Below are 56628 nucleotides of genomic sequence, written 5' to 3' on the forward strand. Positions count from 1 at the left end.
GTTTCATCGCGAGGGGGTGCAGCACCCGGATCTCAATGCCGCTAATATTCTGCTGCGCGAGGATCTGCTGGAGGGATGGAAAGACGGTCGTACTGAGGATCCGGTAGATGCCGTGCTGGCGCCACCCGTCCATTTGCTCGATTTCGATCGTGGCCGGATTCGTGCGCGCGGCGCCTGGGAGGGGCGGGTGCTGGCGCGGCTGGCGCGGTCGCTGCGCAAGATCCGCCGGCTACACGTGGACGTGAGGTTCTCGGAAGCGAACTGGCTTGCGCTCATGGAGGGGTATGAGCACGGATTATGAGCCGGCGTTACGGCATCCGATCCGGCATGGATGTGCCGCAGCCCACGAGCGGCCGTTGCCCAGGAGCGCTCCTGGCTAACGCTCCGGATCCGATTCCTTGCGGTAATAGTCGGGATAATCCGGCACCAGGCCCTTGAAACGCCGGTGCACCCATAAATATTGCGCCGGCACCTTGCGTATTTGTGCCTCGATCAGTTCGTTGAATCGCCTTGCATCGGCAGCGGGATCGTCGCTGGGAAAATCATCGAGCGCCGGATGAATCACCATCCGGTAGCCTCCTTTGGGTAGGCGCTCCTGGAAGAACGGCAGCACGGCGGCTCCCGTCATCCGTGCCAGGCGCGAGGTGGCCGTGTTGGTCGCCGCGGGGATCCCGAAGAATTCGACCATTTGTGCGCCTTTCTTGCGGTAGGCCTGATCCGGCGCGTACCACACCGGTTCGTTGCTTTTTAGCGCAGTGATCAAGTTGCGCACATCATCGCGGGGGATGGCCCGCTTCGCACGCAGTCCCCGGTTGCGCATCAAAAAACGCTCCATGACCGGATTCTTTGTCGGGCGATACATGATGTTTGTCGGCAGCTCCATGGCCAGCACCCGTCCGCCGATTTCCACCGTCGTGAAATGGGCACTGAGCAGGATGGCGCCACGGCCGCGGGCCAGTGCGGCGTGCAGATGCTCCATGCCTTCCAGCTGTGTCAATGAGCTGATGCGCTCATCGGGACTCCACCAGCTCATCGCAGTTTCGAACAGGCCGATGCCGATGCTGTGGAAATGATCCCGCAGCAATTGCTCGCGTTTCGCTTCGGTGCATTCGGGAAAGCACAGTGCCAGATTACGCCGGGCAATATGCGCGAACGACAGGGGCAGGTGTGCAGCCACATCGCCGATCCGGCGGCCGAGCCATAGCAGGACCGGGTAGGGCACGGGTTCCAGCAGCCTCAGCATGCCCAGCGCGATCCAGGTAGGCCAGTAGCGGGGATGCCAAAGGCGCCTCCTCCCCTGCCGGGCCGATGGCCCGATAGGGGAGGAGGGTTTCGCTGCGTGTTGTGTGGCCGAAACGTCGCTCGAGACGGGTGCGTGGCGTTTGCCCTGGTTCATGTGCGGTAGGGATCCACGGCGGTGCCGGACTGTTGGAAGCGTTTGTAGGCCCACAGGTATTGCGCCGGAACGGTCCGGGTATGTTCCTCGATCATTTCGTGGAAGCGCCGGGTATCGGCGATCGGATCATCGGATGGAAAGTTTTCGATGGGGGGATGGATGCGCACCGTGTAGCCTGTGTCGTCTGCGCGCCGTTCGGGGAAGAAGGGTAACACCACAGCACCTGAAATCCGGGCAAGCCGGGAAGTGGCGATATTGGAGGCCGCCGGATGGCCGAACAGGGGTACAAGCGCGCTGTTTTTGTCGGTGAATCTTTGATCAGGCGCATACCAGACGGGCAGATTATTACGTAAATTCTGCAGCAGATCGCGGATCTGTTCGCTGGAGATCGCCTGCACGGTATGCCGGGATCGTCCACGTCGGGACAATTCCGCGATCAATGCATTGCGTGGCGTGAGATACATGATACTAGTCGGCCCCAGCAGGGTCAGTGCCCGTGCGCCGATCTCCAAGGTGGTGAAATGCGCGCTGAGCAACAGTGCGCCGCGGCCCTTGGCTAGCGCCGTCTGCAAATGCTCGATACCCTCGATGCGGATCAGTTTGCGCATCCGCGCATCGCTTGCCCACCAGACCAGGCCGGTTTCCAGCAGTGCGCAACCGAGCGATTCAAAATGCTGCCGCAGCAGACGAGTGCGTTCCTCGGTCGTCAGCGTCGGCAGGCACATGGCGATATTGACGGCGGCGACATGGCGGGCGCGGCGGCTGAACCGGTAGGCAATGCGCCCCAGCATTCGTCCGCAGGCCAGCTGAAACGACAGCGGCAACAAGTTCAAGAGCCTCACCAATGCCAGGCCCAGCCACATCGCCCAGTATCGAGGCCCCAGGAAGCGGTACAGCGGTATGCGCTGCGGCTCCTGCGACGGTGGTCGGCGCGCGCGCCTGATCGGTGTTTGTTCGAGTACCATCTGCGCGCCTGAGAACGCCGGGTCGAGCCTGGAGAGGCGGGACCGTAAATCGAGAGGGGAATGGTAGAGAGATCCATGACGATACCGCAATATGCAGCGCTTGATTTATAACGTTCTGGTACATCTCGCCACGCCGCCGGCTCTGGCCGCAATTCTTTTGCGCGGGCTGCGCAATCCTGCTCATCGAGGCCGCCTCGGCGAGCGCCTGGGTTATGTTCGACTGGATGCTGCCGGCGATGCGTCGGACCGGCTATGGATCCATGCGGTATCGGTCGGGGAGGTCCAGGCGGCCGCGGTGTTGTTGCGGAGCTTGCAGCGGCGGTATCCGCGATACCGCTTGCTGGTGACGACGGCCACGCCCACGGGCGCCCGGCGGGTTCGCGATCTGTTCGGCGACCAGGTGCAGCACGCCTACTTGCCGTACGATCTGCCGGGCGCGGTACGGCGTTTCCTGTCGGCTGCACGTCCTGCGATCGCCATCGTCATGGAACGGGAAATCTGGCCTAACCTGTTTTGCGAATGCGCCGGGCGCGGCATCCCGGTGCTGTTGGCGAGCGCCCGACTCACGGAACGGTCGATGCGGTTGCACCGCAGATTTGCTGCATTGTTTGCACCTGCGCTGGACAAGGTCATCGTTGCGGCACAAACGGCGGCGGATGCACAACGATTCCTGGCCATCGGTGCACCGGCGCCGCAGGTGCATGTGACCGGCAATATAAAGTTCGACATGGAAGTCGATGAGGGCCTGCCCCAGGCAGGCGATGCATTGCGTGCGGCGCAGTTTCCAGACCGCTTGGTATGGGTTGCCGGCAGCACACATGAAGGCGAGGAGGATGTGTTGCTGGATGCGCATCGACGCGTATGCCTGCAGCATCCGGGCTGTCTGCTGGTTCTTGCGCCACGCCATCCTGAGCGATTCGATCCGGTTCGCGCCTGTCTGAAGGCGCGCGGCGTGCGTTTCGCGTCGCGTTCGGCCGGTACGTCGGTCGGGGCCGATACCGAGGTGCTGCTGGTCGATACGCTAGGCGAGTTGATGCTGTTCTATGCCGCCGGCGATATCGCCTTCGTCGGCGGCAGCCTGGTGCCTGTCGGTGGTCACAACCTGCTCGAACCCGCTGTGCTGGCCCGCCCCATCGTGGTGGGACCGTACAATTTCAATGGCCCGGATATCGCGCGGATGTTTCTGGATAGCGGTGCTGCCGTGGAAGCCGCCTCGGCAGCACCGCTGGCGAAAATCATCATCGAACTGGCGGGTGATACCGCACGGCGCGTAGCCATGGGGCATCTGGGGCGGCGGATCGTGACGGACAATCGTGGTGCAGCGGCGCACATGGTGCAGCTCATCGAAGCATCGCTGCGCTGAAACGGCCCTTGGCGGCTGGGTTTGCGGGCACGCTCGGACTCGGGTGCAGTGCCGGGGCGCGAGGATGCGGCATGTCATTCAGATGCAGGACTGGACGCCAGGCTGATGCAGGGCGCAGAGCCGCGCGCGGGTGTTTTCGTCGTTCTCGAAGGTGGCCAGAGGATAGGCGCAGCACAAGGTGAAACTGTACAGACGAGTGAGCTCGTTCCAGAGGTCTTCCACCTCGACCGCACAGCGGCGACGGCCGGCGGCCGCCAGCAGCGGTACGACCTCGCTGAACACACATACGGGCTGGCCGCGCGCTGCCGCTTGTCGAATCAGCTGGCCCATGCTGTGATGGAAACGTTGTCGGTCCGGGCAGCCATCGATCATGAAGCTGTCCAGTGCTCGATGTGCGTCCAGCGTGATATAGCGATAGGCAGCCGCGAGAGCCGCGGGTGCCAGGCCCATAGAGTTCAACCGCGTCTCGATGCGTTCGCGATGCTGCATCGTCGTGAGCGCCACGCCGGTGCAGTTTGCATCGATGGCATCGCGCAGGTAGCTACAGGCGGCTTCGATGAGCGCTTCATCCGTTTCGAAGAACTGCGCGAAGTGCGCAGCGTGTGCAGAATTCATCAGCTCGAAGCCGTACGTGATCGTTTGACGGATCATAGACGGAGCAGGTGTCTTCCGCAGTGCTGATTTCCGAACTTGACTGGATCGGTATTTCGGTGGAGCAGGTCTTTTCAAGTCGACGCGCAGCAGCAATCCTCATGCCGTTCAGATGTCCGGCGGCAGCCGGGGTGCACATAATGCAGCAGACTGTCAAAAACAGCGACGGATGTCATGAATCGAAAAGCGGGCTACGCTGGGCAGGTCGAAATACGAGAGCGATACGGGGCGAGCGAATGTTCAAACGATTGCTGCGGACTGCGAGTCTTGCCATTGCGACGATCGGTGCGTTTCAGTGTGCCGCCGCGGCGAGCTTGGGTTACGACCCTCTGGCAGATCCGTTCGATCAGTATCATCAGGCGGTCGAGCGTGCCCGGACGGATGGCAAACTGGTGCTGATCATTGCCGGCGGAGATTGGTGTAGCTGGTGTCATCGCCTGGATCGTTTCATCGAGCGAAACGGCGAGATTCGGCAAGCGCTTGATGAGGCGTTCGTCACGATCAAGGTCTATGTCGGCGATGAAAACTACAACGAGCTCTTTTTTTCACAATTGCCGGCCGCGCGCGGCGCACCGCACTTCTGGATCGTTTCGCCGCAGCGCGATGTGCTGGCCTCGCAGTCCACGGGTGTTCTCGAACAGGGTCGGCGCGACTACGACAAGCAGGCATTTTTATCCTTTATCGAGCGCTGGAAAATGCGTGATCGTCTCGCCGCCGTTGCTGTCGGATCCTAACCTCGGCGCACGTCATCCTCAGGGTATGTCATCGCTGGCGCGTCCTTGTGGACAGTGCCGTATTCGGAATACTTTCAACGATCGGATCGGTTCCGTGATTGGCCGAACTGCATTTCCAGGGCGATGCCGACTTCCGGGCTCATGGTGCGCGCTTCCGTCAGCCGGCGACGAGGCCATTCCATACCGCCGCGCAGTTCCAGAATCAGCCACTCCGGTGTCAGTTGGCGGCGCATGATCAGACGTCCGGAATAACGGGTGAGCGGGACTTCATTTTCGGTGGCGCCGTCCACCTGTATCTGCCAGGCCAGCCCGGAGCGCTCGCTGAGACTCTGAAACAATGTGACCTGGGAGTACCACTCCAGCCCGACGGTTTCTTCCGTGAACTTGCCGAGGTTGCCCCAGCGCAGCAGGAATCGACGGCTGAGCGCGCGATCCAGGTTGACGCGCGTGGTCGTACCGAAACCTTCCGAATTCTGCCAAAAAACCGTTTCGCGGGCAGTGATCACGTAGTGATCCGCAAATGTCCTCACGATCTCGTAGCGCAGGCGTGTAAAGGGATCGAGCGGCAGGTCGACACGTACGCCAAGGCCCGCGTCGAAATCGTTGCCCGTACGTCTGGGGTTCGAATAACCCAGACCCACCAGAACGCTTTCATTCTCCAGGTTGCCGAATTGCCGGGTCGGCAGCGCCTCGAAATCGGATTCGGTGTCGCTGATGAAATTATCTTCGCCCATGCGCCCGATGAATGCCGAGATACGCTTGTTCCACTGCGGCAGCTGCAGGTGCACCCGGAAGCGCAGTCGCGGATCGAGGCCGCTGTATTCGCTCCATAAGCCGCCCGCCGATACCGTGCCATGAGTTTGCCGGTATTGATCGTACAGATTCACGCCGCCGAACAGCCCGTCCAGCCAGGCCGAGGAGGTGCAGGCGGAGATCGTCAGGGTGCGGCGTACTTTCTGTAGTACACCGTTGAGGATGGTTTCGTCAGGTTCGCAGTCCTCGAGCGTGTTCTGGTCCTCTTCGGGCAGCTCTTGTTCCGGTGGCCGGAACACGCCGGCGGAAGCAGCTGCAGCTGCTTCCGCATACGACTCGGCGGATGATGATGCCAGGCAGGCGGCGGGCAGCGCACCCAGCAGTAGGAAGATCACCGGCCCGGCGCCTCGGTGCACCGGTGCCGTACCGCCGAGGCCGAGTTCCACTATGATGGGGGTTTCGAGCTTTCCCATGCTGGTGGTCAACCATGAAGTATTTGCATACGATGGTCAGAGTAACCGACGTGGCGGCCTCCATGCGCTTTTATTGCGATGCACTGGGTCTGCAGGAACAGCGTCGCATCGACAACGAGCAGGGACGGTTCACCTTGATCTTCCTGGCGGCTCCCGGTGACGAACAGGCGCAGATCGAACTGACTCATAACTGGGAGCCTGCCTACTATGGAATCGGCCGTGCTTTCGGGCATCTCGCCTATGAGGTCGAGGATATTTACGCGATCTGCCGGCGGCTGATGGAACATGACGTGATCATCAATCGGCCGCCCCGGGACGGGCGCATGGCCTTCGTACGATCTCCAGACCTGATTTCCATCGAATTGCTGCAGAAGGGAGCGCCGCTGCCCATCTGCGAGCCGTGGGTCTCCATGCCGAACCATGGCGAGTGGTGATTTCGATCGCGTGGATGAAACTGCACGCTGAGGATGAGGATCTGGCGGGCGGAAGATCTGGCGGGGGCAGGCTCTAGCGCGAGAGCGGGCGTTCCTGCAGGAAACCGTTGATCTCCTGGAGATCGGCCAATCCGAGGGTTCCTGAGGCGAGTTGGAGTTGCAGCACGTTGAGCAGATAATCGTAGCGGCTGCGTGAATAGTTGGTTTGTGCAGCGAACAATTGGCGTCGTGCATCCAGCACATCCACGGTGGTTCGGGTGCCGACCTCGAAGCCGGCTTCGGTCGCCTCCAGCGCAGTCTGGCTGGATTCCAGCGCCTGTCTGAGCGCCTTGACGCGGGATATTTCACTGAGTACGCCGAGGTAGGCGTCACGGGCCGAACGCTCGGTTTCACGATTCGCCCGCTCCAGACGTTCGCGTGCTGCGCGATGCAAATAAACACGCTGGCGCACACGCGAGGAAGCTGCACCGCCGGAATAAATGGGCACCGTGACTTGTATACCTATCGAATCGGTGGTCTGGGACTGATCGGCAGGGCTGCGTGCGGTGCTCTGGCCGGCAGCGTTGCGGCCGATCTGGGTGCCATCGAAATCCTGATCGGAGCGGCTGGCCACCAGATCGATCGATGGGTAGTGCCCGGCACGTGCCACCCGGATGTCCTGTTTGGCGATATCGGTGGCTAGACGCGCAGAGATGACGCGCAGGTTCTGCTCCAGCGCTGTGCTCACCCACTGGTTCTGGTCGAGGGGATCCGGGATTTTCAGGGGCATGTCGTCGATCGGTGCCGCCAGGCTGTCGAATGACTCACCCGTCAGTTCGCGCAACAGTTCCCGGGTGGTTGCCAGCGTACGTTTAGCCTGGATCACGTTCGCGGCGGCCTGGTCATGTGCTGCGCGCGCTTCCTGGACATCCGTGATCGCGACCAACCCCACTTCGAAACGCTTATCGGCCTGTTCCAGTTGTCGCGAAAAGGCCTCCAGCGAGGCTTCGGCGGCGTCGACTGTGTCCTGGGCGGCGAGTACGTCGAAATAGCGCAGTGCAGTGCGCTGGATGAGGTCCTGCTGGGCGGCCTGGAAGTCTGCTTCGGCCTGTGCGACTTGCGCATCGGCACGCTTGAGTGCGACCCACTGATCCCAGCGAAACAGCGTCTGGCGCAGGCTCAACTCATACTGCCTGGCATCCAAGTCGCTGTCGCTGCCGATCGTGCGTGGTACCAGCGGGCTGGTGGGAATGGACGGATCGGAGTTGATGAGCGTGGTGCGCTCCACTTCCTGATCGGTCTTCGAGTAGGAGCCGCTGGCGCTCAGCTGCGGCAGCAGCGCCGCCAATGCCTGCGGTTTGGATTCGAGGCTGGCTAGCCGATTGGCATCCGCCTCACGGATCTGGGGATCGCTCTGCAGGGCGCGCTGATAGACCGTGACCAGATCCGCGGGCCAGGCCACGCTCGCAAGCAACGATACGCTGCCGGCGATGACGAGATATGCGCATGGCTTCATGTATTGCTTCCATCGGCTCGCTGCCGAGTGTGGTTCGGTGCCTCAGTAACCGGGAATGCTTGTATCTACGTCACGGGACCAAGCCAGTACACCACCTGCGAGATTAACTGCCTGGAAGCCGTTTTGTTGCAGGAATTTCGCTACATCCAGACTGCGCCGCCCCGAGCGGCACAGAATGATCGTTTCGCGGCTGCGATCGAGTTCGCCGATGCGATCGATGATCTGATCCATCGGGATGTGTATCGCGCCAGGCACGGGTGCGATCTGTAACTCCCATTCTTCGCGTACATCCAGCAAGGTCAGGATATCGCCGCGCTCACGCCGCTCGATGAATTCGGCGGGAGTGATCTCGGGAATGCTCATGATGATACCGGCCGCAGGCCAGGAGAAAAAAGGAAGCCGCCGCCGCAGGTGCCGCTAGAACACGAAGGTGGACGGGCGTGGTGCGTTGATGAGAGGATCGATAATCGTCTCGAACAGACTTTCGTGCTGCCATTCGCGCTCGCCGGTCCGGGTCACCTTCCAGGCTTCCATGACCGGTGCCTGCCCGACGACGATGAACATTCGTCCACCGATGCGCAGGGCTTGCTGAAACCGCTCGTCATAGATCGGCAACGAGCCCGTCACGGCGATAGCGTCATAGGCCGATTGTTCCTGGAGCTGCAGCGCATCGGCGAGTTCGACGGCGACGTTGTTGGCGGCAACGGCGAGCAGGTTCGTTTTTGCCAAGGCTGCCAGTTCCGGAATGATTTCCAGCGAGCGGACCCGGGCGGCAAGCCTGGATAGGCAGGCTGACAGGTAGCCGCTGCCGGTACCGACTTCCAGTACCATATCGTTGCTGTCGACAGCCAGGGATTGGAGGATACGCCCATGCAGCTTGGCCGGTAGCATCGTTTGGCCATGGGGCAGCGGGATCGGCGCATCCATGTGCGCCAGTTCGCCATAACCTGGTGCGAACACTTCCCGATGCACCTGCCTCATGACGTCAAGTACGCGATCGTCGAACACGTTCCAAGTGCGAACTTGCTGCTCGATCATCGTGTCGCGCGCGGCTTCCATAGTCGTGGAGGAGATATCGTTGAGAGGAGCGCAAGGTTACGAACTTTGAATCCGGCACACAAGTTCAGGCGGCTGGTTCAGGCGGGCGGCTTATGACAAGCCAGCATATTGCGGCCCAGGCCGGCAGATCGAAACGCCGGTCGAGCTATCCGCCGGGCCGCCGCTGAGCCGACCGGGCGCAAACCGGCGAAAATCTGCCGCCGGAGCCGCCCAGCGGACCTGGCGCAGTGCTGCAACCGGCAGGTTCAGGGCTCGGCATCGGACCGCTATGAAATGACTGCCTACAATATGGTCAATCCGCAAGGCAGGAGAGCCGCCGTTCGCTATGCTACCGGCGGGAAACCAGGGATTTGCGTGCGTGTCCGCCGTTTGGTTCCGAATAGGCTTGCAATCCGGGAATGGAAGGCGGGAATACGCTAACGCAAGGCGACCGACCGGGCGCTACCGGTGATGATTGGAGCGATGGTCGGGGTAATGGTTGAGTTGGCTGTTAATTGGTGAGTGCCCTTATTTTGGGGACCTTGACTCTTTCACTGGTTGTTGCGGTCGTAGCGCTGCTGGCGCTGCTCGTATGGCGCGAGCTGCGGGCGGCGGCGTTGGTGCGAGCGGCAGGCCAGCTTGAAGATATCGTGCGTACCGGGCGGTTCGCGGAACGGTTGCGCGGCGGCGGCGGCGGCGCCGTTGCGCCATTCACCGACAGCGCCAACCGGCTGTTGGAACAGGTGGCGCTGAAAGAAATGCTGATCGATGAACGTGAGCGTTCTCTCGCCGGCTTGCTGGGCGGTCTGCATGAGGCGGTGGCCGTGTATCGCGAGGCGTTCGTATTCGGCAATGAACGATTCGCTTCCTTGATGGGCCTGACGGAGGCCCGGCAGCTGGAGGGCCGGACCCTGTCCGAACTGGTCCATCCTGACTATGCCGATCTGGCACGTGAGCATCTGCGGCGTACGCTCCACGCGGAGCCGGGGCTGGAACGCCTGGAAATAGAACTGCGCCCGGAGAGCGGCTGCACCGTTCGGGCGGAGCTGACCGCGGTCAGGATCGATTATCAGAACGGCGCGGCATTACTGCTTACCGTAGTCGAGATGGGGCCGCGCGTGGCGGCGGTGCCGAGCCCGTCGCGCGCCCGTTCGACGGCGTGGGAAACACTCGATTCCCTGGGGGAAGGCGTCGTCACCACCGACATCAACGGGCGCATCGACTATCTCAATCAGGCGGGTGAACAATTGCTCGGCGTCAGCGCCGTGGACGCACTGGGCAAGGGGATCACCGATATTATCACGCTGCTCGATGAAGGCAGCCGGGGCTCCTTGGGCGATCCGGTGCGCCATTGCCTGGCAACCCAATCGAAGATCACGGCGGGACGCCGCGGGGTGATGATTTCGCACGGTGACGGCGAGGAGCGCTCCGTCGAGTTGACGGTGACGCCGCTGAAGGGGCAGAAGGGCGATTTGCTGGGCACCGTCATCGTGGTGCGTGATGTCAGCGAATTACGCGGCATCACCAAGCAGATGTCCTATCAGGCGAGTCATGATGCGCTCACCGGCCTGGTGAATCGCCGGGAATTCGAGCGGCGGCTGGAGGAAGTGCTGGCGATGGCGCATTCCGGCGACGGGCACCATGTGTTGTGTTACCTGGATCTCGATCGCTTCAAGGCAGTCAACGATAGCTGCGGCCATATGGCGGGCGACGGCATGCTGCGTGAAGTCGCGGCCCTGATCAAGGAAGCGGTGCGGGATTCCGATACGGTCGGACGTTTGGGAGGGGACGAATTCGGCATGCTGCTGGTGGGTTGTCCTCTGGACAAGGCGCGCCAGATCGCCGATGACGTGGTGCGTAGGATCAGCGAATACCGCTTTGTGTGGAAGGACAAGATATTCAATATCGGGGTCAGTGTCGGGCTGATCGAGATATCACGGGAAAGCGGCGCACCCGAAGAAGTGATGAGCGCAGCCGATTCGGCCTGCTACGTAGCAAAAAGACAGGGCAATCATGTGCACGTCTATTCGGCTCGTGACGAAGCGGTGGCGCGACATCGTGGCGAGATCCATTGGCTGCAGCAGCTGCAGTCTGCGCTGAAGGAGAATCGCTTCGAACTGCTGGCGCAGCCGATCGTAGCCACCGCTACCGATCCGAAACAGGGACCGGCGCTGGAGGTACTGCTGCGTTTGCAGGATGAGGGCATGCCGGAGGGTATCTCACCGGTCGAGTTCTTGCGTGCGGCGGAGCGTTATCGACTGATGCCGGACGTGGATCGATGGGTCGTGCAAACGGCATTGACCGCGCTGGGCCGCGGCGGCATCCGCTTGCCCGCGCATCGCAGCCTGGCGATCAACCTGTCGGGACAAACATTGGGAGATCCGCAATTTCTGGAGTTCGTCGTGGACGTGCTGGATCGTACGGGCGTGTCGCCCAGCCAGCTGTGCTTCGAGGTGACGGAAAACTCGGTCATTACGAATATCGAGCATGCGCAGCGTTTCATCGGCGTACTGCATGGCATGGGATGCCAGTTCGCGCTGGATGATTTCGGCCGCGGCTTGTCCTCGTTCGGCAACCTCAAAAATCTCGCGCTCGACTATTTGAAGATCGACGGCACGTTCATCCGCAATCTGGGAACCGACAGCGTCAATCAGGCGATGGTTGCGGCCATGGTCAAGCTGGCGCGAAGCTTGAATTTCCAGGTCATCGCGGAGCAGGTCGAGGATGCGGGAGCGCTGCAGATCGCCACCAGGATGGGCGTGGATTTCGTGCAGGGCTTCCACGTGGGCCGGCCGCAGCCGCTGGCCAGAGTGGTGGTTCGCACGACGTAGCGTCTATGCCGCGGTCCAGCAGGATGCCGTGTAGGATCGTTGTGAAATAAAAACGGCGCAGCCGTGAAGCTGCGCCGCTTGGGGAGAGGCCGGCGGGTGGGTTGCTTACAGCAACGGCACCAGCAGCAGCGCCACGATGTTGATGATCTTGATCAACGGATTGATGGCGGGGCCGGCAGTATCCTTGTAGGGATCGCCTACGGTATCTCCGGTCACCGCAGCCTTGTGGGTCTCCGATCCCTTGCCGCCGAAATTGCCTTCTTCGACGTACTTCTTGGCATTGTCCCAGGCACCGCCGCCGGTGCACATGGAGATCGCCACGAACAGACCGGTAACGATCGTGCCGATCAGCAGTCCACCCAGGGCGCGAATGCCGGCGCCGGGACCCATCAAATAGTTCATGCCGAAGGCGACGATCACCGGCACCAGGATGGGCAGCAGCGAGGGAATGATCATTTCCTTGATCGCCGCCTTGGTGAGCAGGTCCACGGCGGTGGAATAATCCGGCTTGCCGGTGCCTTCCATGATGCCCTTGATCTCGCGGAACTGGCGGCGGACTTCGACCACGACAGAGCCCGCGGCGCGTCCGACGGCTTCCATGGCCATGGCGCCGAACAGGTAGGGCACCAGTCCACCGATGAACAGGCCGATGATCACGGCGGGATCCGACAGGCTGAATTCCTGCAGTTTGCCGGCCGCTTCGAGGTTGTGGGTATAGTCGGCGAACAGCACCAATGCAGCCAGACCGGCCGAGCCGATCGCGTAGCCCTTGGTGACCGCCTTGGTGGTGTTGCCCACCGCATCCAGGGCATCGGTGATCTGGCGCACTTCATTGGGCAGACCGGACATCTCGGCGATGCCGCCGCCGTTGTCGGTGATCGGGCCATAGGCATCCAGCGCTACGATCATGCCCGTCATGGACAACATGGCGGTTGCGGCGATCGCGATGCCGTACAAGCCGCCGAAATGATACGAGCCCCAGATGGCGGCGCATACGGCCAGCACCGGCCAGGCCGTCGAGCGCATGGAAACGGCGAGGCCGGCGATCACGTTGGTACCGTGACCGGTCTGAGAGGCCGCTGCGACAGTACGCACCGGGCTGTATTCGGTGGCGGTGTAATACTCGGTGATCCAGATCAGCGCAGCCGTAAGCGCCAGGCCGATCACCGCGCAGGCGAACAATCCGCCCGCCGCATCGCCCATGACCTGCGGCGTAATCACATAGAAGGCGATCAGCGCCAGGATGCCGGAGACCGCCGTGCCGCGGTACAGGGCATTCATGATCTTGCCGCCGTCGCGAGCCTTGACGAACAGTGAGCCGATGATGGAGGCGACGATCGAAACCGCGCCCAGTACCAGGGGGTACAAGACATAGCGAATGTCCAGGCCACCGTCCGCCGCCTGGAACATCAGGCCGCCGAGCACCATGGTCGCCACAATGGTGACGGCGTAGGTCTCGAACAGGTCGGCGGCCATGCCGGCACAGTCACCGACGTTGTCACCGACGTTGTCGGCGATGACGGCCGGGTTACGCGGGTCGTCCTCGGGAATGCCGGCCTCCACCTTGCCGACCAGGTCGGCGCCGACGTCGGCTCCCTTGGTGAAGATGCCGCCGCCAAGGCGGGCGAAGATGGAAATCAGCGAGCCGCCGAAAGCCAGGCCGACCAGTGCATGCAGCGCCTCCTCGGTGGCGCCCAGCAGCGCGAAGTAGCCGGCGACGCCGAGCAGTCCGAGGCCGACCACCAGCATGCCGGTGATTGCGCCGCCCCGGAAGGCGATGGAGAGCGCGGGGTTCAGGCCGACGCTGGCAGCCTGCGCGGTACGCACATTGGCGCGTACGGAAACGTTCATGCCGATGAAGCCGGCCAGGCCCGACAGTATCGCGCCGATGGCGAATCCGCCGGCGGTCTGCCAGTCGAGGGCGAATCCCAGCAATACGAACAACACCACGCCGACCAGGCTGATCGTGGTGTACTGCCGGTTCAGATAAGCCTTGGCTCCAGCCTGAATGGCAGCTGCGATTTCCTGCATGCGTTCCGTGCCGGCGGATTGTTTATTGATCCAGCCGAAAGCGACGACGCCGTAGAGTACGGCGAGTACGCCGGCGCCGATCGCGAGCCAAAGCGCGACATCTGTGGACATGAAAATGATCCTCCCCTTTGCGGGAAATTAGTTCTTAAAAGCTTACGTTGGACTTCGCGGCGATGCTTGCGCCGCGATGCCGAGCCTGCCGGGACCAAAGTACTTTACCGGCGGGCCGAGCTGGTAAAACTATAGCACAAAGCCTTTTTTGAGCTGCTTTTTCACGGGCACATTCTTCAGGACCACATACTGCGGCAGGCCGTCCTTGTAGGGTGGGTAGTCCTCGCCGCGAATCAGGCCGGAGAGATAGCGGCGGGCCTTGGCCGTGATATGGAATCCATCCGCAGTGATGTAGTCACGCGGCAGCATTTTTTCCTTGTTGGCGACGCTTTCGAGGTCCGCCATGCCGATTTTCCAGCGGTAAGGCCGGTCGGAGACACGCACGATCGCCGGCATGACCGCATTGTGGCCCTTGAGCGCCAGTTCCACCGCGGCCTTGCCGACCGCATAGGCCTGTTCCACGTCGACCTTGGAGGCGATGTGCCGGGCCGCGCGCTGCAGATAGTCGGCAACCGCCCAGTGATACTTGTAGCCCAGGCGGACCTTGATCCGCTGTGCGATGAAGGGCGCCACGCCGCCGAGCTGGGCATGGCCGAAAGCGTCGCGGCCGCCTGTTTCGGAAAGAAATTTACCCGCGGCATCGCGTACGCCTTCGGAGACCACGATCGCACAGTACCCGTATTTTTCCACGCTGCGTTTTACACGCGCGCAAAAGCGATCCTCATCGAAGGCGATTTCCGGAAACAGGATGATGTGGGGTGCATCTGCGGCCTGTTCAGCGGCCAGTCCGCCGGCCGCGGCGATCCAGCCGGCATGCCGGCCCATCACTTCCAGAACGAACACCTTGGTCGATGTCTTCGCCATCGAGGCGACATCGAAGCCGGCCTCGCGGATGGATACGGCGACATACTTGGCCACCGAACCGAAGCCCGGACAGCAGTCGGTCATCGGTAGATCGTTGTCCACGGTCTTGGGGATATGAATCGCCTGAATGGGATAGCCCAGACGTTCGGCGAGTTGCGAAACCTTGAGGCAGGTGTCAGCCGAATCGCCGCCGCCGTTGTAAAAAAAATAGCCGATGTCGTGCGCCTTGAAGACCTCGATCAGACGCAGGTACTGGGTGGGATCGTCCTCGAATTTCCGGAGCTTGTAGCGGGCTGAACCGAAGGCGCCCGAGGGGGTATGCCGCAGCGCACGGATCGCGGCGGCCGATTCTCGCCGGGTATCGACCAGGTCTTCCATCAGGGCGCCGACGATGCCGTGTCGGCCGGCGTAGAGCGTTGCGATGCGTTGCGGATGCTTGCGGCAGGTTTCGATGACCCCGCAGGCCGAGGCGTTGATCACCGCGGTCACGCCGCCTGATTGGGCATAGAAGGCATTGCGGGGTTTCATGGCGGGCATGCATCACCTGGACGAACGTGGCAATGAGTCAAGGATAGCGCAGCGGGTGGCTGGCCGGGCGTTCGAAACCAAGGTTTCCTAGTACCCAGGCGCCTCGCTTTTCTGTAGGGTAGCGCCTCTTTTCTGGAGGTCCGCGCGAATGATGCGTATCGTACTGTTGGGAGCCCCGGGGTCGGGCAAGGGAACACAGGCGCAACGTCTACAAGCGAAATATGGTGTGCCCCAGGTCTCTTCCGGAGATCTGCTGCGCGACGCCGTGGCGCGTGGAACGGCGCTAGGCCTGAAGGCCAAGGCGGCGATGGATTCCGGGCAACTCGTTTCCGACGATATCGTGCTGGGATTGATCCGGGATCGCCTTGGCCGTCCCGATGCGGCGAACGGCTTCATCCTCGATGGCTTTCCCCGCAATATCGATCAGGCCAAGGCGCTGAGCAAACTGTTGGAGGACATAGGACAGCCCCTGGAGGTCGTGCTGTTGCTCGACGTGCGCCGGCAATCCCTGGCCCGGCGTCTGACCGGACGGCGCAGCTGCCCCAAATGCGGCGCGATCTACAATATTCATTCGCTGCCGGCCGGCGTCATGACCTGCGCGCGCGATGGAACGGAACTCTATCAGCGGCCCGATGACAAGGAAGAAGTCATCGATAAGCGCCTGGAGGTCTACGAGCGGCAGACCCGGCCGCTGGTCCGGCATTACACGCGGCTGGGTTTGCTGCGGGCGGTCGCGGGCGAAGGTGAGCAGGATGAAGTATTCGAGCGCATGGAATCCGCCGCGCTGACCAGGCCCGTCTCATCGGCAGCAGTGCGGGTCGGCCGCAAGTCGGCCAAGCGCACGCCGCGATCTGCGAAACCGGTGCGATCGAGGACGATCCGCCCTGCCGGCGGAGCGGCGAAATCCAAGACGGCGAAATCCAAGGCATCGAGTCCGGTGGTCCGGCCGGCGAAATCATCAGGTAAGAAGGCGGTCGCCAAGGCCCGGCCGGCGGGTACGGTGATCCGGAAAGCAAAGTCCGCCGGCAAGACGGCGCTGCGCAAGGCAGGCGTCAAAGCGACCAAGACAGCCAAGGTAGCCAAGGCCGCCAAGGCCGCTGCGAGCAAGACGGCTAAGGTGGCCGCGAGCGCAAGGAAGCCGGCCACGGTCACCGCAAGAAGGAAGGCCGGAACGACGAAGAAGCTGTCCAGGAAAGCCGCCAGGCCGACGGCAAGAACAGCGCTAGGCCGCAAGACTGCGAAGCAGCGCACGGCACGGGCGCCTCGCGCGGCCGGCAGCCGCGGGGTACGCCGCGGGGCAGCAGGGAAAACAGCCAAAAAAGCGGCAAGGAAGAAATAAACCCGGGGTTGCTGCAGGAGGGGCAACCCGGCCGCGGTGATCCCTTCATGAGGATTCTTCGGCGGTCGTTCTCGACGATGGAATAGGGGGATGGGATCAGGCTCCGGCGAGTGCGGCCAGGTGCTCGCCGATCACTTCGCGGCGCCATCCCTTCGTCAGGCGCTCGGCATGACCCGAGAACACCAGGCGCTCGACATCGCGACGTGTCGCGAGCAGTTCGGGACTGATGCGCAACTCCTGGGCTTGGGTGCGTACGAAGTTCATGAGCCGCGTCACTTGTGAGAGCTGTTGTGGTTCGGGCCGCTGCGGCAGTGTTGCGGGCGCTTCGGCGTCCGCCATGCCGCACCCTTGCTCCACCAGCGACAATAGTTCCGCGCCTCGACGGCGAATGACACCGGCAGGCAGGGTGCGGATCCGCCCGAGATCCTGGATGCTCGCGGGCAGACGCTCGGCGATCTCGCGCAGGGCGTCATCGGTAAGAATCCAGCCTCGAGGCTTGTCGTGCCTCATTGCGGTGTTTTCACGCCATTGCGCCAGCAGCTTCGCAGTGGCGCGCTGCTCGGGTTGCAGCCGGTCCAATCCCTTGAGCCGTTGCCATGCAGTCCGCGGATCGGTTCGGTGCAACTCCAGACGTTCGAGTTCGCATGTCTCCTCAAGCAGCCATTCCAGCCGGCCGGCCGCCTCCAGGGCGTTACGCAGATCCAGATACAAGGGCACAAGATAACGTACGTCGTCGGCGGCATAGCGCAGTTGCTCCTCGCTGAGCGGCCGTCGCGACCAGTCCGCACGTGTATGAGCCTTTGCCAGGGTAACGCTCAGGCGTTCGGCAACGAGCGGCCCGTAGCCGATCTGCGCGGGGTAGCCGAGCAGGGCTGCTGCGATCTGGGTGTCGAACACCGGACCTGGCGGGCCCGATGGGCTGGTCAAGGAGATCACTTCGTAGTCCTGGCGCGCCGCATGCAGCACCTTGGTGCATTCGCGGTTTGCAAGCAGTTGCCATAGCGGCTGCAGATCGGGTATCGCCAGCGGATCGATGAGCGTACAGAAATCCGGCGTGGCGGCTTGAATGAGGCAGAGCTGAGGGAAATAGGTGCTCTCGCGCATGAATTCGGTGTCGAGAGCAAGGAAACGAGCGGCCGACAGCCGCTCCAGGGCCAACAGGAGATCGGCGGACGTAGCTATGGGAAGCGTGGCTTGCATGAAGGTGCGTGTACAATCGGCCTGGGGATGACCGCATCGATATTATAGGCGCCGCGCCGGCTTCTCGACTCACATGCTGAGACTTCTGCAAACCTTCGTCGATATCGCACTGTGGCGTAAGGGACCTCAGGATCTGCCGGCTTCCACGGTGTTGGCGTCGATGGTGCTGTTCATGTACGTGGCCATCGAGTTCATCGGCGTGCAGATGTTCGATTTGAGCCTGCGCGCCGCGGTGGTCTTCATTGGTGTGGATGTGCTGATGATCAGCGGATGGCTATGGCTGGTCTTGGCGTTTTTCGGACGCCGCCAGCGATTCGTTCAGACCATCACTGCGACCCTGGGCGTAGGCGTGATGATCCTCATACTGGATATCACGGTGCGCGCACTGCAGATCGGGCTGGGTCTGGGCAATGACCTGGCGAGCAACTGGTTGTTGCTGCGATTTCTGATCATCGCGCTGGTCATGGGAAGGATTTTCATGCATGCACTGGACCGTGGCCTGATGACCGGGATGGCGCTCACCGTGGCGATCATCTATTCGACCGAAGCGGTCGCCCAGATCATGCTCGGCGCCGTCTGACAGGGATCGCGATGCACATTCATATCCTCGGTATCTGCGGCACCTTCATGGGCGGCATTGCAGCGTTGGCGCGCGCAGCCGGACATCGCGTGACAGGATCCGATAGCGGCGTCTATCCGCCTATGTCCGAGCAGTTGACCTCCCTGGGTATCGAGCTGATCGAGGGTTACGAGCCGGGGCAGCTTCGGCTCGCACCGGACATCGTGGTGGTCGGCAACGTCATGAGCCGTGGCAACACCTTGATCGAGGCGCTGCTGGAAAGCGGCATTCCCTACACCTCGGGACCGGATTGGCTGGCACGGCATGTACTCACGGGGCGGTGGACCCTGGCGGTTGCCGGTACGCATGGCAAGACCACGACCGCCAGCGTGCTGACCTGGATACTGGAGCATGCGGGCCTGGACCCGGGTTTTCTCATCGGCGGGATTCCAGACAATTTTGCCGTATCGGCGCGTCTGGGCACGGGTGCTCCTTTCGTCGTGGAGGCCGACGAATACGATACCGCCTTCTTCGACAAGCGTGCCAAATTCGTGCACTACCGTCCGCGCACGGCCATTCTGAATAACCTCGAACATGATCATGCAGATATCTATCCGGACGTGGCCTCCATCCAATGGCAGTTCCAGCAGCTGTTACGGATGGTTCCACGCAACGGCCTGGTCGTCGCCAATGCCGCGGATGCGCATGTCATGGAAGTGATCGCCAAGGGTTGCTGGTCGCCTGTCGAGCATTTTGCCGGTGCTCCCCTCGAGCGGGACGGAGCGCTGGAACACTGGCATGTGGCCGTGCCTGACGAAGGAGACTACACCCGCTTTGCGATCATGCGCGGCACGCATTGCGCCGGTACGGTGGACTGGGCCATGCCCGGCCGGCACAACGCCGAGAATGCGCTGGCCGCCATTTTGGCCGCACGTCATGCCGGCGTCGATATGGACGTGGCGATCGCGGCCCTGAAATCCTTCAAGGGGGTCCGCCGCCGCATGGAAATCCGCGGTGTGGTTCGCGGCATTACCGTGTATGACGATTTTGCTCATCATCCCACGGCCGTTGCGGCTACGATCGAGGCTCTGCGGCGACGTGTCGGATCGGCGCGTCTGGTGGCAGTCCTGGAGCCGCGCTCCAATACCATGAAGCTCGGTACGCATCGTGAGGCGCTGGCGGGTTCCCTGGAACTGGCGGACCGGGTGTGGTTGTATCAGGGGCCGAACGTGCAATGGGATGTTGCCGGGGCGGTGGCTCCCCTGGGAGAGCGGGCCAGAGTCGTGAAAAATAGCGGTGAACTGACCGATCTTCTGGTGAGCACGCTGGCGCCCGGGGATCATGTACTGATCATGTCGAACGGCGGCTTCGATGGAATTCATGGTCGGTTGCTGGACCGTCTCGCCGACACATCCTCATGATTGCCCTGGCTGGCAATGACCGATAATTTGCCATTGTTTCCGCTGGGGGCCGTCCTGTTTCCTGGGGGGCTGATCAAACTACGGGTTTTCGAGCCGCGCTACCTTGCCATGGTCAGCCGCTGCCTGCGTGAAGACGCCGGATTCGGCGTGGTGCTGATCCTTGCAGGCGTCGAGGCGGGCGGCCCGGTACGCACGGCGCAAGTGGGCACCCTGGCGCGGATCGCCGACTTCGAGCAACTCAGCGATGGTCTCCTGGGCATCACGGCGCAGGGCGGGCATCGTTTTCGTATCCTGTCGACGACGTGCCGCAGCGACGGGCTGAACACAGCGGTGGTGGAATGGCTGGATGAGACGGCGGCGCTATCGATACCGCCGGAGATGGCGGTCTTGGCCGAACTGGTGAGGCAGGCCGGCGTATCATCTGGCGATGCGCCTGGTGCTCCGCGCTACGACGATGCGAGCTGGGTGGGCATGCGCCTGGCGCAACTGTTGCCGCTCACGCTGCCGGAGCGCCAGCGCTGCCTGGAAATGAACGGCGCGCTCGAGCGCCTGCAGTTCCTGCGTGAGCGGCTGGATATCAGGCATCATTAGCCGCACGGACCCTTCGGGATGTCGCTTGAAGGGTGTCAGCGGCCGATGCAAAGGCGTTTGAGCACCTGTCCAAACCGCCCTGCTCGAAACCACCCTGGGTTATGCCCTGCCGCCCATGGGCGGCAGGCAGGTCACCGGACGGCCGAGGACCGTCACGAAGCCGCGGCCCGGGGGCGGGTCAGCGCAACCGCAAGGGCGATGAGCGCGAACCATGCGAGGGCGGCCCAGCCGATCACGCCGTCATAGCTGCCGACGAGGGCGGAGAAGCGGGTTTCCTCGAGCGTCGTATCGGCGCGCAGCACGGCAATGACACAGACCCCGGCCGCGTGCAGACCGATGCAGGCGCCAATGGCTCCCGTGCGCCAGCGCACCAGCGCCAGCAGAATGCCCAGCATCGTCAGCGCAAGAAAGGAGTCGATGAAGGTCAGCGGATCCGCATAGTGCTCGAACAGCTGGCCCAGGACGGTGAATCCATGCAACCAGGAAACCTCGTCATTCGGGATGCGCAGCTTGCCGCCCAGGAAATGCAGGAACGCATACAGCAGGCTGGGTGCGAGGATCGCAGCGACGATGCCGGAGCCGCGCGCCGCTGCGTTGGCGGATCGAGTGCTGCTCTGCTCGAAACTACCCTGGGTTGTGCCGTCCCGCTCATGGGTTTTGCCTGCCGCGCCTTCGGATTCACGGCAGGCAAAACCCATGAGCGGGACGGCATGGCGGTCGTCTGGCGATTCTCCGATATTGCCGCCGGGCGACAGGGCCGTGAACAGAATGCCGCGAAAGAAGGTTTCCTCGATCAGCGCCACGATCAGCCCTGAAACGATGCCGCCTGCGATCAGCGCCGGCAGTGTCTGCGCGAAGCCCTCCTTCAGCGTCCGCACCTCGAGTCCGAGCAGCAATGCGACCAGCGGCGCCATCAGTACGACGCCGCCCAGCCACCCGATCGCCAACTGGCCCATGAATTCGCGCCGAGGCAGGCCGTAGCCCATCGCCGTGCGATTGGCCAGTCCCAACCGGCGTGTCAGCATCACCAGACCGATCAGTGCGAACAGCATCGCCAGCCGGTTCATGACTCGATGGACGGGCTCGACGGAAATGGTGCCGACCAGGAGCCATGCCGGATAGGTGAGGGCCGCGGCTAGAATCAGGGATGCGGTGAGCAGGACTACGAACAGGAGGAATGTGCGCATGTGGCGACCGGGATTTCTTGTTGGAATTCCTTGAAAGTCACGGCGGCTTGCCGCGTCCGGCGCCCGCAGGGCCGGAGGCCGCATGCGACCGGCTCGACGGTGAAAACCCTAGCATGAATCAGCGCGGTCCGCGCCAGGCGCTCGTTCATGGTCTCGATCGGGGTAAATGAAAGCCCTCCATCCGGACGTGTCACTCGTTAAAATGGTCGGCACAGCGCTTTGCTGCCCCAATTTTGTGGCGTTCTTCGTGGAGTGCCGCGCTGATCCATGGTTTGATGGGCTTCATGCTTCGACAGAACAGAGTTGACGGAAATTCGTCATCTATGGCTCCTGCGCCAGGACGACCGTCTTGAGCGGGGGCAGTTGAGTGCCGCAGAGTACGCTGTCGGCAGCGCAGCGCTGGTTCAATCGGCTGTGGCCGAGTACGCGCCTGGGACACGACCCTCTGGGCGACTGGTGCGTGCAAGGACGCTACGTCCCCGTCAGCATCGCGAATTGGAAGCTGACGTTCATGATGCGCCGCCGGGTGCTCGAATGCCGCGTGGCGCAACCGCTTTCGTTCACATCCACCCAGCGGCTGACAATCGTCATCCCGTTTCGCGACCGGGAAACCCATCTGCGTCAATTGCTGCCGATACTGGTACCCATGCTGCGCGAACAGGGTATTCGCTACCGGATCGTCGTGGTCGAGCAGGAGCGCGGGCAACTGTTCAATCGAGGCAGGCTCATCAACGCCGGGATACGTTTCACGGCCGAGGCAACCGATTATTATTGCCTGCACGACGTGGACGCGCTGCCCCTGGTCGCGAACTACGCCTGTCCTTCCCAGCCGCTGCGTCTGGTCAGATGGATTGCCGATCACCGGGCGGATCCGCCTGCCGATGCTCAGCGATCGCAACATTATTTCTCCGGTGCGGTGTCCATCCGCAAGGATCAGGTATTCGCGGCCAACGGCTATTCGAACGATTACTGGGGATGGGGCGGGGAAGACGACGATTTCTTTTTTCGTCTGCTGCTGCAGGGGATGTTGTGCTACTACGACACGCAGGGACGATTTCTCGACCTGCCCAATCCAGCGCACCAGCAGGTGCGCAGAGATGCTCGGACCGTACCGTCCCATTGGAAGCATAACCGCCGGCGTCGCAGTCGCCTGGTGCGAGGATTGTTGGATCCCGCCCAGGATGGGCTGAGCACGCTACGCTATGAAGTCATCGATCATCGGGGTCATGGCGATCACGAAAGGCTACGCGTTCGCTGGTAGGATCCTTCAGGAAGGCCGCCAGGCAATGGTATCGATGCCTTCCGCGGCGACACGGTAGCCGTTTGCGGCGAATCGCGCAGCGTGCGCCGCTCGCTCGACGCCGGTCATGTTCTTGTGCTCGAACTTGACGAGGGTGGGAAGGAATCGGGCGAAGTCGATCATGTGCAGGATGGCGGAATCGTAACCCTCGGTATCGATCTGCAATAGGACTGCGTCCAGCATTCCGGTACGCTCGAGCAGTTCCATCAGCGGTACGCAGTGCACCTCTTCCTCGATCACATCGGCCGGCCGAATGCCGTGTCTGATCAGATGGTCGCGATCGAACGAGGCGATACCATTGGCCCAGCCCGGATAACGCGGCATCGCCGAAGGGGCGACGCGAAAGATCGGCAATACGCCGGCTGTCGTGTGAATGGCCCGATTGACAGGCACGATTTGCGGGTAATCGGCATAATTCATCCGCAACCGCCCGAACATGTCGGGCAAGGGTTCGACCACGATGCCGGCGCACGAATGTTCCGTTACGAATGAATACAGCCCATCGAAACGCACGCCGTCGTTGGCGCCGATCTGTACGAACTTGAGCCCTTGTGGTGCGCCGCGCACCAGCGTATCGAGCTGGCGTTGAAACCGGGAGATACGCTCGATGCGGTAGCCGGCCGGGCGCAGCAGACGATTCAGCAGCTTTCTCATGGCTTTTGGTAACTGATCATGAAGGGTAGGTTCTTGAACGGAAGGATACCGCGCATCTTGATCGTTTCGTTGCTCGTTCTCGTGGCGCAGCCTCCCGGCTGGGCCCGGGGCGTCAGCCCCTATCTGCCGCTCAATCTTTCGCCGGAGATTGAACGGCAGATCGAGCGGGTATTGATCCTCGCCGACAAGTCGGTAATGTCTCGTCCCATTCCTGCGGCGGTGGTGCTCGACGCGTTGCCCGCCGCTTGTCGTGTCGATGAAGTGCTGTGTCGCCGCGTTCGGCGCTACCTAGACCGCTACATGCAGCAGGCCGGGATTTCGCAGGCGAGCGCAGAGATTGCCGCGACCGATGGCGTGGCGACACCGTTGCCAAACCGGCGTGGCCTGCTCAGCGACAGCGCCTGGCAGGTATCCGCGCAAGCCTATTGGCAGCCCCGCGATCATGTGCTGTTGAACCTGGGTGGCGTGGCTCATGAAGACGACGCCACGCCCACCGGCTCGATACTGAGCCTCGGCTTCGATTTCGCGCAACTCGACATCGGCTATCGCGATCATTGGTTCTCGCCCTTTGCGCATGGCGCAATGATCATCAGTACGCAGGCGCGCACCCTGCCGTCCGTGACCTTGTCGAACTATCGCCCGATCAGCCGATTGGGGTTGCAGTACGAGGTATTCCTGGCGGAAATGGCGCATTCCGACCGGATTCGATTCGAAGACGGTTTCACGGCCGGCAACCCCCGGCTGGCGGGACTGCGATTTTCCATCGAGCCTGCGGCCGGCTGGTCGCTGGGCGCGAACCGCATGATGCAGTTCGGTGGCGGCGCGCGCGGTGGCCGGTCCGTCGGCGATTTCTTCGACGCCTTGTTCAAGCCGCACCAGAACGACAACCGCAGTGACACCTTGAGCCAGGAACAGGAGTTCGGCAATCAGGTGGCGGCCTGGACCAGCCGGTTCATCTTCCCGGGATCGATTCCGTTCACCGTCTATCTGGAATATGCCGGCGAAGACAACTCATATGGAGGCGATTTCCGGCTGGGTAACGCGGCATTGTCGATGGGTATCACATTTCCCCGGTTGTGGCGTCGGTTCGATTTGTCCTATGAGACGTCGGAATGGCAGAACGGTTGGTACGTGCATGGCATTTATGCCGATGGTCTGACGGAGGACGGACGCGTGCTGGGGCATTGGGGTGCTGATGCACGCGCTCCAGGCGATGCCGTCGGCGCACAGTCGCACATGCTGCGCCTGGGTTGGGAGCCGCGTTTCGGCGGCCTGATGCAGCTGCGAATGCGTACCATTGCCAACGAGTCCTACGGCAGCGTCGATTACGAACGCGGCTATGAGGCGGGCTTGAGTTACAGCCGTACGCTGCGGGGCTTGACGGCGGGCGCGGAGATCCTGGCGGGACGCGACGTCTTTGGCGACGACTACGGCCGGCTGGCGGGATTCGTCCGCTTCGGTGATGAATGGGCCGACGGCGGGAGTGCCGCCTGGCTGGATGACGTCAGCCGTCCGCGGGGCGCGGAATTGTTCGTCGATGCGGGAGTCAACCTCAGTCGAGCGACGATCTTCCCCGGGGACGGTAGTCCGCGGCACACGACATCGGATGAAGTCGCGCCGCATATCGGGCTCGGTGCGCGCCGCGCCGTCTCGGATCGCAGTGATCTGGGCGTGCGAGTGGAGTTCGATCGTATCGACGGTGAGGCGTTGCTGGCGGTCCGGGCGTTGGACTACCGCTATCGTTTCCGCAATCCGCTGGCGTTTTCATTGTTCATCGGCGCGGCGCGCTATGAGCTGGCGACTCCGGCCTACGGCTATTACCTGGGTGCCGGCGTGCAATGGCGGGACATCCTGCCGCAATTCGATTTGGGCCTGGACTGGCGTTATGCCGACAAGGTAGCGCGAGACAAGCTGCTGGCCTCGGATCCGGCCATCGATCCCAGGCCGGACATCTTCTATGACATCAGCGGCTGGAGTTTGTCCCTGAGTCGTCGCTTCTGAGATATCGTGCGCATAGTCGCTCGAATAGCGAGTCGCCGGGGAAGGGTGCATTCTTGTCGAAACCGCGTGCTCGGCGCGTCATCTCATTCCACAAATGAAGCGCAGAACTCGCTTGCGTCAGCATCGGGTTGTCTCGCAGGCTGTCGTCGAAGATCGTGTGCCAGTTCTGATAATGCACCGGATAGAAGTGCCAGAAGGGCAAGGCCAGATTTTCGTACCCTAGATGACGTACGGCATGCGTGAAACCACGCGGGCCGAATTCTCCCCAACGAATGTGCGGGCGAGTGTCGCCGGGCCGCAGGCGCCGCAGCAGCTTGCGACGTTTCATGCGTCCGCTGTCGTACGATAGCCAGCGGTTGGGATGATCCCAGCACTCGAGCATCCAGGCCGCGAGCTCGTGGCCGGCGGGCAGCCCGAGTACGGCCACGTTGATCGTCGTCAGAGTCTCCCAGGCGAACAGCTCCGCTCGCCCATAGTTCAATGGCTTGAGGCAGACGACGTCCGTATCGGCCCAGATGCCGCCCTGACGGTACAGCAGCCGGAAGCGGAACCAGTCCGCGAACGCCGCCACCGAGTTGTGGCGTTTGTCGCGAAACAGGTATTTTTGCGCCAGGGTCTCGGCGGCATCGACGAGCGTCACTCCGGGCGGCACGTTCTTCGGTGGTTCGTACGTATGCAGCAGCAGCGTATGCCCATTCGCCATGAACGAGTTCATGCACAGGCGCTCCAGGCGCGAAAGCCATGAGCCATGCCAGAACATGTGCACCGCCGGCAGTTTCTCGCGGGGTGTCGTCTGAGCGGCCATCGATGAGGCGCTCATGCGGGCGCTCGCTCGAAAACGGCCACGACCGCGTGTCCAATCGGCCGCAGCACAGGGTTGCGCAATGCGGGGCGCAAGAGCGCAGCGCCGATCTTCGCTCCGCGGCGCACCAGCCAGCCGCGCAGCCGCGGATCCAGCAGGTGGGGTTCCGGCCCACTGCGTAAGGCCATGCCGTATTCGGCGACGATGCGCGCGTACCAACTCACGTGGGAGTCGGCCAGCGGTTCGTGTTCGATCGTCACCACGCTCAGCCCGAGCTGGCGAGCTGCGTTGCGGAGACTCAGATCCGACCAGCGCGTGACATGATGCGGTGGCATGTTGAGGATATCCCAGAAATCGATATTCGCGAACGAATCCTCGCTGGGCACGGCCAGGAGCAATCGTCCACCGCTGCGCAGGCAGTCACGCGCGCTTTCGAGGAAGGAGCACACCTGAGGCACATGCTCCAGCACCTGGAAGGCGCAGACAACGTCATACTCGCCTACATGCCGACTCGCGTGAGTCTGCAGATCCTCCTGCAGCAGCCGTACACCCTCGCGTGCGGCGATCTCGATGGCATCGGGACTTGTTTCCAAGCCCAGATAGGAGGCGCAGCGCACGTGGCGGGAGAACGCGCCCTTGCCGGCGCCCACTTCCAGTACCTGGTCCTCGGGACGAATGTGGTGTGCCGCGATATCGTACTCCGCCTTCTGTTCGCGGTAGTACCAGGGGATGGCCTGCAGTTGTCGATAGAAGTCGGCGTCACCCGCGGCTAGCGGCTCGAAGAAGCGCAGATCGCAGGCGGTACAGTGCAGGTAATCGATGCGCTCGACATCCATCCGGATGTGTATCTTGAAGGATCGCAGATATTCTTCGCGCAGTACGGCAGCATCGAGGGTCGCAAGCCGGATGCTGCGCGCGTGCGCGCACAACGGGCAGCGCGTCGCCTCCTCTACGGCGTTCATGCCGTATTCATGCACTGCAGCGCGGCTTGCGCGGCGCGAACGGTTTCGGCGATGTGCTCCTGCGTGTGGGCGATCGAGACGAACCCCGCTTCGAACGCCGAGGGCGCAAGATATACACCCTCGCGCAGCATGGCATGGAAAAAGCGCCGGAATCGGTCCGCATCGCTGGCCATGACCTCGGTGAAGCTGCGCGGTGCGCGCTCGGTGAAGAACAGTCCGAACATGCCGCACACATGGTTGGTGCTGAACGCGACGCCGGCATCGCGGGCGGCCTCGGCGAGGCCTTCCACGAGCTGAGTGGTCGTCTGGGCGAGACGGGTGTGGAAGTCGGGCTCGCCGATCAGTTCCAGGGTCTTCAGGCCCGCGGCCATGGCGACCGGGTTGCCCGACAGGGTGCCTGCCTGGTAGACCGGACCCAGCGGGGCGATCTGTTCCATGATGTCGCGGCGTCCGCCGAAGGCGCCGACCGGCATGCCGCCGCCGACGATCTTGCCCAGCGTGGTCAGGTCGGGTTTGATGCCGTACAGCGCCTGCGCTCCGCCCAGCGCCACCCGAAAACCGGTCATCACTTCGTCAAAAATCAGGACGCTGCCGTGCTGGTCGCAGACCGAGCGCAGTGTTTCCAGGAATCCGGGCGCGGGCGGCACGCAGTTCATGTTGCCGGCGACGGGTTCGACGATGATGCAGGCGATCTGCCCGCCCACGGCATCGAACACCTGCTTCACTTCGGCGGCATCGTTGTAGGCGAGCGTAAGTGTCTGCGCCGCGAGTTCCTTGGGGACACCCGGTGAGGTGGGTACGCCGAAGGTCAGCGCGCCGGATCCCGCCTTCACCAGCAGGGAGTCCGAGTGACCGTGATAGCAGCCTGCGAATTTCACGATCTTGTCGCGGCCGGTATAGCCGCGTGCCAGGCGAATCGCGCTCATGGTCGCTTCGGTGCCGGAGCTGACCATGCGCACCAGTTCGATCGACGGCATCAGCTCACCGATCTTGCGTGCCAACTGCGTTTCGATCCGGGTAGGCGCGCCGAACGACAAGCCCAGAGCCGCACGTTCTTGTACCGTCCGGATGACCTCTGGGTGCGCATGACCGAGAATCATCGGTCCCCAGGAGCCTACATAATCGATGTAGCTGCGGCCGTGCTCATCATGGATCAGCGCGCCGCCGGCACGCTCGATGAAGATCGGCTCGCCGCCGACGGCCCGGAAGGCGCGTACCGGGGAATTCACGCCGCCGGGAATATGGCGAGCGGCATCGGTGAATGAAGACAAGGCCGTAACTCCTGGGCGTGGCCGTCATGATGGGCGCTGCGCGGACGCCGGGTCCGGTCGCAGGGTCGTGCAAAAACACTGGGCGCCAAGTGTAAGCGGGACGATGCCGAGGCGCATCCTCCAGGAGTGCTGCGTCCCGATCGCGGCATTCGCAAGCAAGATATCGAGGCGATCGAGGTGTGAGAGACCGGCTCAGTGTCGTTGCAGCACGTGGCCCCTGCTGCGCAATAACGCCACGACGCTCTCCGGCCCGACCAGATGCAGCGCGCCGACGATCACTAGATAGTCCTGTTCGTCCTCCAGCAGCGCCTCGATGTCCGTCACCCAACGGTGATTGCGTTCGATCGTGAGAGGCCGGTAGAGCTCGGGATAGGCTGCGAAGCCTTCCGCCAACAGGCGCTCCAAGGTCTGGATGTCCCCCTGGCGCCAGGCCGATAGCAATTCGTCAAGATCGCGATCCATGCGCTCGAAGTCTGCGACGCTGTACATCAGAAATTCGATCTGCAGTGTCTCGGGCAGATTAGCAAGATAGCTCAGCTGCTGCCGCAGGGTCTCCAGACCCGTGACGGGCTTTTGATCCCGCCGCGCCCGAGCCGCCAGGCGTTGCTCTATGCCGGCTCGAGACTCCAACCCCCTTCTGGCAAAATGCTGCTGAATCAGGGTCATGGCAGCCAGCCAGGGACGCAGAGGGTTCAGCAGTGCCGGATCCAGCTCTAGTTCCCGGGCGGCTGTGGCGACGGCTGCATGAGCCTGCGGCCCCAATTGCTGCTCGAGCGAGCGGCCAGGCGGCAGCAGACCCAGCTCCAGCAGGCTCTGCTGCATGTCCTGGAGGTCGAGGTTGCCTATGTCGATTTCCATGACGAGTCTGTCGGCTTGGGCGTAGGCGGCTTCGATGGCTGCAGGTAGCGGCTCATCCGGCGGCAGGAAATGGATCGACCCCAACAGATAGAGGGTGTTGCGCCGGCCTTTTACCGACCACAATGTATGCTGCGGCTCATGCTCTGCATGTCTGGATGCAGCCGGGGCACTGGCGTGGGCCAGGGCGTGGTGCGGAAAGGTCGCGATCCGCATCGTGACTTCAGGAGCCGGCATCGGCAGTGCCGGATGCGCCATGGCGCCACGCGGCATCGGAATGGCGGCCAGCAGCCACAAAAATACGAGCGTGGCGCACAGGTCAGCTACTTTCATGCCGACCACTATAAGGGATGAATAGCGCCGGAGGATGGGCGGCGCAGGCGGGCCGGCGTCCGTGCCGCAGGATGGCGGCGGCTCCAAGTCAGACCGGATCGATCAGGCGGCGTTGCTTCGGGCCGCGTCTTCCAGCCAGCAGACTTCGGTGGCGATCGTGCCGTCCGGCATCAGTTCCAGCAGGCGATAGCCGGGCGGGCGGTCGTCGATCGAAAAGTCGGGGCTGCCGGGCAGGAACTGGGCGCAGGTCGACGGTGAGGCCATGAATCGCACGCCGCCTATGAAATGGTCCAGGGACTGGTGCACATGGCCCCACAGGACACCACGAACATTAGTGTGCTTGCGTACCAGGGCCAGAAACTCGTCCGCATCGCTCAGACCGACTTGATCCAGCCAGTTGCTGTGCATTCGGATCGGATGATGATGCAGGCAGAGCAGGACGTGATCCTGGTCCGGTAAGTGCAACAGGCTGTCCAGGGCGGTGAGCTGCTGTTTACCCAGGCGTCCACCGGCCTGATGCGCCACCTGGGAATCCAGCATGACAACCCGCCAGGGTCCGAATGCCTGGTGTCCGCCGAGCTGAAACGGCGCCTGCGCCAAGGCCGTACGCATCGGGCCGGGGAGGTCGTGATTGCCGGCCAGGCACAGTACGGGTACCGGTGAGTCCGCGAACAGCTCGCGGATCCAGCGATAACCTTGCGGATCGTCCTGGACCAGATCGCCGGTCAGCAGGATCCCGTCGGGTCGCGGGCAGCGCCGGCGTGCATCGGCCAAAGCAGCCTGCAGCGAGGGCAGTGAGGCAATCCCGCGCAGGCGTGCCGCATCATCGCCGAAAAGGTGCATGTCGGTGAATTGCAGAAGGCGGACGGAAGGCATCTTGACGGATATTTCCTTGAGTCGGGAGGACATGTGCAGCCATCCTAGCAATCACAAATGCGTCAAAAAGTGACCGAGGTCCGGTCGGTCGTACCGGCGAGCGGTGGCGCATGAAATTCTTGCATTCGGTCTCATTACATAGTCGTTTTACCAGCCGTTTTACTTATGTCTGCACGGATGCCGGGGGTGGAAAACGGTATGGATTTCCGCATTTTTGCAAGCTGCCAGCTAAACGCACCCCAAAACGTATCCCAAAACGTATTCTTGAGAGCGTGGTTCCGGAACGCGACAGGAACTCGATACAACTCGGACTGCGAATGGCGCATATCGATCGTGGTTTGCCGAGAGTTCACGGGATTCCGCCGGAGGCCGCATTGCTCGGCTTCGCCCCTTAGTCCAAAATGCGCGGCCTTCACCGCGTTTTTCGACCTAACCCTAGAGTATTTTCCTGATGCAGATTTCCCGTCGTCGGCAGCTTGCCAACGCCGTCCGTGTTTTGGCGATGGATGCGGTTCAGAAGGCCAATTCCGGACATCCGGGCATGCCGATGGGAATGGCCGATATCGCCGAGGTGCTCTGGAACGACCATCTGCGACATAATCCGGGCGATCCGCAATGGTGGGATCGCGATCGGTTCGTGCTGTCCAACGGACATGGCTCGATGCTGCTGTACGCCCTGCTTCATCTGAGCGGCTATCCCCTGACCCTGGATGATTTGCGCGCATTTCGCCAGTTGGGTTCCCACACGGCGGGACATCCCGAGCATGATCCGCAACGAGGGATTGAAACCACCACGGGCCCGCTGGGCCAGGGCCTCGCCAATGCCGTGGGCATGGCATTGGCGGAGAAAATGTTGGCGGCAAGCTTCAATCGTCCTGGTTTCGATCTGGTGGATCATCATACCTGGGTGTTTCTCGGCGATGGCTGTCTCATGGAGGGCATTTCTCACGAGGCCTGTTCTCTGGCCGGCACGCTGCAACTGGGCAAGCTGATTGCGTTCTACGACGACAATGGCATCTCGATAGATGGCCAGGTGCAAGGCTGGTTCACCGACGATACGCCGCGACGTTTCGAGGCCTATGGCTGGCACGTCGTACCGAATGTCGATGGCCATGATCCTGCTGCGATCGAAGCCGCCATCGTTGCGGCAAAGCAGCAGGATCGGCCCAGCCTGATCTGCTGCCGGACGATCATCGGCTACGGTGCACCCAACAAACAGGGTACCGAGGCCACCCATGGCGCCGCGCTGGGCGTCGAGGAGGTCGCAGCGGCCCGTCAGAAACTAGGCTGGGTCTGGGAGCCTTTCGTGATTCCGGAAGACATCCGCAGCGGCTGGGATGCCCGCGAGCGCGGTGCGCGGCGCCAGGCACAATGGAACGATTTGTTTGCCCGCTACAAGCTTGCATTTCCCGGCCCGGCTGCGGAGTTCGAACGGCGCATGCGCGGCGAACTGCCTGACGGCTGGAGTGCGGTGGTCGAGGAATATGTGGCACAGGTGGCTCAGTCCGGCGGCAGTCTGGCGACGCGCCAGTCCTCGCAACAGGCGCTCAACGCCTATGGTCCGGTGTTGCCCGAGCTGTTTGGCGGCTCGGCCGACTTGACCGGCTCCAACAATACGAATCGCAAGGATTCCCGCGCCGTCACCGGCGAGGATGCAAGCGGCAATTACCTGCACTACGGCGTGCGTGAGTTCGGCATGTCGGCCATGATGAACGGTATCGCCCTGCATGGCGGACTGATTCCGTACGGCGGCACCTTCCTGGTTTTTTCGGACTATGCACGCAATGCCATGCGCATGTCCGCGCTCATGAAGCAGCGCGTCATCTATGTCATGACACACGACTCCATCGGCCTGGGCGAGGATGGACCGACACACCAGCCGGTGGAGCACCTGCCCAGCCTGCGCCTGATTCCCAACATGACGCTGTGGCGTCCCTGCGACGGCACGGAAACTGCCGTGGCCTGGGCGGCGGCAATCGAGTGGCGTGATGGGCCCAGTTGCCTGGCTCTATCCAGGCAGGGCTTGCCCGCACAGCCGCGCAGCGCTGAGCAATTGGCCAATATCAAGCGCGGCGGCTATGTCCTGCAGGACTGCAAGGGTATGGCGCAGGTCATATTGATCGCTACGGGCTCCGAGGTCGCTCTGGCGCTGGAGGCCGCACGGCAGCTGACCCAGGACGGCAAGAGAGTGCGGGTCGTATCGATGCCCAGCGTCTGCGTGTTCGAAAGGCAGGACGAAGCCTATCGAGAGCAGGTATTGCCTGGCGGTGTGGAATGTCGCGTGGCCATCGAGGCGGCAGTACCGGATACCTGGTGGCGCTATGTCGGACTACGCGGCGCGGTCATCGGTATGACGAGTTTCGGCGCTTCCGGAACGGCGCAGGATCTGTTCAGGCACTTCGGATTCACCACGGAGTGCGTGGTGCGCAGGGTGACCGAACTGTTGGCATGAGTGTGAATCTTTCGAGGAAATGAGAATGCCCATCAAAGTTGGAATCAATGGCTACGGTCGCATCGGTCGCAATGTGCTGCGTGCTTTATACGAGGCCGGGCGCCAGAACGAAATCCGGATCGTGGCACTCAATGATCTGGGTGATGCGGGAACCAATGCACATCTGACGCAATACGATACCGCTCATGGCAGGTTCGGCGGCGAGGTCCGGGTGGAAGGTGATTCGATGCTCGTCAACGGCGATCGCATCCGTGTTCTGGCTGAGCGTGATCCGGCCAAGCTGCCCTGGGGTGAGTTGGGGGTGGATGTCGTGCTCGAATGCACGGGCTTGTTTACCAGCAAGGCGAAGGCCGCAGCTCATCTGACGGGTGGTGCGAAGAAGGTGCTGCTTTCCGCGCCGGGCGGCAAGGACGTCGATGCGACCATCGTCTATGGCGTCAATCACGAGCTGCTGAAGTCCAGCTATACTGTCGTGTCCAACGCATCCTGCACGACCAATTGCCTGGCGCCGGTTGCCAAGGTATTGAACGAGTCGATCGGCATCGTGTCGGGCATCATGACGACGATTCACGCATATACGAACGACCAGGTGTTGACGGATGTCTATCATTCCGATCTGCGTCGCGCGCGTTCCGCCACGATGTCGATGATTCCGACTAAAACCGGCGCTGCAGCAGCCGTCGGTCTGGTCCTGCCGGAACTCGATGGCAAGCTCGACGGTTTTGCCGTACGGGTGCCGACGATCAATGTTTCGCTGGTGGATTTGACCTTCGTCGCGAAGCGTGCAACCAGCGTTGCGGAAATCAACGAGGCGATGCGTGCAGCCGCCACGGGACCGCTCAAGGGGGTCCTGGCCTATACCGATGCGCCGCTGGTGTCGATCGATTTCAACCATGATGCGCATTCCTCCACCTATGATGCGACCCTGACCAAGGTGATGGACGGCACTCTGGTAAAAGTATGCTCCTGGTACGATAACGAATGGGGATTCTCGAACCGCATGCTGGATACCACGGCAGCGTGGTCGAAGGCCGGATAGGAGGAATTCTCGATGCCCATCCTTCGCATGACTGATCTCGATCTGCGCGGCAAGCGGGTGTTGATCCGCGAGGATCTCAACGTGCCAGTGCAAGGCGGAAAAGTCAGCAGTGACGCCCGGATTCGTGCGGCGCTGCCGACGATCCAGTCAGCTAAGGACGCCGGTGCCCGCGTGCTGGTGATGTCTCATCTCGGCCGTCCGGAGGAAGGTGTCTATGACGAGGAATTCTCGCTCGCTCCGGTTGCTCGGCGCCTGGGGGAGTTACTCGGCTTCAAGGTGCGTTTCGAGAAGGATTGGCTGGATGGCGTAGAGTGTGCTGATGGGGAGGTCGTACTGCTCGAGAATGTGCGATTCAACAGGGGTGAAAAGCGCGACAGTGACGATCTGGCACGCAGGATGGCCGCTTTGTGCGACGTCTATGTGATGGATGCCTTCGGTACTGCGCATCGTGCCGAGGCGAGTACGCATGGTGTGGCGCGTCACGCGAAAGTGGCCTGTGCCGGTCCGCTGCTGATGAACGAACTGATCGCGCTGGAGACTGCGCTGGAAAAACCGAAGCGGCCACTGATCGCCATCGTGGCCGGTTCGAAGGTGTCCAGCAAGCTGACGTTGCTGGAAAGCCTGCTGGGCAAGGTGGACAGATTGATCGTCGGCGGAGGCATTGCCAATACGTTTCTTGCCGCACAAGGCATCAATATCGGCAAGTCGCTGGTCGAAGCGGAGATGATCGATATCGCCAAGGGATTGCTGAAACTTGCGCACGAACGTTCTGCGGATATCCCCTTGCCGACGGACGTGGTCGTTGCCGAGGAGTTTGCCGCTACCGCCGAGGCGGACGTCAAGGCGGTCGATACGGTGGCAGCCGATGAAATGATTCTGGATATCGGACCGGATACGGCGGAGCGTTTTGCGCGCATGCTGAATGATGCGGGTACGATCGTCTGGAACGGCCCGGTCGGGGTGTTCGAGTTCGATCAGTTCGGCGAAGGTACGCGGGTGATTGCTCAGGCCATTGCTCGTAGCCCGGCTTTCTCGATCGCCGGCGGCGGCGATACGCTTGCTGCCATCGAGAAGTATCGGGTCGAAGGCGATATTTCCTATATTTCCACCGGCGGCGGTGCCTTCCTGGAGTTCTTGGAGGGCAAGAAACTGCCGGCGGTCGCGATTCTCGAAAAACGAGCGAGTTAGCCTACGAATGCTGCGCCGAACCAAGATTCTGACGACGCTCGGCCCGGCAAGTGATGATCCGAAGGTACTCGCGGACTTGCTGCGCGCGGGCGCTGACGTCGTACGAATCAATTTTTCCCATGGTGAACCCCAGGCGCATGTGGAACGCGTGAAGCGGGTCCGCGAGATCGCCGGCCAGGTCGGCAAGCTGGTCGCCATTCTGGGCGATCTGCAGGGACCGAAAATTCGCATCGAGCGCTTTGCCGCGGGACGGGTATTCCTGAATGAGGGCGATCCCTTCACGCTCGATGTCTCGCTCGATGCGAAATCGGGAACGGAGAAAGCCGTCGGCGTGGCCTACAAGGGCCTTCCTCGCGATGTCGCCGCCGGTGATCTGCTGCTGCTCAATGACGGCCAGATCGTTCTGGAAATCAACGAAGTCGATGGTCCACGCATCCATACCCGGGTCATCACTGGCGGTGAATTATCCGATAACAAGGGTATCAACAAGCAGGGGGGCGGTCTTTCGGCCGGTGCGCTGACCGACAAGGATCGCGCCGACATCAAGCTGGCCGCAGAGTTGGGGGTGGACTATCTCGCGGTTTCATTTGCCCGCGACGGCGATGACATGGAAGAGGCCCGTGGCTTGCTGCGCCGGGCGGGTGGTCATGGTTTCCTGGTGGCAAAGATCGAGCGCAGCGAGGCGCTGGCCAACTTGGAGCGCATCATTCTGGCCAGCGACGCCGTCATGGTGGCGCGCGGCGATCTGGGAGTGGAAGTCGGCAACGCCGAGTTGACCGGCTTGCAGAAACACATCATTGCAGTGACCCGCAAACTCAACCGCGTGGCGATCACGGCGACGCAGATGATGGAATCGATGATCCACAATCCGATTCCGACTAGAGCGGAAGTATCGGATGTCGCCAATGCGGTGATGGATGGGACGGATGCGGTCATGCTTTCGGGCGAAAGCGCTGTCGGCAAGTATCCCGTCAAGGCGGTCGAGGCGATGGCGCAGGTCATTCTGGGGGCCGAGAAATACGAATCCTTGCACTCGCCTGTACGCCACCGAGGCGGTGACAATCTTCTCGAGAAGACCGACCAGGCGATTGCGATGGCAGTGATGTACACGGCCAATTATCTAAAAGTAAAAGCGATCGTCGCCTTGACGGAATCGGGTTCCACACCGCTGTGGATGTCGCGCATCCGGACCGATATTCCGATCTATGCCTTCACTCGCCATGAAGAGACACGTCGTCGGGTGCTGTTGTACCGTGGGGTGTATCCGGTGTCCTTCGATATCACCCACACCAACGTCCAGGCCGCTTACACCGATATTTTTCGGCTGATGCTGCGCGAGAAGATGGTCGAGGAGGGAGATCGCATCATTCTTACGAAGGGTGAGTTGACGGGGGTGGCGGGGAAGACGAACGCAATGAAGATATTGGAGGTTCGCGCCTAGCGTATTGCCTGGCGTATCGCCAGGCGCATTTATATTTGACACCCGCCGGTCACGTAACGCGCTCGTCTTCGCGATCGGAGCGGATTCGTGATGCTTTGCTGGCCAAATGCAATGCCGCCCCGCTCATGGTCTTTGTCGTCGTGCCTCAAATCCGAAGGCACGACGACAAAGACCATGAGCGGGGCGGCACGAAGGTACGGCAGCGAGGCCATGAGCGGGGCGGCACGAAGGTACGGCAGCGAGGCCATGAGCGGGGCGGCACGAAGGTACGGCAGCGAGGTCATGGGCGGGGACGGAAGGCACGGAAGCGATGACCATGAGTGCGCTCGGAAGGCTCCGGTGTGACGCGGACGGACGATCGACGAATTTACGGTGATTCATGACTGCACGATTCCAGGGTACTGATAACTACGTTGCCACCGAGGACCTGATGATGGCCGTGAATGCGGCTGTGGTCCTGGGGCGGCCCTTGCTCGTGAAAGGCGAGCCGGGCACCGGCAAAACCCAGCTGGCCGAAGAGGTGGCCCGTGCGTTGGATCGCCCGTTGCATCGCTGGCATATCAAGTCGACGACCAAGGCGCAGCAGGGGCTGTACGAGTACGATGCCGTGTCGCGACTGCGCGATTCGCAACTGGGTGACGCCAAGGTTCACGATATCGGCAACTACATCGTCAAAGGCCGCTTGTGGGAGGCTTTCGAAAGCGAGGTACAGCCGGTATTGCTCGTGGACGAGATCGATAAGGCGGATATCGAGTTTCCGAACGATCTGCTGCATGAGCTGGACCGCATGGAATTCTTCGTCTACGAGACGCGTCAATGGGTCAAGGCGCGCCAGCGTCCGATCATCGTCATTACCAGCAACAACGAAAAGGAACTGCCGGATGCGTTCCTGCGTCGCTGCTTTTTTCACTACATCCGCTTTCCGGATCACGCCACGATGGAACGGATCGTTGCGGTGCATTATCCGACGCTCAAGCGCGAACTGCTCGCCGAGGCGCTCACGGCGTTTTATCGAATCCGTGACATGGCCGGTCTGAAAAAGAAGCCTTCCACCTCGGAGCTGCTGGACTGGATCAAGCTGCTGCTGGCAGAGGACATCCCGCCGGAGGCCTTGCGAGGCGATGACCTGAAGAAGGCGATCCCGCCCTTGCACGGCGCCTTGCTGAAGAACGAGCAGGACGTGCACTTGTTCGAGCAATTGGTATTTCTGCATCGGCGCCAGGGGCGTTAAGTCGAACCCGGCGGTTGACTCATGCTGGTTCCGTTTTTTTTCAAGCTGCGCGAAATCGGTGTCCCGGTCTCGATCACCGAGCTGTTGACCTTGCTGGAGGGGTTGAAGGCACGAATCATCGAACCCAACGCCGAGGAGTTCTATTTCCTATCGCGAGCCTGCCTGGTGAAGGACGAACGCCACTTCGATCGCTTCGATCGCGCCTTTGGCGCCTATTTCAAGGGTGTGGAAGATGCGTTCGAGGATCTGCTGGCCAATATTCCCGAGGAATGGCTCAGGCGTGCGAGCGAACGTATCTTGTCCGAGGAAGACAAGGCGCAAATCGAGGCCCTGGGCGGGTGGGACAAGCTGATGGAAACCCTGCAGCAGCGCCTGGCGGAGCAGAAGGAGCGTCATCAGGGCGGCAACAAGTGGATCGGGACCGCGGGAACTTCGCCTTTCGGCGCGTATGGCTACAACCCCGAAGGCATCCGCATAGGGCAGCAGGAGTCGCGCCATCGGCGGGCAGTGAAGGTCTGGGACCAGCGAGATTTCCAGAATCTCGATGATTCAGTGGAACTGGGTACGCGCAACATCAAGGTGGCGCTGCGCAAGCTGCGTCGATTCGCACGCGAAGGCGCCGCAGAGCACCTGGATCTGGATGACACGATCAGTTCGACTGCCCGCAATGCGGGCATGCTGGATTTGAAATTCGTGCCGGAACGGCACAATGCCGTCAAGGTGCTGTTGTTTCTGGATGTAGGCGGCTCGATGGATGATCACGTGCGGATTTGCGAGGAATTGTTTTCCGCTGCGCGCAGCGAGTTCAAGCACCTGGAATATTTCTATTTCCATAATTTCATATATGAGAGCGTGTGGAAGGACAACCGGCGGCGTCATGTCGAGAAGATCCCGACCTTGGAGGTCATGCGCACCTATGGACATGACTACAAACTGATCTTCGTGGGCGACGCCGCCATGAGCCCGTATGAAATCATTCAGCCCGGCGGCAGCATAGAGCACTGGAATGAGGAGACGGGTGCGGTCTGGATGCAACGTCTGGCGCGAACCTGGCCGCAGCATGTGTGGTTGAATCCCAAGCCACAGCCGCGCTGGGAACAGATTCCCTCGGTGCAGATCACCCGCGAGTTGATCGAGGATCGGATGTTTCCGCTGACCCTGGCTGGACTGGAGCGAGCGATCAAGGCATTGCATTAGCGGCGGAATTTCCTGTGCCATACTAATACCGAATCGCGGCCACTCACGATGTTGATGCTTCGTGGTATGAGATCCCATGAATCCTGACCGTCCATCCCAGCCGATTCTGCCGAAGGTCGGATTGATGCTGCCGGGCGGGGGAGCCCGCGCGGCGTATCAGGTGGGTGTGCTGCGTGCCCTGGCGGATCTGTTGCCGGCGCGTGCGGCCAATCCTTTTCCGGTCATCACCGGGACCTCGGCCGGAGCGGTCAATGCAACGGCCATTGCCGTGCACGCCGATCGTTTTCGGGTGGCGGTCGGCAATTTGGAGCGCGTATGGCGAAATTTTCAGGTTGGACAGGTATTTCGTGCCGACACGCTCAGCATGTTGCGTTCAGGCCTGCACTGGCTGTTGGCGATGGCATCAGGCGGCTGGCTGTTGCCGCCGCCTCGTTCGCTGTTCGATAACGCGCCTCTGCGTGAACTGCTGGGCAACCAGTTCGATTTCGGAGGAATACGCCGTGCGATCACCGCCGGCCATCTGGATGCCCTGTCCATTTCCGCCGCCGGCTATGTCAGTGCACGGTCGGTATCGTTCTACGAATGCCGTACAGGTTGCGAACCCTGGCAACGCATGCGCCGCGCCGGTGAACCGACGACGCTGTCGCTGGACCATATCATGGCCAGCATCGCTGTTCCGTTCTTGTTTCCGCCGGTGCGGCTGGAGGACGAATTCTATGGCGATGGATCGATGCGGGAAGCCAATCCCTTCAGCTCCGCCATTCATCTGGGAGCGCAACGCCTACTGGTGATCGGTACGCGCAATGACACCTTGCCGACATCACCGGCGCTGCCGATGTGTCCAAGTTTTGGCCAAATCTTCGGCTACATGCTTGATTCGCTGTTCACCGACGGACTGTATTCCGATCTGGAGCGCCTCACGCAGCTCAATCAGCTGGTGGATCGTTCCGGTCCGCTGACCAGTCCCAGCGGCGGAGCCGGGCCCGGAACGGGGGTGCAGCTCAAGCGGATCGATATGCTTGTCCTGTTGCCCAGCCGCGATTTATCCGAGATCGCGCGCTACCATGTCAGTTCACTGCCGCGGGCGCTGCGCGTCCTGCTGCGAGCCATGGGCGCCATGAATGCCGGGGGTGGACAGCTGATGAGCTATCTGTTGTTTCAGCAAAGTTATACCCGGGAGCTGATCGCATTGGGCTACATGGATGCGATGAAGCGCTCCGAGGATCTGGTTGCGTTCATGGGAGGCTATCCGGTGAGTTCGAGCGGTGCGACCGGTATCATGCGCCGGCTGGCTGCGCGCCGCGGCGTGCGTGAGGGATTACAGCAGGAAAAGCGTGCCGAGGCCCAGTAGCGAAGCGAATCCGATCACGTCGGTGATCGTCGTCAGGGTAACGCCGCCGGCCAGGGCCGGATCGATACCCAGGCGCTTGAGCACCAGCGGCACTCCCACACCGGCAATGGCAGCCGCCAGCAGGTTGATCATCAATGCGGCAAATACGATCACGCCCAGCGCCCAGGCTCTGAACCACAGACCGGCCGCGGTACCGACGACGCCGGCGACCACGAGACCGTTGAGCAGGCCCACGGCTATTTCACGCCACAATAGCCAGCGCGCATTCGACTGCTCTATTTGTCCAAGCACCAAGCCCCGTATGATCAATATCAGCGTCTGGCTGCCGGCGATGCCGCCCATACTGGCGACGATCGGCATGAGCACCGCCAGTGCAACGACTTTTTCGATCGTTGCCTCGAACATGCCCACGACATTGGCCGCCAAAAAGGCTGTTGCAAGATTCGCACTGATCCAGATGGCACGGCGCCGTGCACTCGTGACGACGCCGGCGAACATGTCGTCTTCCTCATCGAGGCCCGCCATGCTCATGACCGAGCGCTCAGCTTCCTCGCGGATGACGTCCACGACGTCATCGATCGTGATGCGGCCGAGCAGCCGGCCTTCCGGGCTCACGACCGCGGCAGATACCAGATCATGATTCTCGAAAAGCTTTGCCACTTCGGGGGCAGGGGTTTGCGGAGAGATACCCTCCACTGCGGAATCCATCAGTTCGGCAACCGTGGATTCCGGATCCTCGGTCAGCAAGGTCGTGATATCGATGCCGCCGAGATATTTGTCGTGCCGATTGACGACAAACAGCCGGTCGGTGCGATCCGGTAGTTCTCCGCGCATGCGCAGATAGCGCAGGACTACCTCGATGGTAACGTCCGGGCGCACGGTGACGGCGTCCAGATTCATCAGGCCGCCGGCACTATCGGCCTCGAACGCCAGGATCGACGAGAGACGCTCACGATCCTGCGCGTCCATGGACTGCAGGACGCGCTCGATGAGCGTCTCGGGCAGATCGCCGATCAAATCCGCCAGGTCGTCGACTTCCAAGTCTTCGGTTGCGGCAATCAACTCTTCGGCATCCATGCCGCTGATCAGCTCGCTGCGTACCTCTTCGTTGAGTTCGACCAGTACATCGCCTTCGAGCTCCGGCTCGACGAATTCCCAGATGATCTCCCGCTTGGCCGGGGGGAGCGATTCGATCAGGCGCGCGATTTCCGCCGGGTGCATCGAATTGATCATGCGTTGCCCGTGGCGCATGGATCCTTGTTCGAGCAGGTTGCGCAGCGTGACGAAGCGGCTCGATTTTGGCTCTGGGGCTTCGGTCATGATCGTTCGTCTATATGGCCGCGCAAACCAGTGGTGCACGCGGTTTGGGTTCGGACGGCGGCGTACGGGGGCGGCCGCGGCCAGGGTCAAAGGGATCGGGCGAAGAGACGCGCGGGCGAAGAGGCGCGCAGTGTAGCGGCGCCCGTGCTCATGAGAAAGGGAAATATGCTCTATACGCCGTGCATCGGCGCATGGGCGCTTGTGCAGGGGTCAGTGCCCGGGGCCGGGTGCGCCCAGGACCTGATGCCGCGCATTGACGTGGGCGTAACGGCTCGAAAAGTGGCGTGCCAGACGCTCCACCAGATAGACGGAGCGGTGCTGGCCGCCGGTGCAGCCGATCGCGATGGTCAGATAGCTGCGATTGGTGCGAATCAGTTCCGGAATCCAATGCTCCAGAAAACCGACCACGTCCGCGAACATTCTTGCGACGATCGGATGATGTTCGAGATATTCCACGACCGCCGAATCGCGGCCCGTCAAAGGCGCCAACCCGGGTTCCCAGTAGGGATTGGGGAGGCTGCGGACGTCGAAGACGAAGTCGGCATCCGCCGGCACGCCATGGCGAAATGCAAATGATACGAACAGAATCGACATGCGCCCTTCGATACGCCCCGCCACGCGCTGTCGAATCAGCTCCCGCAAGTCATGGACGCTGGTGCGGGTCGTATCGATGATCAGATCTGCGGCATCGGCGATGGGCTCCAGAAGCACGCGCTCCTGCTCCAAGGCATCGGCCAGTCCCAGTCCGGAGCGGCTCAGCGGGTGTCGCCGCCGCGTTTCGCTGTAACGCTTGAGCAGAGCATCCTGATCGGCGCGCAGGAACAATACTTCGCAGTTCAAGCCGCTGTGCTTGAGTTCCTCGATGAGCTTCGGTACCGAGGCGATCTCGGCAGGGCGGTTGCGGGCGTCCACACCCACCGCGGTGCAGCTGTAGGTGGATTCCTGCGAACGTACAGTGTGGGAGATGAACATGGGCAGCAGACCTGCCGGGATGTTATCGATGCAGTAGTAATCCAGGTCTTCTAGCATGTGCAGTGCCACGCTCTTGCCCGAACCCGACAGACCGCTGACGATGACCAGACGCATGGAGATGTACCAAGAGTGAATGAACCGAATGAGAGGCACAGACCGCAGGTGCCGACCGGTAGGAGACAGTCGTGCCCCGTGGTGGCGTACCGCCGATCCCGGCCGGCGCCGCGGATCCGGCGTCCGCGGGTCGACAGCTCAGATCGAGCGGGCTCTCAGAGCCTCCTCCGCATGATGGTCCGAGCGTTTCTCCTTGTGTTTCTTGACGCGGCGATCGAGCTTGTCGGCCAGGGCGTCGATCGCGGCATACATATCGGCGTCGATCGCATCGGCATACACCTTGGTGCCGTTCAGAAGTATGGTCGCCTCGGCTTTATGCTGGAGTTTTTCGACCGTCAGTATGCAATGCACGTCCATGACCTGGTCTGAGTGCCTGATGACCCGGTCGAGTTTACGTTCCACATAGTCTTTCAGCGCTGGAGTGATATCGACGTGATGGCCGGTGAGGTTCAATTGCATGGCGCCTCCTGTTGACGCTATCGGACGAAAATTCGTTTGCGTTCGCTGGATGGCTGAATACCCAGCGCCTCTCGGTACTTGGCGACGGTGCGCCGCGCGACCAGTACGCCTTCCTTGGCCAGTATTGCGGCGATACGGCTGTCGGACAATGGCTTGCCGGGCTCCTCGGTCGCGACCAGCTTGCGGATCTTGGCGCGTATGGCGGTGGACGATAATTCGGTGCCGTCGCAGCCTGCCACATGGCTGGAAAAAAAATAACGGAATTCGAATACCCCTCGATGGGTGTGCATGTACTTATTGGTGGTGACGCGCGAAATCGTCGACTCATGCATCTGCACGGCCTCGGCGACGTCCTTGAGGATCATTGGCTGCATGTGTTCATCGCCATGCTCCAGGAATGCCGACTGGCGCTGCACGATGCAGCGGGCGACCTTGAGCAGCGTATCGTTGCGGATTTCCAGACTGCGAATCAGCCAGCGCGCTTCCTGAAGCTGAGTGCGCAGCATGGCATGGTCGCTGGAGCGGCCGATCAGGCTGGCGTAACTCTGGTTGACGCGGATCCGGGGCAGACTGGCAGGATTGATATCCACCGCCCAGCCTTTTTCGGTACGCCGTATGAACACGTCGGGCACGATGTATTCCGCCGGCACCGAATGCACGCTGGAACCCGGTCGAGGCCGGCAGGAGCGTACCAGCGCCAGCGCGTTTTCCAGTTCCGCTTCCGTGACCCGCAGTTGCCGGCGCAGCAGCGCATATTGTTGTTCGGCAACCTCATCGAGATACTGGGCGGCGATCAGTAGAGCAGTGTCGCGACCGGGCGTATCGGGATCCAACTGGCGCAACTGCAATTCAATACATTCACCGACCGATCGGGCGCCAACGCCAGCCGGTTCCATGGCTTGGACGACTTTCAGGATCCGTTCCAGGTCCGTCACCGACGCCATGGTCTCGGGTTGTAGATTCGCCGCGATTTCTTCCAGCGGTTCGATGAGGTAGCCATCGTCGTTGATGGCATCGATGATGGCCGCCCCGATGCGCATCTCGTACGGATCGAGCCGCGACATCTCCAACTGCCAGCTCAGGTGCTCCTGCAAGGTTTCCCCGCGCGCGGCCGAAAAATCGAGGGATTGATCGTCACCGGACCAGGAAGATTCGGCAGGACCGCTCAGCGACGAGTCGGTCCATTGGTCATTGGTATCAGCGTCGGTGAGGTCCAGTCCGAATTCATCGTCGCCGGCTTCCTGTCGCTCCTCGTGGGTGGCAGCGCCGGGTTCCGTGGGCGGCGGACTGTCGTAGGCGGTTTGGTGGGGGGGCGGGGCATCGTCGGTTTCCAGACCGCCCGATTCCTCCTCCTCCGGTTCGAGCATGACGTTGCTTTCGAGTGCTTCGCGAATCTGCGCCTGGAGTTCGAGCACCGGCAGCTGCAGCAAGCGGATGGCCTGTTGCAGCTGCGGTGTCATCGTGAGCTGCTGACCGAGTTTGAGCTGCAGGGCTGGTTTGAGCATTCGTCTCGCAACTTGGGTCGGATGGACGGATCCGGGGTGAGCGCGCTCCGTTCATCCGTCCCCATGAAAAACCGGGTGAAAAATCAGGAACGCTCAACGGAACTCTTGAAGCTGCAGATCCTGGTCAAAGACGGAAATCCTGCCCCAAGTACACCTCACGGACCTGCTGGTTTGCAAGGATATCCTCCGCAGTTCCGGCTGCGATCACGGTACCCGCGTTCACGATATAGGCGCGTCCGCAAATTCCCAATGTTTCCCGTACGTTATGATCCGTAATCAAAACCCCGATGCGGCGGGTGCTCAAATGCCGGATGATGCGCTGGATGTCCAGTACGGAAAGCGGGTCCACACCGGCGAAGGGTTCATCCAGCAGCATGAATCGCGGCTCCGCGGCAAGGGCCCGAGCGATTTCCACGCGTCGTCGCTCGCCGCCGGACAGACTCTGGCCGAGGCTGTTGCGGATGTGGCCGATATGCAGTTCTTCCAGGAGAGATTCCAGTATTTCGGTGCGTTGTGCGGCATTCAGCTCAGGACGGATTTCGAGAATCGCCCGTACATTGTCTGCCACGGTCAACTTGCGAAACACCGAGGCTTCCTGGGGGAGATAGCCTAATCCAAGGCGGGCGCGGCGATGCACCGGCAGGCGAGTGACATCCTGCTGGTCGATCAGGATCCGTCCGGCATCGCACTGGACCAGACCGACGATCATGTAGAAGGCCGTGGTCTTGCCGGCCCCATTGGGACCCAGCAGGCCGACGACCTCACCGCTTGCCACCTCGATCGACAGATCCTTGACGACCTGCCGCGAGCGATACTTCTTGTCCAGCCCTATGACGCGCAGGCTACTCATGCCGTAGTTCCGGACACGGTCCGACCGGAGTTCATCTTCTCGGGGTCTGTCTGCTCGAGGTTCGTCTGTTTAGGATCGGTCTGTTTCGAATCCGTTTGGCCGGAATCGATCGGTTCGTGGTCCAGGCGTTCCGGCAGGGGCTCGCCGGAGGGCTGATTTTCGCGCGGGCGAATGATGCCGCGGACGCGACCCGAGGAGCTGCCGTCAGGATTGATCTGTACGCGTTCGTCGTGAATGTTGTAGATCACGACGTCACCGCGAAATTCATCCTTGCCATTGCTGAACCAGACCTGGTTCGTAAGCGTCACGATGCCGGTTACGAAATCGTATTCGATCGTTCCGGCCCGGCCTCGCACCTGACTGTCTGTCGGCCCGCCGCGTTGTTCGAAGATGGCCGGTGTCCCTTGCACTCGTGCACTGGCGATTTCGCCGTTGACGACGGTTGCGCTGGCGACGTCCGATTGCAGATCAGCTGCGGCAGTGCGGACATGCACGGCATCCTGGAAGGTCCAACGGCTGTTCTGGGAGCGGAAATCCTGCGCGGTGGCTGCTTGTGCCTGGATCGACATGGGGCCCTGCTGGACGCGCACATTGCCGGACAGTTCGAGCGTATCGCTCCTGAAATCCGAGTTGAGCACGTCGGCGCTCCAGACGAAGCCGGGAGCGACCCGCGGTGCCTGAGCGGCGGCAGTGCCCATCACCACCGGCAGGGTCATCGCCGTCAGCAGCGCCATCGCCATCGGCAGCCCGCCGGCGCTGATCGGTCTACGCGCTGGTCGCAAGCGGGTTCCCGCAGCAGGCGTAAAGCTATCGTGACCCATGATCATTGCGGTTCATAGCGGCCTTTCGCGGCCTTTACACGAATTTTTTCAGTGCTTAAATCGGCAGTGAAGCTATTCACGACCATGACATGCTGCCCGAATCTCAGGTTGACGGGGGAATTCGTGCTGTAGGCGATGTTCTTGTCGGTGTCGATCGCCATCGTCTCGGTGCGCAGGAATGCGCCCTCGGTGGCATTTGCCGGCCAAAGTTCGACGTTGCCCTGCAGATTGAGCACATGCGAATCGCCCGGCATGAAGCCGCTGCGCGCGGAGAGTTTCCATTCACGATCGGGGGCCTGATAGTAATCGGCGTGCACCGCGCTCAAGAGGAAGCTGCCGTCCTGCGGCTGCTGTTCGATTCGCCGGGCGGTCAGCCGCATCTTCATCGAACCATCGACATGGGTTTCGGTGATGAGGGCATCTTGCAGATAATACCCGGGTTGCGGTGGTGCTTCGCTGCTGCTGACCGGCGCGGCGCGGCGATCGACCAAGGCTCCATAGCCGATCACCAGTGCCGCCGGCAGCGCGGCGACCAAGACCCAGCGCCAGTTCATGGAGGCCGTCCCCTGGCGTCGATGATCAGGTCGCAGACTTCGCGCACGGCGCCTTCGCCGCCGCGTGCCCTGGTGATGTAATGCGCCTGGGCGGCGACGGCAGGATGCGCATCGGCGACGCCGACCGCAAGGTGCGCCGCGGCGAACAAGGGCAGGTCGGGCACGTCATCGCCGATGCAGGCAAGCGCCTGCGGAGTGACGTTCAGGATGCCGAGAAGTTCCTGCAGCGCTCCCCCCTTGTCCTGAATGCCTTGTCGCACGTGCATGACGCCGAGTTCGCTCATGCGTCGTGCGACGGCCTCCGAGTGGCGGCCCGAGATGACTGCGACATGTATGCCCGCGCGCAGCAGCGCCACGATGCCGGCGCCGTCGCGGACGTGAAAGGACTTCATTTCCTCGCCCCGTGCGGAAAAATACAGGCGTCCATCGGTGAGCACTCCGTCGACGTCCAGCACCAGCAGGCGGATATCGCGAGCGCGGTCCGCAAGGGTGTCCATCGAAGCGGCGATATCTGCAGGCACTACATCACGCCTGCGCGCAACAGGTCATGCACATTCAATGCACCCACCAGCACGCCTCGTTCGTCGACGACCAGCAGCTGGGAGATGCGCTGGGTTTCGATCAGCCGCACCGCCTCGGCGGCCAGTACGCGGGCGGTGATCGTCCTGGGGTCGGCCGTCATCACCTCGCGCATCCGCGTGGTGCGCAGATCGGTCGGGCGGTCGAGTGTGCGGCGCAGATCGCCGTCGGTATATATGCCGAGCACTCGGCCATCCTGGTCCGCGACCGCTGTCATGCCCAGTCCCTTGCGGCTCATTTCCAGCAGGCCGTCACGCAGACTCGCTTCAGGGGCGACGACCGGCAATTCATCGCCGGAACGCATGACATCCTCGACGTGCAGCAGCAGGCGGCGGCCAAGCGCTCCGCCTGGATGGGAACGGGCGAAATCCTGTTCGCTGAAGCCGCGCGCCTCGAGTACGGCGACCGCGAGCGCATCACCCATGGCAAGTGCGGCGGTGGTACTGGCCGTGGGCGCCAGGTTATAGGGACAGGCTTCCGCCGGTACGCCGACGTCAAGCAAGGCCGTGGCGGCGCGGGCGAGCGTCGAGTGCAGCCTGCCCGTCATGGCGATCAGCGGTACGCCCAGGCGTTTGATGACGGGCAGTATGATGAGCAGTTCCGCCGTCTCGCCGGAATTCGAAATAGCGAGCACGACATCTTCGCGGGTGATCATGCCGATGTCGCCGTGACTGGCTTCGGCCGGATGCAGGAAGAACGAGGGGGTGCCGGTGCTGGCCAAGGTGGCGGCGATCTTGTTGCCGATGTGACCCGACTTGCCCATGCCGGTGACGACCACCCGGCCACGACAGCCGTGCAGCAGCCGGCAGGCAGCCACAAATGCAGTGCCAAGGCGATCCTGGAGCGCCGCCACGGCGGCGATTTCCGTTTCGAATACGCGGCGTCCCCTGGCCAGGAGTTGGTCGGTATCGAGGGGCGGCTTGGTCGTCGCGGCGTCCATGCCGGCATGATAGCGCGGCCGATGGTCCCACTGCGATCCGCGCGCAGGAACAAATGGGCTATCATGACTGGCCGTTCCCATCGTATCGATATCCTGCCCATGAATGCCGCTGCTATCCAGTCATTGATCGAAGCCGGCCTGCCCGGCGCCGAAGTCCGGGTCGCAACCCAGGACGATACTCATTTCGAAGCGCTGATCGTGGCGCCGCAATTCGCCGGCAAACGTACGATCCAGCGTCATCAGCTCGTATATGCGACGCTGGGTGAACTCATGGGGCGTGAAATTCATGCTCTGAGCATGCAGGTTCTGACCCCTGAGGAAAGGGATGCGAGGCACTCGTGAGGCCGGATTTGATACATGGATAAACTTCAGATCGGCGGTGGGACGCCGCTGGTCGGCGAGGTGCGTATCTCCGGCGCCAAGAACGCCGCCTTGCCGATTTTGGCCGGAACCTTGCTGGCACAGGATGCCGTTTCGGTAGGCAACGTACCGCATCTGCAGGATGTGACGACCATGATCGAACTGCTCGGCCGCATGGGCGTGAGCGTCACGATCGACGACAGGATGCGCGTGGAAGTCGATGCCACGACGATTCGCGAATGCGTCGCGCCTTATGAACTGGTGCGTACCATGCGAGCTTCGATCCTGGTGCTCGGTCCGCTGTTGGCGCGCTTCGGCCAGGCCGATGTATCGCTGCCGGGTGGGTGCGCGATCGGCGCGCGGCCCGTGAACATTCATGTCGACGGCCTGCGGGCGATGGGCGCCGATGTGCAGATCGAGAACGGCTATATCCGCGCGCGTGCCGGACGTTTGAAAGGCGCGCGCCTGGTCCTCGACATGGTGACGGTCACCGGCACGGAAAATCTGCTCATGGCGGCGACCCTGGCGCAGGGTGAAACCGTCATCGAGAACGCCGCGCGCGAACCGGAGGTGGTCGATCTGGCCGAATTCCTCGTTGCGATGGGCGCTCGCATCAGCGGCGCGGGCACCGACCGGATCGTCGTCGAGGGTGTGCCACGCCTGGGCGGCGCCAGCTACGATGTGCTGCCTGACCGCATCGAGGCGGGAACCTATTTGGTGGCCGGGGCGATATCTCGCGGCCATGTGCGTGTGAGAGGCGCGCGGCCGGATCATCTGGATGCCGTGCTGCTCAAGCTGCGCGAAGCCGGCGCGCATATCGAAACCGGTGATCGGTGGATCGATCTGAACATGTGCGGGCGGCGGCCGGATGCCGTCGACATACGCACGGCGCCCTATCCGGCCTTTCCCACTGACATGCAGGCACAGTTCGCCGCAATCAATACAGTCGCGCAAGGCGTGAGTGCGGTCACCGAAACCATTTTCGAGAACCGCTTCATGCATATGCTGGAAATGCGCCGGCTCGGCGCGGACATCCGTATCGAAGGCAGTACGGCGATCATCCGGGGCGTGCCGAAACTCACTGCCGCCCCGGTCATGGCAACCGATCTGCGTGCCTCGGCCAGCCTGGTGTTGGCGGGGCTGGTGGCAGAAGGCACGACGGATATTCATCGCATCTATCATATCGACCGCGGCTATGAGCGGATCGAGGAGAAACTCAAACAACTGGGAGCGGATATCCGGCGCAGCTCCGCCTGACGGCACTGGCCCGATATCGGGAATGCGGGGGTACCCGGTTGCGACGTCCCCCCGGGCCGGCGGCCCGGCTCCATGGACGATCGCTCCCGGGTTCCGGCCGGCGTTTCCGATCGATGTTTCCGGCCGGTCCAGGAGCCCGCGGACGGATCGAACGACATTCGATCCGGACTTCAAAGTGCATCTTTCGATATGTGTATAATGCGCAATTCCTTGTACATCTAAAATACACGCCGTGCCGCAGCCCTGGTTCCAGCCCCGGATCGTCCGAATCCGGCCGGCCGTCGCCGCAGGCGCTTACGGCTGCGGTATCGGCCAGGCGAAAGTGCCTGGCGATCCGGGTCTTATGGGGCGCCACGGGATCATCGGGCGCGAGGCCATCGGGCAGGATTGAATCTGCACAAGGGCGAGGCCGGGAGGGCGAGGATCCTCTCGTGAAGCATGTGGGCGGAGAGTCTGGATGAGTGAAGCTGAACAGATCGATAACAATAGGCGCCATTTCCTGGTGGCTGCCACCACTGCGGCCGGCGTGATCGGCGCAGCGTTTACGGCGGTGCCCTTTCTGGCGTCATGGAAGCCGAGCGCACGCGCACAGGCACTGGGTGCACCGGTCGAACAGGACCTCAGCAAGCTCGAACCTGGTGCGATGATCAAGGTCAGCTGGCGTGGTCAGGCCATCTTCATCGTGCATCGTACGCCGCAGATGCTGGCGGAACTGGAGAATCCCTCGCTGCTGGCGCGGCTGCGCGATCCCGACTCGAAGGCGTCCTTGCAGCCTGAGTATGCGAAAAACACCGACCGGGCGCTGAAGGGTGAATATCTGGTATTGATCGGCGTCTGCACCCATCTCGGCTGCGCTCCATTGGCCCGCTTTTCTCCGCAGGATGCTGAACTCGGCGCCGACTGGCCGGGCGGTTTCTATTGTCCCTGCCACGGCTCGAAATTCGATCTGTCCGGCCGGGTCTACAAGGACGTTCCGGCACCCACCAATTTAAGCGTACCGCCGTATCGCTTCCTCGCCGAAAACGTCGTGCAGATCGGCGTCGACGCGGAGGCCGCATAAATGAGCGCCACGATGCAGCAAAATTCGACTCGGGCCGAGGAGACGCGCATGGGCGCATTGGTGGGCTGGATCGACGCACGTTTTCCGATGACTCGCATGTGGAAGGAGCATGTGAGTGAGTATTACGCGCCGAAGAACTTCAACTTCTGGTACTACTTCGGCTCGCTGGCCCTGGTGGTGCTGGCGCTGCAGATCGTCACGGGCATCTTCCTGACGATGAATTATAAGCCTTCGGCTGCGGAGGCATTCGCCTCGGTCGAATACATCATGCGCGATGTGGAGTGGGGCTGGTTGATCCGGTATATGCATTCGACCGGCGCATCGGCATTCTTCATCATCATATATCTGCACATGTTCCGCGGCCTGATGTACGGCTCATACAAGAATCCGCGGGAGTTGGTGTGGATTTTCGGCATGCTGATCTACCTGTGCCTCATGGCCGAAGCGTTCTTCGGCTATCTGCTGCCCTGGGGTAACATGTCCTATTGGGGTGCGCAGGTGATCGTCTCGCTGTTCGGCGCGATACCGGGCATCGGCGAGTCGCTGGTCGAATGGATCCGCGGCGACTACTACATTTCGGATATCACGCTCAACCGCTTCTTCGCGCTGCATGTGATCGCGCTGCCGCTGGCGCTGGTCTTTCTGGTGATCGCGCACATCCTGGCGCTTCACGAGGTAGGCTCGAACAATCCGGACGGCGTGGAAATCAAGAAGCTCAAGGGCCCCGACGGCCATCCGGTGGATGGTATCCCGTTCCATCCATACTACACGGTCAAGGACGTGGTCGGTGTCGTCGTGTTCATGGCGCTGTTTGCGGGTATCATCTTTTTCGCGCCGGAGATGGGCGGCTACTTCCTGGAGCACGCCAACTTCGAGCCGGCGAATCCTTTACAGACCCCGGAACATATTGCTCCGGTGTGGTATTTCACGCCTTTCTACGCGATTCTGCGCGCAGTGCCCAATAAGCTCATGGGCGTCATCCTGATGGGCGCTGCGGTGCTGGCTTTCGTATTCATACCCTGGCTGGATCGCTCGAAGGTCAAGTCGATCCGTTATCGCGGATGGCTTTTCCGCGGTTTCCTGACCGCCTTCGCGATCAGCTTCATTGCTCTGGGCTATCTGGGGCTGCAACCGGCGACGCCAGGCTATACGAACGCTGCGCGGGTGTTCGGACTGATCTATTTCGCATTCTTTCTGCTGATGCCCTGGTACACCAAGATCGACCAGACCAAGCCAGTGCCGGAGCGAGTGACCTACCATGCCCATTAAGAAAAATTCGGTCCGACTCATAGCGCGACGGCTGTGCCGGACTTTGAGCCTGGTCTTGAGCGTTTCCGGCTTGGCCGTGGGGGTTGCGGGTGTCGCTCAGGCCGCTTCTGCGGGCGGTGAGTTCATCACGCCGGCGAACAACGATGTGGCGAACCTTGCATCCTTGCAGCGGGGCGCACGCAATTTCGTGAACTACTGCTCGGGCTGTCACTCGGCGAAGTATCTGCGCTACAGCCGCCTGGCCGCAGACCTCGGCTTGAGCGACGAGCAGGTGATGGGGAATCTGATCTTCACCGACGCGCGGATACACGACACGATGCGTGTCGCCATGGCACCGGACGATAGCGCGAACTGGTTCGGCGTTACGCCGCCCGATCTGTCCTTGATCACGCGCAGCCGAGGTACGGATTACGTCTATTCCTTTTTGCGCTCGTTCTATGAGGATCCCAGCCGGCCGACCGGTATGAACAACGCGGTACTGCCGGGCACGTCCATGCCGCATGTTCTGTGGGATTTACAGGGCACCCAGACGGCGGTCTATGACGGCGAGAGCGATGCTGCGCACAATACGGTGCACAAGAAGTTCAAGGGCTTCGAACTGGCGAGGGCGGGCAGTCTTTCGCCGCAGGAGTTTGATGAATTCGTCCGTGACACCGTCAATTTTCTGGACTATGCAGGCGAGCCGATGCAGTTGCAGCGCCGCAGTCTGGGCGTGCGCGTGCTAGTCTTCCTGCTGGTGTTCTTCGTGCTCGCCTACTTGCTCAAGAAGGAGTACTGGAAGGACGTCAAGTAGCGGTACGATGCTGTCGGACGCCGCTCGGAACGGATCCTTGCCATCTATCGGAGCGTACTGATGTGATGACGCTCTTTTCCAGGGCGGACGATCCTTGGAGTCACCGCACCAGGATCGTGCTGGCTGAAAAAGGGATTCATGTCGAACTGATCGATGTGAGCGGCAGCAGCTTGCCTGAAGATCTTTTCGATCTGAATCCCTACCGTACGGTGCCGACGCTGGTGGATCGAGACCTGGTGCTGTACGACTCACGGGTCATTGTCGAGTACCTGGACGAGCGTTTTCCGCATCCGCCCTTGATGCCGGTGGATCCGGTCAGTCGGGCCCAATTCAGGATGGCGCTGTATCGCATCGAGCAGGACTGGTATACGCTGGCGCAGCAAATCGACGACCCCGCGGATCGCAAGCGGGCCGAGGAAGCGCGCGAGGTGCTGCGTGACAGCGTGCTGGCCAGCGCGGATGTATTCAAAGCAAAGCCTTTTTTCCTTTCCGACGAGTTTTCCCTCGTGGACGCCACCATCGCGCCCATCCTGTGGCGCCTGGCGCATTGGCAAATCGATCTGGTACCGGAGGCGCAGGCCATTGCAAGGTACGCCAAGCGGATATTTTCGCGGCCGGCCTTTCGTCAGAGTCTCTCGGGTGCCGAGCAGCAGATGCGTTCCTGATGGGAATCGCGCGGCCCATGACCAGCAGAGCGAGCGATGACTGAAGTTCCTGTCCCATCCCGCAGACCCTACCTGCTGCGCGCCATGCATGAATGGATCAGCGACAGTCAACAGACGCCGCACATCGTCGTCGATGCCTCGGCACCAGGCGTCGAGGTGCCGCATCAGTACGTGCAGGGCGGCAAGATCATCCTGAACGTCAGTATGAATGCCACCAGTTCACTCAATTTGGGCAACGAATTCGTACTTTTTCGTGCTCGTTTCGGCGGCGTGACTCACGACATCAGCGTACCGGTCGGTGCCGTGCTGGGTATTTATGCGCGCGAAACCGGACAAGGCATGATTTTCTCGGATATCGATGCACCCCCACCTCAGCCCACCGCGCCGAGTGAGTCCCCGTCGACGTCGCCGGGGACACTTTCGGCGAACGTCCGCAGCGGCGATGCGCCCAAGCGTACACGGCCTACGCTCAAGGTCGTGAAGTAGCCGCGGGTCCGAAGATCCTCTCCCCGGCTAGGGATTCAGGCGAGTACCCTGCCACGGGCCGGCATCGAATGTGAAGGCATCCCGAGGCTGCAAGGCTCTGCGCCATTGTGCCCGGTCGTGGACTCGGCCTGGACCCTCCACCCATAACTCCAGGCAGTCGATCCATAATCGATAGCCGCCCCAATGCGGTGGCCTAGGAATCTCGGCGTCGCCGCTGCCGGGTGCAATCGTGAATCGGCGAGCTGCCTTCCGCATCTGTTGTGCAAGCGCAGCGCGCGAGGCGAGAGGCTCGCTTTGAGCGCTCGCCCAGGCGGATAGTCTGCTGTCGAGCGGCCGGGAGGCAAAGTAGCGGTCGCTTTCCAGGTCGGGCGAATGCAGTACGGGCCCTTCGATACGAACCTGCCGCCGCAGCGCGTCCCAGTGGAACACGGCTGCCGCGCGGCCTGAGGCATCGAGCTCGCGTCCTTTACGGGAATCGTAATTGGTGAAAAACACCACATAGCCCGCCGGAATTTCCAGCTGCTTGCACAACACTACGCGAGCGGCCGGCCGGCCGGCCTTGTCCATCGTGGCCAGGGTCATGGCGTCGGGGTTGAGCGAGTGGCTCGTTCCCTGCTCGATCGCCTCGTGAAACCAGTCTTTGAATATGTTCAGCGGGTCGGTGGGCAGGGGTTCAGGCAGGAATTCGTTGGTGCTCATGACGCCAGTTTACTTGTCTTTCCAATGCGTCGCGCGCCTGTTGCGGATTCAGCCGGCCTACAGAGCGGCGGTCGGGTTCGCATATGCACCCTGAACGAATCCACGCCTCGAGCCGGAAGGCGGCCGTGGGGCGACGGAAAAATAGCGCTGTTCCCGTCGAGCCGCTCGGGCGAGAATGGCCTCGTGTCCCTTATCCGCCGGACTGGCTGCCCGCATGAACCTGGAAGCATTGCGCATGCGCCTGAGTGCGCTGGATCGTCAACTCGTGTCGCTGATCGCCGAACGACAGGCATTGAGCCGCCAGGTCGCGGAGGTCAAGCGTTCGGCTGGGCGGGGGACGCGGGATTTCAAACGTGAACGCGACGTCATCATGCAGGCGCGCGAGGCCGCAACTTCGCTGGACGTCTCGCCGGCGCTCGTCGAGTCTGTCATGCGGTTGCTGATCCGCGGTTCATTGACGGCACAGGAACGTCTCCGGGTTGCAGCCGGCGGACGCGGCAACGGTCGGACCGCCCTGGTGATCGGTGGTCACGGCAAGATGGGGCGCTGGTTCAGCGACTTTCTGACTTCCCAGGGCTACGGCGTGACAGTCGCCGATCCCAATCCCGAGGCATCCAGCAATCCCCAAGCGCATGCTTATATTGCAGACTGGCGCGAGCATTCCCTGGATGTGGATCTGATCGTGGTGGCGACGCCGCTGAAGATTGCGAACGAAGTGCTTTTGGAGCTGGCACAGCGCCGTCCGCGAGGTACGATCTTCGACCTGGGTTCGCTCAAGACACCGCTGCGCCAAGGCATTCAGGCGTTGCAGTCAGCGGGCTGCCAGGCGACCTCCGTGCACCCCATGTTCGGTCCGGACACCGAATTATTGTCCGGACGCCATGTCATTTTCATCGATCTTGGCTGTCAGGCGGCGATCGATGAGGCGCAGGCATTGTTTGCTTCGACCATGGCCGAGCGGATCGTGATGTCCCTCGACGAGCATGATCGCTTGATCGCTTATGTGCT

At 61.9% G+C, this 56628-nt stretch carries 53 protein-coding genes (2 of these 53 running past the window's edge); 26 read left to right on the forward strand and 27 right to left on the reverse strand.

Going from position 1 to position 56628, the window contains the following annotated elements; genetic code table 11:
• Positions 1-301, forward strand: partial view of a 3-deoxy-D-manno-octulosonic acid kinase gene (locus tag ACG33_RS02965; protein WP_210399157.1) — the 3' portion only. Its footprint begins 617 nt before the window's first position; 301 of the gene's 918 nt are visible here — the last part of the coding sequence; the start codon falls outside the window, past its left edge; its stop codon occupies positions 299-301.
• A gap of 75 nt (positions 302-376) precedes the next feature.
• Here the strand turns inward: ACG33_RS02965 and lpxL are convergent, their stop codons facing one another.
• Both lpxL and ACG33_RS02975 read right to left on the reverse strand, forming a co-directional pair.
• Positions 377-1243, reverse strand: coding sequence for an LpxL/LpxP family Kdo(2)-lipid IV(A) lauroyl/palmitoleoyl acyltransferase (gene lpxL, locus ACG33_RS02970; RefSeq protein WP_237392673.1), 867 nt, complete (start codon positions 1241-1243; stop codon positions 377-379).
• Between the two features lie 149 nt (positions 1244-1392).
• Positions 1393-2361: an LpxL/LpxP family acyltransferase gene (locus tag ACG33_RS02975; RefSeq protein WP_066918566.1), complete on the reverse strand. Its 969-nt coding sequence runs from the start codon at positions 2359-2361 to the stop codon at positions 1393-1395.
• A gap of 91 nt (positions 2362-2452) precedes the next feature.
• On the opposite strand from ACG33_RS02975, the gene waaA reads away from it, so the two are divergent.
• A complete protein-coding gene (gene waaA / locus ACG33_RS02980; RefSeq protein WP_066918568.1) occupies positions 2453-3724 on the forward strand; it encodes a lipid IV(A) 3-deoxy-D-manno-octulosonic acid transferase in 1272 nt (423 codons plus the stop codon).
• Between the two features lie 78 nt (positions 3725-3802).
• Here waaA and ACG33_RS02985 read toward each other — a convergent pair whose 3' ends face one another.
• On the reverse strand, positions 3803-4339 hold the full coding sequence (locus tag ACG33_RS02985) for an MEDS domain-containing protein (protein WP_168160000.1): 537 nt from the start codon (positions 4337-4339) through the stop codon (positions 3803-3805).
• 272 nt (positions 4340-4611) lie between these two features.
• Between ACG33_RS02985 and ACG33_RS02990 the strand changes: the two genes are divergently transcribed.
• A complete protein-coding gene (locus ACG33_RS02990; protein WP_066918572.1) occupies positions 4612-5109 on the forward strand; it encodes a thioredoxin family protein in 498 nt (165 codons plus the stop codon).
• Between the two features lie 74 nt (positions 5110-5183).
• Here the strand turns inward: ACG33_RS02990 and ACG33_RS02995 are convergent, their stop codons facing one another.
• Positions 5184-6335: a hypothetical protein gene (locus tag ACG33_RS02995; protein ID WP_157071649.1), complete on the reverse strand. Its 1152-nt coding sequence runs from the start codon at positions 6333-6335 to the stop codon at positions 5184-5186.
• Positions 6336-6349: 14 nt separating this feature from the next.
• Between ACG33_RS02995 and ACG33_RS03000 the strand changes: the two genes are divergently transcribed.
• On the forward strand, positions 6350-6769 hold the full coding sequence (locus tag ACG33_RS03000) for a VOC family protein (RefSeq protein ID WP_066918576.1): 420 nt from the start codon (positions 6350-6352) through the stop codon (positions 6767-6769).
• A 73-nt stretch (positions 6770-6842) separates the two neighbouring features.
• Here ACG33_RS03000 and ACG33_RS03005 read toward each other — a convergent pair whose 3' ends face one another.
• From ACG33_RS03005 to ACG33_RS03015, 3 genes are read right to left on the reverse strand one after another with little or no spacing between them, the layout of a single operon-like run.
• Positions 6843-8264 carry a TolC family outer membrane protein gene (locus ACG33_RS03005; RefSeq protein WP_066918578.1) on the reverse strand — a complete coding sequence of 474 codons (1422 nt, stop codon included), beginning with the start codon at positions 8262-8264 and terminating at the stop codon, positions 6843-6845.
• Positions 8265-8306: 42 nt separating this feature from the next.
• A complete protein-coding gene (locus ACG33_RS03010; protein WP_066918580.1) occupies positions 8307-8627 on the reverse strand; it encodes a rhodanese-like domain-containing protein in 321 nt (106 codons plus the stop codon).
• 54 nt (positions 8628-8681) lie between these two features.
• Positions 8682-9323: a protein-L-isoaspartate O-methyltransferase family protein gene (locus ACG33_RS03015; RefSeq protein ID WP_066918582.1), complete on the reverse strand. Its 642-nt coding sequence runs from the start codon at positions 9321-9323 to the stop codon at positions 8682-8684.
• A 497-nt stretch (positions 9324-9820) separates the two neighbouring features.
• On the opposite strand from ACG33_RS03015, the gene ACG33_RS03020 reads away from it, so the two are divergent.
• Complete coding sequence (locus ACG33_RS03020; protein WP_157071651.1) at positions 9821-12133, forward strand: bifunctional diguanylate cyclase/phosphodiesterase; 2313 nt, start codon at positions 9821-9823, stop codon at positions 12131-12133.
• A gap of 105 nt (positions 12134-12238) precedes the next feature.
• Here ACG33_RS03020 and ACG33_RS03025 read toward each other — a convergent pair whose 3' ends face one another.
• A complete protein-coding gene (locus ACG33_RS03025; RefSeq protein ID WP_066918586.1) occupies positions 12239-14275 on the reverse strand; it encodes a sodium-translocating pyrophosphatase in 2037 nt (678 codons plus the stop codon).
• A gap of 129 nt (positions 14276-14404) precedes the next feature.
• Positions 14405-15667: a 6-phosphofructokinase gene (locus ACG33_RS03030; RefSeq protein ID WP_066922743.1), complete on the reverse strand. Its 1263-nt coding sequence runs from the start codon at positions 15665-15667 to the stop codon at positions 14405-14407.
• A 148-nt stretch (positions 15668-15815) separates the two neighbouring features.
• Here ACG33_RS03030 and ACG33_RS03035 point away from each other — a divergent pair, with 148 nt between their 5' ends.
• Positions 15816-17006: an adenylate kinase gene (locus ACG33_RS03035; RefSeq protein ID WP_237392675.1), complete on the forward strand. Its 1191-nt coding sequence runs from the start codon at positions 15816-15818 to the stop codon at positions 17004-17006.
• Positions 17007-17102: 96 nt separating this feature from the next.
• Here ACG33_RS03035 and rnd read toward each other — a convergent pair whose 3' ends face one another.
• Positions 17103-18206, reverse strand: a complete 1104-nt coding sequence (gene rnd / locus ACG33_RS03040; RefSeq protein ID WP_066918587.1) for a ribonuclease D — start codon at positions 18204-18206, stop codon at positions 17103-17105.
• A 73-nt stretch (positions 18207-18279) separates the two neighbouring features.
• On the opposite strand from rnd, the gene ACG33_RS03045 reads away from it, so the two are divergent.
• The 3 genes from ACG33_RS03045 to ACG33_RS03055 are packed head-to-tail and all read left to right on the forward strand — an operon-like array spanning position 18280 to position 20777.
• Positions 18280-18786 (forward strand): hypothetical protein, encoded by a 507-nt coding sequence (locus tag ACG33_RS03045; protein WP_066918589.1) that lies wholly within the window; start codon positions 18280-18282, stop codon positions 18784-18786.
• A gap of 11 nt (positions 18787-18797) precedes the next feature.
• Complete coding sequence (mpl, locus tag ACG33_RS03050; protein WP_066918591.1) at positions 18798-20186, forward strand: UDP-N-acetylmuramate:L-alanyl-gamma-D-glutamyl-meso-diaminopimelate ligase; 1389 nt, start codon at positions 18798-18800, stop codon at positions 20184-20186.
• A gap of 15 nt (positions 20187-20201) precedes the next feature.
• Positions 20202-20777, forward strand: a complete 576-nt coding sequence (locus ACG33_RS03055; protein ID WP_066918593.1) for an LON peptidase substrate-binding domain-containing protein — start codon at positions 20202-20204, stop codon at positions 20775-20777.
• 152 nt (positions 20778-20929) lie between these two features.
• On the opposite strand, the gene ACG33_RS03060 is transcribed toward ACG33_RS03055, so the two are convergent.
• Positions 20930-21964 (reverse strand): CPBP family glutamic-type intramembrane protease, encoded by a 1035-nt coding sequence (locus ACG33_RS03060; protein WP_066918595.1) that lies wholly within the window; start codon positions 21962-21964, stop codon positions 20930-20932.
• A 367-nt stretch (positions 21965-22331) separates the two neighbouring features.
• Between ACG33_RS03060 and ACG33_RS03065 the strand changes: the two genes are divergently transcribed.
• Positions 22332-23225, forward strand: coding sequence for a galactosyltransferase-related protein (locus ACG33_RS03065; protein WP_066918597.1), 894 nt, complete (start codon positions 22332-22334; stop codon positions 23223-23225).
• A gap of 6 nt (positions 23226-23231) precedes the next feature.
• Here the strand turns inward: ACG33_RS03065 and ACG33_RS03070 are convergent, their stop codons facing one another.
• Positions 23232-23918 carry an FkbM family methyltransferase gene (locus ACG33_RS03070; RefSeq protein WP_066918598.1) on the reverse strand — a complete coding sequence of 229 codons (687 nt, stop codon included), beginning with the start codon at positions 23916-23918 and terminating at the stop codon, positions 23232-23234.
• A 33-nt stretch (positions 23919-23951) separates the two neighbouring features.
• On the opposite strand from ACG33_RS03070, the gene ACG33_RS03075 reads away from it, so the two are divergent.
• On the forward strand, positions 23952-25919 hold the full coding sequence (locus ACG33_RS03075) for a capsule assembly Wzi family protein (protein ID WP_210399159.1): 1968 nt from the start codon (positions 23952-23954) through the stop codon (positions 25917-25919).
• Here ACG33_RS03075 and ACG33_RS03080 read toward each other — a convergent pair.
• From ACG33_RS03080 to ACG33_RS03100, 5 genes are all read right to left on the reverse strand, one after another.
• Positions 25882-26739 (reverse strand): glycosyltransferase, encoded by an 858-nt coding sequence (locus ACG33_RS03080; protein ID WP_083536393.1) that lies wholly within the window; start codon positions 26737-26739, stop codon positions 25882-25884. The two genes, ACG33_RS03075 and ACG33_RS03080, sit on opposite strands and share 38 nt — an antisense overlap.
• Positions 26736-27683 (reverse strand): class I SAM-dependent methyltransferase, encoded by a 948-nt coding sequence (locus tag ACG33_RS03085; RefSeq protein WP_066918603.1) that lies wholly within the window; start codon positions 27681-27683, stop codon positions 26736-26738. Before ACG33_RS03085 ends, ACG33_RS03080 begins: the two co-directional genes overlap by 4 nt.
• A complete protein-coding gene (hemL, locus tag ACG33_RS03090) occupies positions 27680-28954 on the reverse strand; it encodes a glutamate-1-semialdehyde 2,1-aminomutase (protein ID WP_066918605.1) in 1275 nt (424 codons plus the stop codon). The genes ACG33_RS03085 and hemL overlap by 4 nt, the downstream gene beginning before the upstream one ends.
• Before the next feature lie 192 nt (positions 28955-29146).
• The gene (locus tag ACG33_RS03095; RefSeq protein ID WP_066918607.1) at positions 29147-30142 is read right to left on the reverse strand and encodes a TraB/GumN family protein; all 996 of its coding nucleotides are present in this window, start codon (positions 30140-30142) and stop codon (positions 29147-29149) included.
• A 102-nt stretch (positions 30143-30244) separates the two neighbouring features.
• Positions 30245-31051, reverse strand: coding sequence for a metallophosphoesterase (locus tag ACG33_RS03100; protein ID WP_066918609.1), 807 nt, complete (start codon positions 31049-31051; stop codon positions 30245-30247).
• A gap of 424 nt (positions 31052-31475) precedes the next feature.
• On the opposite strand from ACG33_RS03100, the gene tkt reads away from it, so the two are divergent.
• The 7 genes from tkt (at position 31476) to ACG33_RS03140 (ending at position 40917) form a co-directional block, all read left to right on the forward strand.
• Positions 31476-33470: a transketolase gene (tkt, locus tag ACG33_RS03105; RefSeq protein WP_157071838.1), complete on the forward strand. Its 1995-nt coding sequence runs from the start codon at positions 31476-31478 to the stop codon at positions 33468-33470.
• A gap of 25 nt (positions 33471-33495) precedes the next feature.
• On the forward strand, positions 33496-34509 hold the full coding sequence (gene gap / locus ACG33_RS03110; protein ID WP_066918613.1) for a type I glyceraldehyde-3-phosphate dehydrogenase: 1014 nt from the start codon (positions 33496-33498) through the stop codon (positions 34507-34509).
• Positions 34510-34521: 12 nt separating this feature from the next.
• The gene (locus ACG33_RS03115) at positions 34522-35697 is read left to right on the forward strand and encodes a phosphoglycerate kinase (protein WP_066918615.1); all 1176 of its coding nucleotides are present in this window, start codon (positions 34522-34524) and stop codon (positions 35695-35697) included.
• Positions 35698-35707: 10 nt separating this feature from the next.
• On the forward strand, positions 35708-37138 hold the full coding sequence (gene pyk, locus ACG33_RS03120; protein ID WP_066922747.1) for a pyruvate kinase: 1431 nt from the start codon (positions 35708-35710) through the stop codon (positions 37136-37138).
• Between the two features lie 379 nt (positions 37139-37517).
• Positions 37518-38369, forward strand: coding sequence for an AAA family ATPase (locus ACG33_RS03130; RefSeq protein WP_066918619.1), 852 nt, complete (start codon positions 37518-37520; stop codon positions 38367-38369).
• 21 nt (positions 38370-38390) lie between these two features.
• Positions 38391-39566, forward strand: coding sequence for a vWA domain-containing protein (locus ACG33_RS03135; protein ID WP_066918621.1), 1176 nt, complete (start codon positions 38391-38393; stop codon positions 39564-39566).
• Between the two features lie 76 nt (positions 39567-39642).
• Positions 39643-40917, forward strand: coding sequence for a patatin-like phospholipase family protein (locus ACG33_RS03140; protein WP_066918623.1), 1275 nt, complete (start codon positions 39643-39645; stop codon positions 40915-40917).
• Here the strand turns inward: ACG33_RS03140 and mgtE are convergent.
• From mgtE to ACG33_RS03185, 9 genes are all read right to left on the reverse strand, one after another.
• Positions 40885-42237, reverse strand: a complete 1353-nt coding sequence (mgtE, locus tag ACG33_RS03145) for a magnesium transporter (protein WP_066918625.1) — start codon at positions 42235-42237, stop codon at positions 40885-40887. The two genes, ACG33_RS03140 and mgtE, sit on opposite strands and share 33 nt — an antisense overlap.
• 210 nt (positions 42238-42447) lie before the next feature.
• Positions 42448-43323, reverse strand: coding sequence for an RNase adapter RapZ (gene rapZ, locus ACG33_RS03150; protein ID WP_066918627.1), 876 nt, complete (start codon positions 43321-43323; stop codon positions 42448-42450).
• A 138-nt stretch (positions 43324-43461) separates the two neighbouring features.
• The gene (gene hpf, locus ACG33_RS03155; protein ID WP_066918629.1) at positions 43462-43782 is read right to left on the reverse strand and encodes a ribosome hibernation-promoting factor, HPF/YfiA family; all 321 of its coding nucleotides are present in this window, start codon (positions 43780-43782) and stop codon (positions 43462-43464) included.
• Between the two features lie 17 nt (positions 43783-43799).
• Complete coding sequence (locus tag ACG33_RS03160) at positions 43800-45287, reverse strand: RNA polymerase factor sigma-54 (RefSeq protein ID WP_066918631.1); 1488 nt, start codon at positions 45285-45287, stop codon at positions 43800-43802.
• A gap of 124 nt (positions 45288-45411) precedes the next feature.
• Positions 45412-46137: an LPS export ABC transporter ATP-binding protein gene (gene lptB / locus ACG33_RS03165; protein ID WP_066918633.1), complete on the reverse strand. Its 726-nt coding sequence runs from the start codon at positions 46135-46137 to the stop codon at positions 45412-45414.
• On the reverse strand, positions 46134-46919 hold the full coding sequence (locus ACG33_RS03170; RefSeq protein WP_168160002.1) for an LptA/OstA family protein: 786 nt from the start codon (positions 46917-46919) through the stop codon (positions 46134-46136). Before ACG33_RS03170 ends, lptB begins: the two co-directional genes overlap by 4 nt.
• A 41-nt stretch (positions 46920-46960) precedes the next feature.
• Complete coding sequence (gene lptC, locus ACG33_RS03175; RefSeq protein WP_066918637.1) at positions 46961-47512, reverse strand: LPS export ABC transporter periplasmic protein LptC; 552 nt, start codon at positions 47510-47512, stop codon at positions 46961-46963.
• A complete protein-coding gene (locus ACG33_RS03180; RefSeq protein WP_066922749.1) occupies positions 47509-48009 on the reverse strand; it encodes a KdsC family phosphatase in 501 nt (166 codons plus the stop codon). Before ACG33_RS03180 ends, lptC begins: the two co-directional genes overlap by 4 nt.
• A 23-nt stretch (positions 48010-48032) precedes the next feature.
• The gene (locus ACG33_RS03185) at positions 48033-49031 is read right to left on the reverse strand and encodes a KpsF/GutQ family sugar-phosphate isomerase (RefSeq protein ID WP_066918639.1); all 999 of its coding nucleotides are present in this window, start codon (positions 49029-49031) and stop codon (positions 48033-48035) included.
• A gap of 99 nt (positions 49032-49130) precedes the next feature.
• Between ACG33_RS03185 and ACG33_RS03190 the strand changes: the two genes are divergently transcribed.
• The 7 genes from ACG33_RS03190 to ACG33_RS03220 all read left to right on the forward strand — a co-directional run bounded on the left by ACG33_RS03190 (position 49131) and on the right by ACG33_RS03220 (position 54921).
• A complete protein-coding gene (locus tag ACG33_RS03190; protein WP_066922751.1) occupies positions 49131-49373 on the forward strand; it encodes a BolA family protein in 243 nt (80 codons plus the stop codon).
• A gap of 15 nt (positions 49374-49388) precedes the next feature.
• Positions 49389-50648: a UDP-N-acetylglucosamine 1-carboxyvinyltransferase gene (gene murA, locus ACG33_RS03195; protein WP_066918641.1), complete on the forward strand. Its 1260-nt coding sequence runs from the start codon at positions 49389-49391 to the stop codon at positions 50646-50648.
• A gap of 457 nt (positions 50649-51105) precedes the next feature.
• The gene (petA, locus tag ACG33_RS03200) at positions 51106-51708 is read left to right on the forward strand and encodes a ubiquinol-cytochrome c reductase iron-sulfur subunit (protein WP_066918643.1); all 603 of its coding nucleotides are present in this window, start codon (positions 51106-51108) and stop codon (positions 51706-51708) included.
• Between the two features lie 48 nt (positions 51709-51756).
• Positions 51757-52977 (forward strand): cytochrome b, encoded by a 1221-nt coding sequence (locus ACG33_RS03205; RefSeq protein ID WP_066922753.1) that lies wholly within the window; start codon positions 51757-51759, stop codon positions 52975-52977.
• 49 nt (positions 52978-53026) lie between these two features.
• A complete protein-coding gene (locus ACG33_RS03210; protein WP_066922755.1) occupies positions 53027-53770 on the forward strand; it encodes a cytochrome c1 in 744 nt (247 codons plus the stop codon).
• A gap of 65 nt (positions 53771-53835) precedes the next feature.
• Positions 53836-54435, forward strand: a complete 600-nt coding sequence (locus ACG33_RS03215) for a glutathione S-transferase N-terminal domain-containing protein (RefSeq protein ID WP_066918645.1) — start codon at positions 53836-53838, stop codon at positions 54433-54435.
• A 36-nt stretch (positions 54436-54471) separates the two neighbouring features.
• Positions 54472-54921 carry a ClpXP protease specificity-enhancing factor gene (locus ACG33_RS03220; protein WP_083536395.1) on the forward strand — a complete coding sequence of 150 codons (450 nt, stop codon included), beginning with the start codon at positions 54472-54474 and terminating at the stop codon, positions 54919-54921.
• A gap of 27 nt (positions 54922-54948) precedes the next feature.
• On the opposite strand, the gene pdxH is transcribed toward ACG33_RS03220, so the two are convergent.
• Complete coding sequence (pdxH, locus tag ACG33_RS03225; protein WP_083536396.1) at positions 54949-55620, reverse strand: pyridoxamine 5'-phosphate oxidase; 672 nt, start codon at positions 55618-55620, stop codon at positions 54949-54951.
• Positions 55621-55834: 214 nt separating this feature from the next.
• Here pdxH and ACG33_RS03230 point away from each other — a divergent pair, with 214 nt between their 5' ends.
• Positions 55835-56628, forward strand: partial view of a prephenate dehydrogenase/arogenate dehydrogenase family protein gene (locus tag ACG33_RS03230; RefSeq protein WP_066918647.1) — the 5' portion only. Its footprint extends 316 nt past the window's final position; only the first 794 of its 1110 coding nucleotides appear in the window; its start codon is at positions 55835-55837; its stop codon lies beyond the right edge, outside the window.

This window comes from Steroidobacter denitrificans, from assembly GCF_001579945.1.
GTDB lineage: Bacteria > Pseudomonadota > Gammaproteobacteria > Steroidobacterales > Steroidobacteraceae > Steroidobacter > Steroidobacter denitrificans.

Excerpts from the sequence above, each read along its gene's own strand:
- lptB (WP_066918633.1), bottom strand. The coding sequence starts at position 46,137 with ATGAGTAGCCTGCGCGTCATAGGGCTGGACAAGAAGTATCGCTCGCGG.
- ACG33_RS03160 (WP_066918631.1), bottom strand. The coding sequence starts at position 45,287 with ATGCTCAAACCAGCCCTGCAGCTCAAACTCGGTCAGCAGCTCACGATG.
- ACG33_RS03010 (WP_066918580.1), bottom strand. The coding sequence starts at position 8,627 with ATGAGCATTCCCGAGATCACTCCCGCCGAATTCATCGAGCGGCGTGAG.
- ACG33_RS03135 (WP_066918621.1), top strand. The coding sequence starts at position 38,391 with ATGCTGGTTCCGTTTTTTTTCAAGCTGCGCGAAATCGGTGTCCCGGTC.
- ACG33_RS03025 (WP_066918586.1), bottom strand. The coding sequence starts at position 14,275 with ATGTCCACAGATGTCGCGCTTTGGCTCGCGATCGGCGCCGGCGTACTC.
- ACG33_RS03220 (WP_083536395.1), top strand. The coding sequence starts at position 54,472 with ATGACTGAAGTTCCTGTCCCATCCCGCAGACCCTACCTGCTGCGCGCC.
- mpl (WP_066918591.1), top strand. The coding sequence starts at position 18,798 with ATGCACATTCATATCCTCGGTATCTGCGGCACCTTCATGGGCGGCATT.
- ACG33_RS03185 (WP_066918639.1), bottom strand. The coding sequence starts at position 49,031 with ATGGACGCCGCGACGACCAAGCCGCCCCTCGATACCGACCAACTCCTG.
- ACG33_RS02985 (WP_168160000.1), bottom strand. The coding sequence starts at position 4,339 with ATGAATTCTGCACACGCTGCGCACTTCGCGCAGTTCTTCGAAACGGAT.
- waaA (WP_066918568.1), top strand. The coding sequence starts at position 2,453 with ATGCAGCGCTTGATTTATAACGTTCTGGTACATCTCGCCACGCCGCCG.
- lpxL (WP_237392673.1), bottom strand. The coding sequence starts at position 1,243 with ATGCTGAGGCTGCTGGAACCCGTGCCCTACCCGGTCCTGCTATGGCTC.
- ACG33_RS03000 (WP_066918576.1), top strand. The coding sequence starts at position 6,350 with ATGAAGTATTTGCATACGATGGTCAGAGTAACCGACGTGGCGGCCTCC.
- hpf (WP_066918629.1), bottom strand. The coding sequence starts at position 43,782 with ATGCAATTGAACCTCACCGGCCATCACGTCGATATCACTCCAGCGCTG.
- ACG33_RS03180 (WP_066922749.1), bottom strand. The coding sequence starts at position 48,009 with ATGGACACCCTTGCGGACCGCGCTCGCGATATCCGCCTGCTGGTGCTG.
- ACG33_RS02975 (WP_066918566.1), bottom strand. The coding sequence starts at position 2,361 with ATGGTACTCGAACAAACACCGATCAGGCGCGCGCGCCGACCACCGTCG.
- murA (WP_066918641.1), top strand. The coding sequence starts at position 49,389 with ATGGATAAACTTCAGATCGGCGGTGGGACGCCGCTGGTCGGCGAGGTG.
- lptC (WP_066918637.1), bottom strand. The coding sequence starts at position 47,512 with ATGAACTGGCGCTGGGTCTTGGTCGCCGCGCTGCCGGCGGCACTGGTG.
- ACG33_RS03205 (WP_066922753.1), top strand. The coding sequence starts at position 51,757 with ATGGGCGCATTGGTGGGCTGGATCGACGCACGTTTTCCGATGACTCGC.
- petA (WP_066918643.1), top strand. The coding sequence starts at position 51,106 with ATGAGTGAAGCTGAACAGATCGATAACAATAGGCGCCATTTCCTGGTG.
- ACG33_RS03100 (WP_066918609.1), bottom strand. The coding sequence starts at position 31,051 with ATGTCCTCCCGACTCAAGGAAATATCCGTCAAGATGCCTTCCGTCCGC.
- ACG33_RS03055 (WP_066918593.1), top strand. The coding sequence starts at position 20,202 with ATGACCGATAATTTGCCATTGTTTCCGCTGGGGGCCGTCCTGTTTCCT.
- mgtE (WP_066918625.1), bottom strand. The coding sequence starts at position 42,237 with ATGACCGAAGCCCCAGAGCCAAAATCGAGCCGCTTCGTCACGCTGCGC.
- ACG33_RS03095 (WP_066918607.1), bottom strand. The coding sequence starts at position 30,142 with ATGAAAGTAGCTGACCTGTGCGCCACGCTCGTATTTTTGTGGCTGCTG.
- rnd (WP_066918587.1), bottom strand. The coding sequence starts at position 18,206 with ATGCAAGCCACGCTTCCCATAGCTACGTCCGCCGATCTCCTGTTGGCC.
- rapZ (WP_066918627.1), bottom strand. The coding sequence starts at position 43,323 with ATGCGTCTGGTCATCGTCAGCGGTCTGTCGGGTTCGGGCAAGAGCGTG.
- ACG33_RS03215 (WP_066918645.1), top strand. The coding sequence starts at position 53,836 with ATGACGCTCTTTTCCAGGGCGGACGATCCTTGGAGTCACCGCACCAGG.
- ACG33_RS02995 (WP_157071649.1), bottom strand. The coding sequence starts at position 6,335 with ATGGGAAAGCTCGAAACCCCCATCATAGTGGAACTCGGCCTCGGCGGT.
- ACG33_RS02990 (WP_066918572.1), top strand. The coding sequence starts at position 4,612 with ATGTTCAAACGATTGCTGCGGACTGCGAGTCTTGCCATTGCGACGATC.
- ACG33_RS03140 (WP_066918623.1), top strand. The coding sequence starts at position 39,643 with ATGAATCCTGACCGTCCATCCCAGCCGATTCTGCCGAAGGTCGGATTG.
- gap (WP_066918613.1), top strand. The coding sequence starts at position 33,496 with ATGCCCATCAAAGTTGGAATCAATGGCTACGGTCGCATCGGTCGCAAT.
- pdxH (WP_083536396.1), bottom strand. The coding sequence starts at position 55,620 with ATGAGCACCAACGAATTCCTGCCTGAACCCCTGCCCACCGACCCGCTG.
- ACG33_RS03070 (WP_066918598.1), bottom strand. The coding sequence starts at position 23,918 with ATGAGAAAGCTGCTGAATCGTCTGCTGCGCCCGGCCGGCTACCGCATC.
- ACG33_RS03015 (WP_066918582.1), bottom strand. The coding sequence starts at position 9,323 with ATGGAAGCCGCGCGCGACACGATGATCGAGCAGCAAGTTCGCACTTGG.
- ACG33_RS03045 (WP_066918589.1), top strand. The coding sequence starts at position 18,280 with ATGCTGAGACTTCTGCAAACCTTCGTCGATATCGCACTGTGGCGTAAG.
- ACG33_RS03115 (WP_066918615.1), top strand. The coding sequence starts at position 34,522 with ATGCCCATCCTTCGCATGACTGATCTCGATCTGCGCGGCAAGCGGGTG.
- ACG33_RS03085 (WP_066918603.1), bottom strand. The coding sequence starts at position 27,683 with ATGAACGCCGTAGAGGAGGCGACGCGCTGCCCGTTGTGCGCGCACGCG.
- ACG33_RS03005 (WP_066918578.1), bottom strand. The coding sequence starts at position 8,264 with ATGAAGCCATGCGCATATCTCGTCATCGCCGGCAGCGTATCGTTGCTT.
- ACG33_RS03035 (WP_237392675.1), top strand. The coding sequence starts at position 15,816 with ATGATGCGTATCGTACTGTTGGGAGCCCCGGGGTCGGGCAAGGGAACA.
- ACG33_RS03080 (WP_083536393.1), bottom strand. The coding sequence starts at position 26,739 with ATGAGCGCCTCATCGATGGCCGCTCAGACGACACCCCGCGAGAAACTG.
- ACG33_RS03130 (WP_066918619.1), top strand. The coding sequence starts at position 37,518 with ATGACTGCACGATTCCAGGGTACTGATAACTACGTTGCCACCGAGGAC.
- ACG33_RS03060 (WP_066918595.1), bottom strand. The coding sequence starts at position 21,964 with ATGCGCACATTCCTCCTGTTCGTAGTCCTGCTCACCGCATCCCTGATT.
- ACG33_RS03190 (WP_066922751.1), top strand. The coding sequence starts at position 49,131 with ATGAATGCCGCTGCTATCCAGTCATTGATCGAAGCCGGCCTGCCCGGC.
- ACG33_RS03030 (WP_066922743.1), bottom strand. The coding sequence starts at position 15,667 with ATGAAACCCCGCAATGCCTTCTATGCCCAATCAGGCGGCGTGACCGCG.